At 45.6% G+C, this 57,671-nt stretch carries 55 protein-coding genes (1 of these 55 running past the window's edge); 18 read left to right on the top strand and 37 right to left on the bottom strand.

What is annotated here, in order from left to right; all coding sequences use genetic code 11:
* Positions 1-201: the 5' portion of an HYC_CC_PP family protein gene (locus JT717_RS23545; protein ID WP_205513492.1), read on the bottom strand. It extends 192 nt beyond the left edge of the window; the window shows 201 of its 393 coding nt (coding positions 1-201); the start codon lies at positions 199-201; its stop codon lies off the left edge, out of view.
* A 545-nt stretch (positions 202-746) separates the two neighbouring features.
* Here JT717_RS23545 and JT717_RS23540 point away from each other — a divergent pair.
* A complete protein-coding gene (locus tag JT717_RS23540) occupies positions 747-1,103 on the top strand; it encodes a hypothetical protein (RefSeq protein ID WP_205513491.1) in 357 nt (118 codons plus the stop codon).
* A 292-nt stretch (positions 1,104-1,395) separates the two neighbouring features.
* Positions 1,396-2,151 carry a DUF6089 family protein gene (locus JT717_RS23535; RefSeq protein WP_205513490.1) on the top strand — a complete coding sequence of 252 codons (756 nt, stop codon included), beginning with the start codon at positions 1,396-1,398 and terminating at the stop codon, positions 2,149-2,151.
* 91 nt (positions 2,152-2,242) lie between these two features.
* Here JT717_RS23535 and JT717_RS23530 read toward each other — a convergent pair whose 3' ends face one another.
* The 6 genes from JT717_RS23530 to JT717_RS23505 form a co-directional block, all read right to left on the bottom strand.
* Positions 2,243-3,046 carry a murein L,D-transpeptidase catalytic domain family protein gene (locus tag JT717_RS23530; RefSeq protein ID WP_205513489.1) on the bottom strand — a complete coding sequence of 268 codons (804 nt, stop codon included), beginning with the start codon at positions 3,044-3,046 and terminating at the stop codon, positions 2,243-2,245.
* A 140-nt stretch (positions 3,047-3,186) separates the two neighbouring features.
* Positions 3,187-4,185 carry an MlaD family protein gene (locus JT717_RS23525; protein ID WP_205513488.1) on the bottom strand — a complete coding sequence of 333 codons (999 nt, stop codon included), beginning with the start codon at positions 4,183-4,185 and terminating at the stop codon, positions 3,187-3,189.
* Positions 4,186-4,210: 25 nt separating this feature from the next.
* Entirely contained in the window at positions 4,211-4,987 is a 777-nt protein-coding gene (locus JT717_RS23520; protein ID WP_205513487.1) for an ABC transporter ATP-binding protein, read from the bottom strand.
* Positions 4,987-5,787 (bottom strand): MlaE family ABC transporter permease, encoded by an 801-nt coding sequence (locus tag JT717_RS23515; RefSeq protein WP_205513486.1) that lies wholly within the window; start codon positions 5,785-5,787, stop codon positions 4,987-4,989. Before JT717_RS23515 ends, JT717_RS23520 begins: the two co-directional genes overlap by 1 nt.
* An 82-nt stretch (positions 5,788-5,869) precedes the next feature.
* Positions 5,870-7,039: a S8 family serine peptidase gene (locus tag JT717_RS23510; RefSeq protein ID WP_205513485.1), complete on the bottom strand. Its 1,170-nt coding sequence runs from the start codon at positions 7,037-7,039 to the stop codon at positions 5,870-5,872.
* A gap of 210 nt (positions 7,040-7,249) precedes the next feature.
* Positions 7,250-8,485 carry a DUF2264 domain-containing protein gene (locus tag JT717_RS23505; protein ID WP_205513484.1) on the bottom strand — a complete coding sequence of 412 codons (1,236 nt, stop codon included), beginning with the start codon at positions 8,483-8,485 and terminating at the stop codon, positions 7,250-7,252.
* Positions 8,486-8,756: 271 nt separating this feature from the next.
* On the opposite strand from JT717_RS23505, the gene JT717_RS23500 reads away from it, so the two are divergent.
* Positions 8,757-9,167 carry a response regulator gene (locus JT717_RS23500; RefSeq protein ID WP_205513483.1) on the top strand — a complete coding sequence of 137 codons (411 nt, stop codon included), beginning with the start codon at positions 8,757-8,759 and terminating at the stop codon, positions 9,165-9,167.
* A gap of 7 nt (positions 9,168-9,174) precedes the next feature.
* Here JT717_RS23500 and JT717_RS23495 read toward each other — a convergent pair whose 3' ends face one another.
* Positions 9,175-11,781, bottom strand: coding sequence for a T9SS type B sorting domain-containing protein (locus JT717_RS23495; RefSeq protein WP_205513482.1), 2,607 nt, complete (start codon positions 11,779-11,781; stop codon positions 9,175-9,177).
* A gap of 358 nt (positions 11,782-12,139) precedes the next feature.
* Here JT717_RS23495 and JT717_RS23490 point away from each other — a divergent pair, with 358 nt between their 5' ends.
* Positions 12,140-12,391 carry a hypothetical protein gene (locus JT717_RS23490; RefSeq protein WP_205513481.1) on the top strand — a complete coding sequence of 84 codons (252 nt, stop codon included), beginning with the start codon at positions 12,140-12,142 and terminating at the stop codon, positions 12,389-12,391.
* Between the two features lie 66 nt (positions 12,392-12,457).
* On the opposite strand, the gene JT717_RS23485 is transcribed toward JT717_RS23490, so the two are convergent.
* The 3 genes from JT717_RS23485 to JT717_RS23475 all read right to left on the bottom strand — a co-directional run bounded on the left by JT717_RS23485 (position 12,458) and on the right by JT717_RS23475 (position 14,252).
* Positions 12,458-12,634: a hypothetical protein gene (locus tag JT717_RS23485; RefSeq protein ID WP_205513480.1), complete on the bottom strand. Its 177-nt coding sequence runs from the start codon at positions 12,632-12,634 to the stop codon at positions 12,458-12,460.
* Between the two features lie 406 nt (positions 12,635-13,040).
* Positions 13,041-13,517 carry an acyl-CoA thioesterase gene (locus tag JT717_RS23480; protein ID WP_205513479.1) on the bottom strand — a complete coding sequence of 159 codons (477 nt, stop codon included), beginning with the start codon at positions 13,515-13,517 and terminating at the stop codon, positions 13,041-13,043.
* Positions 13,518-13,535: 18 nt separating this feature from the next.
* The gene (locus JT717_RS23475; protein ID WP_205513478.1) at positions 13,536-14,252 is read right to left on the bottom strand and encodes a TetR/AcrR family transcriptional regulator; all 717 of its coding nucleotides are present in this window, start codon (positions 14,250-14,252) and stop codon (positions 13,536-13,538) included.
* Between the two features lie 194 nt (positions 14,253-14,446).
* Between JT717_RS23475 and JT717_RS23470 the strand changes: the two genes are divergently transcribed.
* The 3 genes from JT717_RS23470 to JT717_RS23460 all read left to right on the top strand — a co-directional run bounded on the left by JT717_RS23470 (position 14,447) and on the right by JT717_RS23460 (position 17,983).
* A complete protein-coding gene (locus tag JT717_RS23470; protein WP_205513477.1) occupies positions 14,447-15,871 on the top strand; it encodes an MATE family efflux transporter in 1,425 nt (474 codons plus the stop codon).
* Positions 15,872-15,965: 94 nt separating this feature from the next.
* Positions 15,966-17,003, top strand: coding sequence for an AI-2E family transporter (locus JT717_RS23465; RefSeq protein WP_205513476.1), 1,038 nt, complete (start codon positions 15,966-15,968; stop codon positions 17,001-17,003).
* A gap of 197 nt (positions 17,004-17,200) precedes the next feature.
* A complete protein-coding gene (locus JT717_RS23460) occupies positions 17,201-17,983 on the top strand; it encodes a murein L,D-transpeptidase catalytic domain family protein (protein ID WP_240348386.1) in 783 nt (260 codons plus the stop codon).
* 87 nt (positions 17,984-18,070) lie between these two features.
* Here the strand turns inward: JT717_RS23460 and JT717_RS23455 are convergent, their stop codons facing one another.
* The 8 genes from JT717_RS23455 to JT717_RS23420 all read right to left on the bottom strand — a co-directional run bounded on the left by JT717_RS23455 (position 18,071) and on the right by JT717_RS23420 (position 26,988).
* Positions 18,071-18,730 carry a hypothetical protein gene (locus JT717_RS23455; RefSeq protein ID WP_205513475.1) on the bottom strand — a complete coding sequence of 220 codons (660 nt, stop codon included), beginning with the start codon at positions 18,728-18,730 and terminating at the stop codon, positions 18,071-18,073.
* A gap of 13 nt (positions 18,731-18,743) precedes the next feature.
* The gene (gene rpoN / locus JT717_RS23450; RefSeq protein WP_240348384.1) at positions 18,744-20,234 is read right to left on the bottom strand and encodes an RNA polymerase factor sigma-54; all 1,491 of its coding nucleotides are present in this window, start codon (positions 20,232-20,234) and stop codon (positions 18,744-18,746) included.
* Between the two features lie 611 nt (positions 20,235-20,845).
* A complete protein-coding gene (locus JT717_RS23445; protein ID WP_205513474.1) occupies positions 20,846-21,376 on the bottom strand; it encodes a hypothetical protein in 531 nt (176 codons plus the stop codon).
* Between the two features lie 84 nt (positions 21,377-21,460).
* On the bottom strand, positions 21,461-22,678 hold the full coding sequence (locus JT717_RS23440) for a DegT/DnrJ/EryC1/StrS family aminotransferase (RefSeq protein ID WP_205513473.1): 1,218 nt from the start codon (positions 22,676-22,678) through the stop codon (positions 21,461-21,463).
* 436 nt (positions 22,679-23,114) lie between these two features.
* The gene (locus JT717_RS23435) at positions 23,115-24,686 is read right to left on the bottom strand and encodes a glycoside hydrolase family 10-like protein (protein WP_205513472.1); all 1,572 of its coding nucleotides are present in this window, start codon (positions 24,684-24,686) and stop codon (positions 23,115-23,117) included.
* 40 nt (positions 24,687-24,726) lie between these two features.
* Positions 24,727-25,179, bottom strand: a complete 453-nt coding sequence (locus tag JT717_RS23430; RefSeq protein WP_205513471.1) for a MarR family winged helix-turn-helix transcriptional regulator — start codon at positions 25,177-25,179, stop codon at positions 24,727-24,729.
* A 58-nt stretch (positions 25,180-25,237) separates the two neighbouring features.
* Positions 25,238-25,708 carry a DinB family protein gene (locus JT717_RS23425; RefSeq protein WP_205513470.1) on the bottom strand — a complete coding sequence of 157 codons (471 nt, stop codon included), beginning with the start codon at positions 25,706-25,708 and terminating at the stop codon, positions 25,238-25,240.
* A gap of 248 nt (positions 25,709-25,956) precedes the next feature.
* Positions 25,957-26,988: a radical SAM/SPASM domain-containing protein gene (locus JT717_RS23420; protein WP_205513469.1), complete on the bottom strand. Its 1,032-nt coding sequence runs from the start codon at positions 26,986-26,988 to the stop codon at positions 25,957-25,959.
* 136 nt (positions 26,989-27,124) lie between these two features.
* On the opposite strand from JT717_RS23420, the gene JT717_RS23415 reads away from it, so the two are divergent.
* Positions 27,125-27,898 (top strand): glycoside hydrolase family 25 protein, encoded by a 774-nt coding sequence (locus JT717_RS23415; RefSeq protein WP_205513468.1) that lies wholly within the window; start codon positions 27,125-27,127, stop codon positions 27,896-27,898.
* 78 nt (positions 27,899-27,976) lie between these two features.
* On the top strand, positions 27,977-28,204 hold the full coding sequence (locus JT717_RS23410) for a hypothetical protein (protein WP_205513467.1): 228 nt from the start codon (positions 27,977-27,979) through the stop codon (positions 28,202-28,204).
* On the opposite strand, the gene JT717_RS23405 is transcribed toward JT717_RS23410, so the two are convergent.
* The 8 genes from JT717_RS23405 to JT717_RS23370 all read right to left on the bottom strand — a co-directional run bounded on the left by JT717_RS23405 (position 28,201) and on the right by JT717_RS23370 (position 37,593).
* Complete coding sequence (locus JT717_RS23405; RefSeq protein WP_205513466.1) at positions 28,201-29,055, bottom strand: DUF6089 family protein; 855 nt, start codon at positions 29,053-29,055, stop codon at positions 28,201-28,203. The genes JT717_RS23410 and JT717_RS23405 overlap by 4 nt on opposite strands.
* A 217-nt stretch (positions 29,056-29,272) precedes the next feature.
* Complete coding sequence (locus JT717_RS23400; protein ID WP_205513465.1) at positions 29,273-29,698, bottom strand: YybH family protein; 426 nt, start codon at positions 29,696-29,698, stop codon at positions 29,273-29,275.
* A 159-nt stretch (positions 29,699-29,857) separates the two neighbouring features.
* Complete coding sequence (locus tag JT717_RS23395) at positions 29,858-30,730, bottom strand: sugar phosphate isomerase/epimerase family protein (RefSeq protein ID WP_205513464.1); 873 nt, start codon at positions 30,728-30,730, stop codon at positions 29,858-29,860.
* 187 nt (positions 30,731-30,917) lie between these two features.
* The gene (locus JT717_RS23390; RefSeq protein WP_205513463.1) at positions 30,918-31,493 is read right to left on the bottom strand and encodes a gluconate 2-dehydrogenase subunit 3 family protein; all 576 of its coding nucleotides are present in this window, start codon (positions 31,491-31,493) and stop codon (positions 30,918-30,920) included.
* 155 nt (positions 31,494-31,648) lie between these two features.
* Positions 31,649-33,364 (bottom strand): GMC oxidoreductase, encoded by a 1,716-nt coding sequence (locus tag JT717_RS23385; protein ID WP_205513462.1) that lies wholly within the window; start codon positions 33,362-33,364, stop codon positions 31,649-31,651.
* A gap of 193 nt (positions 33,365-33,557) precedes the next feature.
* Positions 33,558-35,237: a GMC oxidoreductase gene (locus JT717_RS23380; RefSeq protein ID WP_205513461.1), complete on the bottom strand. Its 1,680-nt coding sequence runs from the start codon at positions 35,235-35,237 to the stop codon at positions 33,558-33,560.
* 53 nt (positions 35,238-35,290) lie between these two features.
* Positions 35,291-36,181, bottom strand: coding sequence for a hydroxypyruvate isomerase family protein (locus JT717_RS23375; protein WP_205513460.1), 891 nt, complete (start codon positions 36,179-36,181; stop codon positions 35,291-35,293).
* Positions 36,182-36,285: 104 nt separating this feature from the next.
* Complete coding sequence (locus JT717_RS23370) at positions 36,286-37,593, bottom strand: MFS transporter (RefSeq protein WP_205513459.1); 1,308 nt, start codon at positions 37,591-37,593, stop codon at positions 36,286-36,288.
* 175 nt (positions 37,594-37,768) lie between these two features.
* On the opposite strand from JT717_RS23370, the gene JT717_RS23365 reads away from it, so the two are divergent.
* From JT717_RS23365 to JT717_RS23345, 5 genes are all read left to right on the top strand, one after another.
* A complete protein-coding gene (locus tag JT717_RS23365; RefSeq protein WP_205513458.1) occupies positions 37,769-38,935 on the top strand; it encodes a Gfo/Idh/MocA family protein in 1,167 nt (388 codons plus the stop codon).
* A gap of 41 nt (positions 38,936-38,976) precedes the next feature.
* Complete coding sequence (locus JT717_RS23360) at positions 38,977-40,032, top strand: sugar phosphate isomerase/epimerase family protein (RefSeq protein ID WP_205513457.1); 1,056 nt, start codon at positions 38,977-38,979, stop codon at positions 40,030-40,032.
* 54 nt (positions 40,033-40,086) lie between these two features.
* Positions 40,087-40,473 (top strand): c-type cytochrome, encoded by a 387-nt coding sequence (locus JT717_RS23355; RefSeq protein WP_205513456.1) that lies wholly within the window; start codon positions 40,087-40,089, stop codon positions 40,471-40,473.
* Between the two features lie 90 nt (positions 40,474-40,563).
* Positions 40,564-41,283: a 3-keto-disaccharide hydrolase gene (locus tag JT717_RS23350; RefSeq protein WP_205513455.1), complete on the top strand. Its 720-nt coding sequence runs from the start codon at positions 40,564-40,566 to the stop codon at positions 41,281-41,283.
* A 25-nt stretch (positions 41,284-41,308) separates the two neighbouring features.
* On the top strand, positions 41,309-42,109 hold the full coding sequence (locus JT717_RS23345) for a 3-keto-disaccharide hydrolase (RefSeq protein WP_205513454.1): 801 nt from the start codon (positions 41,309-41,311) through the stop codon (positions 42,107-42,109).
* Between the two features lie 49 nt (positions 42,110-42,158).
* Here JT717_RS23345 and JT717_RS23340 read toward each other — a convergent pair whose 3' ends face one another.
* The 4 genes from JT717_RS23340 to JT717_RS23325 form a co-directional block, all read right to left on the bottom strand.
* Positions 42,159-43,490, bottom strand: coding sequence for a Gfo/Idh/MocA family protein (locus JT717_RS23340; RefSeq protein ID WP_205513453.1), 1,332 nt, complete (start codon positions 43,488-43,490; stop codon positions 42,159-42,161).
* 38 nt (positions 43,491-43,528) lie between these two features.
* Positions 43,529-44,398 (bottom strand): sugar phosphate isomerase/epimerase family protein, encoded by an 870-nt coding sequence (locus JT717_RS23335; protein ID WP_205513452.1) that lies wholly within the window; start codon positions 44,396-44,398, stop codon positions 43,529-43,531.
* A 155-nt stretch (positions 44,399-44,553) separates the two neighbouring features.
* Positions 44,554-45,222 (bottom strand): hypothetical protein, encoded by a 669-nt coding sequence (locus JT717_RS23330; protein WP_205513451.1) that lies wholly within the window; start codon positions 45,220-45,222, stop codon positions 44,554-44,556.
* A complete protein-coding gene (locus JT717_RS23325) occupies positions 45,209-45,724 on the bottom strand; it encodes an RNA polymerase sigma factor (RefSeq protein WP_205513450.1) in 516 nt (171 codons plus the stop codon). Before JT717_RS23325 ends, JT717_RS23330 begins: the two co-directional genes overlap by 14 nt.
* A gap of 235 nt (positions 45,725-45,959) precedes the next feature.
* On the opposite strand from JT717_RS23325, the gene JT717_RS23320 reads away from it, so the two are divergent.
* Entirely contained in the window at positions 45,960-46,313 is a 354-nt protein-coding gene (locus JT717_RS23320; protein WP_205513449.1) for an arsenate reductase family protein, read from the top strand.
* Here the strand turns inward: JT717_RS23320 and JT717_RS23315 are convergent.
* Entirely contained in the window at positions 46,305-46,907 is a 603-nt protein-coding gene (locus JT717_RS23315) for a transposase (RefSeq protein WP_205513448.1), read from the bottom strand. The two genes, JT717_RS23320 and JT717_RS23315, sit on opposite strands and share 9 nt — an antisense overlap.
* Before the next feature lie 361 nt (positions 46,908-47,268).
* Positions 47,269-47,796, bottom strand: a complete 528-nt coding sequence (locus JT717_RS23310; RefSeq protein ID WP_205513447.1) for a hypothetical protein — start codon at positions 47,794-47,796, stop codon at positions 47,269-47,271.
* Between the two features lie 338 nt (positions 47,797-48,134).
* Between JT717_RS23310 and JT717_RS23305 the strand changes: the two genes are divergently transcribed.
* The 3 genes from JT717_RS23305 to JT717_RS23295 all read left to right on the top strand — a co-directional run bounded on the left by JT717_RS23305 (position 48,135) and on the right by JT717_RS23295 (position 50,436).
* Entirely contained in the window at positions 48,135-48,485 is a 351-nt protein-coding gene (locus JT717_RS23305) for a hypothetical protein (protein WP_205513446.1), read from the top strand.
* A 63-nt stretch (positions 48,486-48,548) separates the two neighbouring features.
* A complete protein-coding gene (locus JT717_RS23300) occupies positions 48,549-49,712 on the top strand; it encodes a sensor histidine kinase (protein ID WP_205513445.1) in 1,164 nt (387 codons plus the stop codon).
* Positions 49,705-50,436 (top strand): LytR/AlgR family response regulator transcription factor, encoded by a 732-nt coding sequence (locus tag JT717_RS23295; RefSeq protein WP_205513444.1) that lies wholly within the window; start codon positions 49,705-49,707, stop codon positions 50,434-50,436. The genes JT717_RS23300 and JT717_RS23295 overlap by 8 nt, the downstream gene beginning before the upstream one ends.
* A gap of 100 nt (positions 50,437-50,536) precedes the next feature.
* On the opposite strand, the gene JT717_RS23290 is transcribed toward JT717_RS23295, so the two are convergent.
* The 4 genes from JT717_RS23290 to JT717_RS23275 form a co-directional block, all read right to left on the bottom strand.
* Entirely contained in the window at positions 50,537-52,891 is a 2,355-nt protein-coding gene (locus JT717_RS23290; RefSeq protein WP_205513443.1) for an ATP-dependent helicase, read from the bottom strand.
* 201 nt (positions 52,892-53,092) lie between these two features.
* Complete coding sequence (locus JT717_RS23285) at positions 53,093-53,446, bottom strand: hypothetical protein (protein WP_205513442.1); 354 nt, start codon at positions 53,444-53,446, stop codon at positions 53,093-53,095.
* Between the two features lie 171 nt (positions 53,447-53,617).
* Entirely contained in the window at positions 53,618-55,456 is a 1,839-nt protein-coding gene (locus tag JT717_RS23280; protein ID WP_240348382.1) for a M1 family metallopeptidase, read from the bottom strand.
* A gap of 193 nt (positions 55,457-55,649) precedes the next feature.
* Positions 55,650-57,212, bottom strand: a complete 1,563-nt coding sequence (locus JT717_RS23275) for a hypothetical protein (protein ID WP_205513440.1) — start codon at positions 57,210-57,212, stop codon at positions 55,650-55,652.
* Between the last annotated feature and the right edge of the window lie 459 nt (positions 57,213-57,671).

Genomic DNA, 57,671 nt, shown 5'->3' with positions numbered 1-57,671 from the left:
TAACACATGGTATTTGTCTTCGCAGCAGCCGTTCTTTTTGGTTTTCACCTTTTCCATGCCGCATTTGTCACAGGTATGTGATTCTTTTATGGAAAGGTCCCAGTTTACCAGCCGCCCCATGCAATAATGCAGGTTTACCGTAGCGCCTACCGAGGTGCCAAGGTAAAAGAGGGCGAATATGAATACCAGGAACTTTTTCATAACGCTGTAAAAGTATAGCGTTTTTTTGGAATGGGATTTATAAAATTTCCATCAAAGCTTACATAATTCGCGGGTGAGCAGTATGTAGCCACAATTCTCAACCTTATAAACTAAACGTAATCAACTAAATAACCCGCACAGCCCCTGTCAATCTGTTAACCCTTCTCACTTTATCAGGCCCGGTCCTTTCAATTGCAGGCCAGCCGGCACACATCACACTTATATTGTATCTGTTGCTAAGGTCAGGTCCATTCAATACCGCAAAGCACTTTTGTGATATTGTACTGAGCATAGTGATAGTTACATATAATTCATCGATAAGATTTGCGGGCATGTACCAGTTCCGCCTATCCGCATTAATCTTACTAATTGCTGTTTTCAGCGTAAGCTGTAAGTGCAATTTTGTTTATACAGTGCCGTAGTATAGTTTAGCATTTTGCCAGGCTTCTTTTCGATAGTACAACACGCTGATCCGGCAACCTTTTTATTTGTAGTATCGTAACAGAAGATAAGAAACCGAATCATTAATCCAATAAAACGCCTGTATGAAGAAAATTCTTAGTCTGACGGCCTGTTTCATAGTTTTCATAGCACTGGCTAATTCGTGTACAAAAGACAGTAAAAACGGCGATTCCTCGACTGTTGATTGCAGCACTGTTACCACTTCGTTCTCAGGCCATGTAAAGCCTTTGATCGCCTCCAGCTGCGCAAAACCCGATTGTCATGCTGCAGGAACTTCCAACGGTCCGGGCCCACTTACCGATTACACCCAGATCTTTAATGCAAGGGCACGCATCCGCACTTCTGTAGCCAATGGCTCCATGCCTCAGGATGCGAGTTTTTCCGCTGCCCAAAAGGCCCTTATTACCTGTTGGATCGATGCCGGGGCACCCAACAATTAGATCGGTGAAGCATACCGGTAAGATTGTTAAATATGTGCAAACAGGCGCAATGTTGCAGGCAAAAGCTCGTCCAATGTTGTATAAAGAGATTATTGTAACGAGTTTTTCATGGGTGTTACTTTTAAAGTGCAGGCCCTGTTTTTACAGGGCTTTTTTATGCCCATATAATTCAAAAATATTTACTAAAATTTGTTGTCATTAAACTTTCAGGCATAATCTTCGTCTTACAACATTACAGCAATAACCAAAAAAACATTGATGGCCCCTTTCTACGCGACCAAACATCCATTACATGAAAGTGAAGTCCGCAAAGGCCATTGCAATTTCTATAACATTTTGCAGTTTTTTCAGTGCCGCATACGCACAGCCAGATCTTCCTAAACATGAATTAGGCTTTGGTGCAGGCATTTTCGTTTACCAGGGCGATCTAACGCCCGAAGCAGCAGGCGCCTTTAAATCGCCCGGTTTTGCCTTCAATCTGTTCTATAATCGAATACTTACCCGGTCATTTTCTATCAGGGCCAACCTGGCGCATGGAAAGCTGACAGCCAATGAGGCCAACTACGATGATCCGGAATGGCGTAAAGAACGCAGTTTACGATTCACTGCCCGCAATACCGAGATTGCAGCCCTTTTGGTTTGGAATATTTTAGGTAATAACTACAGCGATAGAAAAACGCTTTCCCCTTATATTTTTGGTGGCGCTGGACTGAGCTCTTTGCGCATTAAACGCGACTGGAGCCGTGTCAATTACGATTATTTTGCCAATGACCCCGACTTCCTGGAAGGGCTAGCGATTGACACCTTGCATACCTTGCCTGGTACCATTCCCGTTATCCCGATGGGGTTAGGCGTAAGGTACCCCATTTCAAACAAGCTGTCGGTGATGGCAGAAGCGTCTTACCGCATAACTTTCAACGATTATATCGATGGGTTCAGCAAGGCTTCCAATCCGGATAGGAACGACTACTACTCTAACTATTCCATCGGCATTATATACACGTTGGGAAGAAAAAATTCGCTTGACTGTCCGCCGATGCGCAATTAAGCCATTTACCAGTAGATCATACGCTGGCTGAAAAACCAAAAAGGATTGACGTTTGCCGTCAATCCTTTTTAACAAGCGATCTATATGATCACTATCCCACTGTATCTTGTATCACCGTGTCCTGTAACACCGGTTGATTGATCATCTTGGAATGAGAAATGTAAAACTTGTCGGGACTGTACATAAATAAACAAGTGCCGTCTTTTATCGTGTTGATAATAGCTTTATGTAATGATGGCGGCACAGCAGGGCAACCCAGGCTGCGTCCGATAAATCCTTTTACTTTTATCACCTTTTCATTCACATAATTGGCAGCATGCATAACGATGCTTCTATTATAGGCATTGTCGTTGATGCCTGCTTCCTGGCCTTGCAGCCGAAGGGAGTAACCATGTTCGCCTGAATACGTGTTTCCGGTTACATAAAAGCCCAGGCTACTCTTAAAACTGTTAAGCTCGTTCGAGAATTCAGTGGCCATGTCTTTTCCCGAGTTTCTGCCATGCGATACAAATGTATTGAACAGCAATTTGCCCGTAGCAACATCAATTATGAATAATCTCTTTTTCGAAGAAGGCAAACTGAAATCGACAATCGTAAGGATATTACTGTTCTTTACCGCGCCTGCAGCAACAAGGTCCGAAAAACCCTGTACGCCATAGTCAAATGCTTCCTGCGACAGCCCCAGACTGTCGAGACTCATCTGCTGGTACAAATAACTGTAGCGGTTCACCGACTTGCGGGTATCAACACTAGCTGAATCCTTCACCGGAATAGCTATATCCGCTTTTTGGTTGTTTAAAGCACGTGATGGTGCGGCAAAAATGAAACTTATTACTACGAGTAGTAATAGCGGGAAGATCAAGAATTTTAACCTGGGATAGTTGGATTTAGGCATTAATTTCTCTTTGGTATTGATTAATGAATTACGTTACCCCTATATAACAGCAATGGGCGCAAGCGGTTTGCCAAATCGAGCCATTAAGTAAACTTTAACAGTTATATGGATCGATGTTGATAGCCGGGAATAGCGCAGGGCTATTTGTTCTTTTCAGCCTCCCTGCGGGCTTTTTCCTCCTGGCGGGCCTTTTTTCTGAAATAACCCCGGAATAAAAAATTATGCTGCAATGCTTCCAGGTCTTCATCGAGCTTACGGCTTCCCGAATTGAGATTTTCGAGAATGCTTTTCATATTTTCCGCCGTTTTTTGGTCGTTTAATAATAAACCCAGGGTATTATCGCTGCTATGCAGGTTATCACTTACTGTTTTTAAATTGGCAGTAAATGCGTTCGCCGCATTGGCCGCATCGTTGATCTGCTTTACCGCCGCCTGTAAATTGGTCATGATCATCGTGTCATTCACTAACCCGTTTGCCAGGCTCCCGGGTTTCTCCAACTGGGCGCTATATTCCGCAATACGGCTGCTCAGCAGCTGGCTGTTCCTGGCTGCCAATTGTAAGTTACTGGCTGTACTTGCCAGGCTTTTGTACAAGGACTCATCCGTTAACAACGCACCTGCCGTTCCTTCACCGTTCACCAGCCGGTTACTCACTGTTTTAAAATCGCTTGTAATGGCAACTAGGTTCTCATTGTTCTTTTGCAGGGTGGCCATCATATCTTCGGTACTGAGGGACTTTTCAACCTGCAGATGTTCGCCGCCTTCAATAGCACCGGCTTGTGGCGTTCCCCCGTAAATGACCACCAGTTTGTTACCAATAAAGCCTTCGGCTCCCACTTTTGCTTTGGCATCTTTGCGGATGAACTCCTGGGCTTTTCTTTCAATGTGCATGGTCACTTTTATGAGCGAATTGCCGCTGATCTCTATGGACTTTACAATACCTACTTTAACGCCTGAAAACCAAACGTTGTCACCCTTTTGCAATCCGTTAACATTGTCAAAATCGGCTTGTACTGTAATAGACCGGGCAAATGTTTTTTGCTGTCCGCCTAAAGTAAAAATGCCAACCAGCAATATAAGCAGGCCAATGGTTACAAACAGGCCTACGATCACTGTTCGTTTGTTTTTTTCCGTGCTCATCAGAAAATATTTTTGGTGATACAGTTCATGTAATAAAATTGTAATCGTAAAAACTTTTTATACGTTCATCGCCACTGGTGAATACTTCTTCGAATGATCCTTGTTTTACAAAACGGCCGTCGAGCAGAACCGCTACCCGGTCGCCGGTTGACTTGGCGCAGGTGAGGTCATGCGTAATAATGATAGAACTGGTGTTAAACCGCTCCTGCACTTCATTGATGAGGTCGTTTATTTCCATGCTGGTAATGGGATCGAGGCCGGCGGTAGGTTCATCGTACAGCATGATCGCCGGTTGCATGATCAGGGTTCGAGCAATACCAATACGCTTTCTTTGCCCGCCAGAGAGTTCACCTGGCCATTGGTTGATCGTTTGTGACAGGCCCACTGCATCAAGCGCTTTTTCTACCGCCTGCCTTACCTGTTGGGTGCTCAAATGTTTCGAATTGCGCAGCAGGGGAAATTCCAGGTTCTCCCGTACGGTCATACTATCGTATAAGGCACTGCTTTGAAAAGAAAACCCAATGCGCAGGCGAAGCTTTTCCAGCTCCCTGTAGCTGATACGTTCCACATCGTTCCCTAATACGTTTACAGAACCGCTGTCGGGCTTTAACAGTCCCGCTATGATTTTTATCAACACCGATTTACCTGTTCCTGAGCGTCCCAGCACTACAACGTTTTCCCCCTGAAAAATATCCAGGTCGATACCGCGCAATACATGATTGGTTCCAAATGATTTGTGCAGGCCGCGGATGGAGATGACCCGTTTTGTTCTATCGATAATATGTGTATTACTTTTTGCCATCAGGTAATTCTAAACCAGTTAACAACCTGTACAATGATTATTTCTTCAATAAAGATGAGGAACATGGCCAGCACTACGGAAGTATTGGCTGCACGGCCTACGCCTTGTGTTCCCTGCGTGGTAGTGTAGCCCTGGTAACAACTCACAATGCCGATCGTAAAGCCAAAGACAACTGATTTTAAGACCGATGAAAAGAGGTCCAGGAAATTAATGCTCTGAAATCCGTTCTCGATAAATAATATAAAGCTCGTTTGCTCATTGGCGTGCACATTTACAAAAGCACCCAGCAAAGCGACCAGCGCCATATACAACATCAATAACGGCACCATACAGGTGGTGGCTATCACCCTTGTAACTACCAGGAATTTAAAGGGATTCGTTGCCGATACTTCCATGGCATCGATCTGTTCGGTTACTTTCATGGAACCGAGTTCTGCACCAATATTCGATCCTACTTTACCGGCAGTGATGAGGCCGGTCACGAGGGGCGCCAATGCCCTGATGATAGCAATGGCCACCAGCGAGGGCAACCACGATGTGGCGCCGAATTCCGATAAGGATGGCCGGCTTTGTTTGGTAAATACAATGCCGGTTATGAAGCCGGTGAGTGTTATAAGCGGTAAAGACTTCACGCCTACCATATAACACTGGTGTACAACTTCTTTGAATTCGTAAGGAGGTAAGAAAAGATTTCTGAAAAAGCGTGCGATAAACTGCCCGAAAGCATACACATCAAAAAAGAATGCATCCAGCTTCCGGGAAACCACATATCTGCGGGGCTGTTTCTGTTTCAATTTCATGGATGCATCATCCATCGAAATTTAAAACCAGCTTTCTTGGGCAACTATTTCCCCAATATGCTTATAAACAGGTAGCAAGCAATTATTTATGGGCAATAGGATCGGCTGTACCGTCGGGGTCATTCTTCGCAAAGCCGGAGGTAACTATTGCATTTCCTTTGAGTAATAATAATCCGGCAACATGGGGCGCTGCCATCGACGTGCCGGTTAAAATGGCATATTTTCCGTTGAGATAGGTAGATGGAATGCGCACGCCGGGGGCTGCAAAATCCACTACATTGTTTCCGTAATTGGAGAATGAAGCAAAATTATCGAGGCTGTCAACAGCAGACACGGTATAGATATTCGGCGCATTGGCTCTGCCGGGTGAGAAATCAACCGCCGGCTTGCCGTCATTTCCAGACGCGATGGCAAAATAGATTCCTTTAGCCGCGGTATTTTTCACCTGCTGGTCCAGAATGGAAGACACTTCATCTTCGCCAAGGCTCATATTCACTACATCGCCTGCTTTGGCATTTTGATTAATATAGGCCAGGGCCTGAATGATGGATCCCAATGTTCCTTCACCATTTTTATCAAATACCCGTAAAGCAACCAGGCTGGCGCCGGAAGCAACTCCCAGCATACCTATTGTATTATTCTTTGCACCGATGATGCCGGCTACATGGGTGCCATGGCCATTTTCATCGGCTGCAGATGTTACACCATTGATAAAAGATTTACTGCGGGTAGCATCGGCGTTCAGATCAGGATGCGTAAAGTCGATCCCCGAATCAATGATCCAGGCGGTCTTACCGGTTCCATCGCCATAACCAACGCGTGCTACATTCCAGGTAATTAACCGGGGCTCCACCACCTCAAAGCAGGATCCATAAGCAATAATGCGGTCCTGTTCAATCATCCCAACAGTGGCGTCCTGTTTTAACCGTTGTACCTCATCAGCTGATAACCGGGCAATAAAACCGCCGGTAGCACCTGTAAAGGTCTTTTGTAAAGCGGTGCTGCTGATACCTTTAGCCTTTAACAAGGTACTGGTGATATCCGCTGCACGGGCTGTTGTCGTCAGGCGGTCAAAGAATTCGGGCCGGTAGGCTACAATGTACTGATCAGGGATCAGCCTGCCGTTTGAGGCGCTTTGCTGCACCACACAATTCGTTATGGATGGATCGCCAGAAACGTCTGCATTCTTACGACAGGCGGCAAATAGAATTAAGCCGGAAATTGCTGAGCTGATTAGAACTTTTCTTCGCATTTAATGGGCCTCCAAATTATACTAACGGATTTTTATAATATTTGGCTGGGTACTATCGGCTGCTTTAACAACCCTTTAATAATTTTTCAAATCGGTTTTTAATGGCAAATAATGAACCAATCAGTGCTGAATTACCCGATTCAGGGAGGTATAGGGCAGAAAAAGGGTGTTAAATAACCGTGACTAAGGGTTTGCAGGTACAGGGGCTTATTAGTTCTCTATAGCATGGTCAATGGGAATGGCGTCTCCCTTCCAGGCCTTTTTGGCAGTCCAGTCAGCATCGGCATTTTGCCAGAATGGATCGGTTGCTGGCAAACCGAGGATGAGAAACACCTGTGCACATAAATACAGGCTGCCCGTTGAAATGTACGCTTCGCCTACCCCCGGCTGATGACCCACCAGGCCTATTTGTAACCAGCCTTCTTTGTCGAAGGTGCCAGGCGCCTCAATTTGCTTTTTTACTACCTCATACAAAGCGCACCTTACCTGTTGCGGCAATATGTCTTTTGGTAACTGGCCCATCAGGGCGATCTTCGCTAAATGCTGAAAAGCGCCAAAACGATAGGCCAGTGAACGTCCAATGGGCGGGTATGTACCTTCGGGCGAGATCAGACGTTCCTGCACACCCGCATAGCGGCGGGCCCGCTCTAATGCCAGCGCATAGGTTTTCTGCTCTTTTTGTCCACTGTTGATAAGGGTTTGCAAGACTTCCAGGAACATGGGTTGAATGACAAAGCTGTTATAATAATCCCAATGAAAATGGGCACCATCGCCATAGGCCCCGTCGCCTTTATACCATTGCAAATGTTGCTGTATGGCATAATCGATGCGCATTTTATCGCCATTGCCTTCAAATTGCAGCAGAGCAGCTTCTACCATGGCGCTGAAAAAAAGCCAGTTACTATGGCCGGGTGTGATCACCCGCGAAGACTTGAGCGCTTCCAGTACATTTTTTCTGGTTTTTGCATCGAGCCGGCCCCATAACTGGTTCGGCGCGCGCAGCAGGGCCTGCGACAAAAACGCCGCATCTACCAGCGCCTGGCCGCCTTTATTAAAGTTCATATAATCCGGCGCCGCCGGGTCGGTGGCATTGCGAATGCCTATTACCGAAAGATCGAGATATTTTTTGCGCAGCTTTCCTTCGGCGCTGCTATCCGGACCCAGTTCCAGCCAGGGAGCCATACCAGCCAGCAAACGGCCAAAAGCTTCCAGATATGTAAAGTTTTTCCGGTCGTTTGTTTTCGCTTCTACCGGCATTTTCTTTTTCAATTCATTTTTACTCAGGGATGTTAAAACCGGATCGGCAATGCGTACGAGGGCGTTTACAAAGTAATTACGGTGTACCATTCCGTTTGATGCTTGTTTTTCAGTTTGTGCATGCAGGCAAAAAGGCATCAGTAATAAACCGATAAACAGGTGGCTTTTGATTTTTTTCAGCTGGTTCATGAATCGTTGGTTTAACGCTGGTTGGCTTTGGGATCGTTTTTGGCGGAAATATCGCAAACGGGAAGATACATGTTTCAGGCACAAATTCTTTTTAATCCGCAGATTTCCTGCAATGATTACTAATGGAGATAGAATTAATTGAAGCATTTATATGCCGGGAACCCATTTAAAGCATGTATTGTAGAAAACAGCATACTTTTCTTTAGATTAAAAATTTTAGGCAAGGGAAAATAGTCATGAAAAATGCTAATTTTATTATTATTTCAACCTCATGGACACAACCAAAACCCTATTTATTATCGATGATGATGAAGATGACCAGCTATTTATCAATGAGGCCATGAGGGACCTGAAGATTCCTTTTAAATGTTTTTACGCCAATAACGGAGAGGCGGCCTTGAAACAACTAAAAGATGAAAGCATTCCCCTGCCAGATTTTATTTTTCTTGACCTGAACATGCCAAAATTAAATGGCAAGGATTGTTTGGTTGAGATCAAAAAGCTTCCACGCTATTCAGGCGTTCCGCTGATCATTTATACCACCAGCTCCAATCAAAAAGACAGGCAGGAGATCATGAAACTGGGGGCGCATTATTTTCTTACCAAACCTACCCGCATCAGTGACTTGTGCAATTGCCTGATCAATGTGTTTTCTATGGACTGGAAACAGCTTGCCCGATAACTGAGTTTTATCGAACCAATACCAGGGTGCCACGCTGCACGTACGGCGCGCCGGTATGATCAACGGCTTTTACCATCCATACATAAGTGCCGGAGGGTTGCTGCTTACCGGCAATGGTTCCGTCCCAGCCATGTTCGTTGCCTGATGTTCTGAATACCAGCTGGCCCCAGCGGTTGAAGATCTGGAAATAATCGATGCGCGCCATTCCTACTGCAATTGGCCGTAACAGATCGTTCTTTCCGTCCCTGTTGGGGGTAAAAGCATTGGGCACGAAAACCGTTGGCATGGTCTGAAAGACTTTCACCTTTATAAATGCTGAATCTACACAACCCGCCTGGTTATACGCCAGCACCTTATACACAATGCCGTTTGAAGGGCTATTGTAAGTGGCAATGGGGTCGGCGCTTTGCGGGTTCGACAAATTGGTAGCCGGCGCCCACTGATACCTGATTCCCCCGCTTGCCTGGAACTGCATGAGCTGGCCCACCAGCACCGCTGTATCTCTTCCTGCAAATGCATTGATATCTGGCAAAACGTTTACGATAACGGTATCAAAGCCTGGTTTTGGACAACCCTTGTTGTCGTAGGCTGAAAGCACATAAGCTGTGGTGCTTTTCGGCATGGCCACGGGATTGAGAATATTCAAACTGCTCAGGGAGGCTTCGGGTAACCAGGCAAAGGTGGTAGCTTCTGTACCAGCCTGCAACCTGGCTGGCGTGGCAAAACAAATGGTAGTATCTGCGCCGGCATCAGCCACAGGATAGGGAACCGTTGTTACCACTATCTGACCGCTGGCGGTACAACTGCCGATACTGGCCGTTACCTGGTAGTTTGTAGTGAACCTGGTGACTACCTGGGGGTTTTGCATGTTTGTATGCAGCACCTGGTTAGCGGGTGTCCAGTTATACTTCAACCCATCTGAATGCACATGGAGGCGTACGGTATCGCTTTGGCAGATGGTTGTATCATCCATTGGCTGCAAGGTAACATGATCAACCACCCGCACCTGTACCGAATCGTGGTTAAGGCAGCCGTTATCATCCAGTTGAACAGTATAGGTAGTAGTTGTTGCAGGCGCAACGGACGGTGTGGCCGTATTTCCGTTTACCATGGCGTTGTTGGGCCTCCAGCTAAATGAACCACTGCCGCTGGCCTGCAGTTGAACTGCATCAGGAGTACAGATCAGCGTATCCCTAAATGCCAGCGACAGGGGCGGCTTGTCAACGATACTTATATTTTTCAATATGGTATCGCGGCAGCCCTTCGTATCCGTTGCAATCAGCCGCACGCTTTTAGTACCCATGGATTGATACGTATAAGTGGGTGAAGGCGCCAGTGAGTTATCGTTGTCGGTACCATCGCCAAACTGCCAGTCCCAGGAATTGACCTGGCCATAAGCGGATACCGATGCATCCAGAAAGCTCGTCGGCTTTGTAAAGCAAATACCATGTACGGTAAAATCCGGTTTAAAACCGGGGTATACATAAGCCACTGAAACCATTGAATCGGAACATTGCTGATTGCGATTGATAACCAGTTTCACCGTGTAGGTTCCGGTATCGGGAAATGTGAAACTGGTTACCGGACTGCCAGAGGTAAATACAGGATTTCCTTTGTTATCGATCAGCTCCCAGGTGGTGGAAGTGATGAGCGGACTCGTGCTCATGTTAGACAATGCAATGGTTTTTGAATCATCGCACAACATGTATTCAGGCGGCATACTGGCCGATGCAATGGTACAGGCAGTTATTCGTATTTGCAGGTCTTTGCGCTGGGTGGCGATCACAATCCCATTCCTGATCTCTTCCACTTGCACCGTTACTACATAAATACCGTCGCCGGGGGCAACACCTGTGATCAAACCTGTACTTGCATTGATCTTTACATTGCTGCCCAATGGCGCATCTGCCCCATAAGAAGCCCCATAAGGCACCGAGGAATAGGGCGGTGGTGCCGGTGGAAAATTGGTGGCGCCGCCACCGGAGCCGCCTACGTACGCATTAATGAAGGAGTACCGCAACTGATCGCCATCCTTGTCTTCTGCCGCAAAGCTGTAAGAAAATGCGTTATTGGCGCAGATCACCACCATATCAGTGCCAATAAACCGGGCGCTGTGGTTTTGCGCGCCTGATGAAACCGGATCGGTACCCGGTATTTCACCCGTATAGGTGGCGCCAATATTACCATAACCCGGCCTTAGGTTATCGATGCCCTGTATTCTGTAAACTACCTGTATGGCGATAATATACCCTTCTGCAACCGGCGGCAGCGCAAGGGTAAAATCGTAAATACCGATGTTGTAACAAACTCTTGGCGGGTTGGTAATGCAGGGACCAGCATTGTTTAATAATAACTCATCCTGCCGCACCATAGGTACCGAAATATCGCGGATATGTTTTCCGGTTCCGCGGTTAAAAACCCCGAAATAAGCGGGATTCGGCAGTCGCCGGTTACTGTAACAATCCATGAATAATCTGGCGGTGACCTGGTATACGTATTGACCGTTATTGATGCCCATAAAAACATAACTCATTTCACCGCCGGTAATGTGATCGGCCCGTGCGGTAAAAAGCAGCAACAGCATAAGCAAACAGCCAATAACAGTCTTCTTCATGCTTTTGGCAAAAAGTAATTAGAATATGCAATAAAGGGTAGTTGATCACAGATGGGTAGTAATGGAACAAGCCTTAAAAATCCCCAATAGTCGCCTTACCTAATTTACGATTTTTTAAGAAGAAAAGTTGCCGGAAAATGCTATCAGCGAGAAATGAATTTAGTGGAGAAAATTAACCAAATGATCCTGCTTACAGAACTTGTAAATCATAGTCCTTAAAACAAAAATGTATTGAATAAATTACTAGTATACAATCAGTTGGCAATTACAATGCAGGGTTTAGGTGAATGGGTTGCTACAGAAAATCACTCTGGAAAGATTATTGTGCACCTTTGTATTGGGATAAAACGTGCTGAATATGAAAACCGATTTTTCAACTACGATCTTATGTACAGACGGGCAGGAGCGGGAGTTTCATTTTGCCCGCATCAACTCGGTGGCTATTTACTTTCATATCTCTGTTATTGACAACAGCGGCCGGTTAATTACGGCAACGCTTGCACGCGATAAAGACGGACATTGGAAACTACATGAACCCGAATTACCGGGCTGGTTTATTACTGCAGAACCTGAACTGAGCAACGAGGTGGAACATAAGGCAGGCAGATAAAAAAAGGAACCGGTTAAAGAACCAGTTCCGGGAACCCTTATGTTATGACTGAAAGAAGCTTTTATGTTATCTCAATACCACTTTCTTACTGGCCAGCACATATACCCATAATGCGGCAGACAAATAACTGGTCAATACCAACAACGCTGAAAATGCATAATGCCCGTTTTTATATAAAGAAAAGCTGACTACACTGGCAATTACGATCAATACAATGGTAGTGAGGGTAAAGAACGTTTTCATATAAAATGTTTTTGAGGTTAATTACTTTTTTTACTTGTATAAAGCGTGTTGCTTTATGTAGTAATAGAAGGTACAAAAGCAGGGAAGTTTACTAAAGAAATGCTAAGAAGAATGGGGTATCAATAGGGGTTAAAGCACGATGAAATGGTATTAGTAATTCGTTAACAGACCGTCTTTAAACGCTGAGGGCTGAAGGCGAAGGGTTATAGCTGAACGTCAGGTTGAAGGCAAAATATAGTGCATGAAAGAATGGCAAAACGCAGACTGCGGAATCAAAACGCTTTGCCGCGGCAGCCGGTCGCTGGCGCAACCGGCTGCTTTGCTCTCACGCATGGAAGCTTCTCAATAAGGTGGGATATGAAGTGGTTGGGGTCTACACCGGCTCGGTCTTTGGCGCATGTGGCATTCAGCCTTCCGCTTTTTGCGTTAAGCCTTTGATGCGTTCGCTTATGCCTGCAGGTATATTCACATCGTCTACCTTAACAGTAGCCGCAAAATCCATAAAAGCGGCAGGGTGCTCTTTCCGCCGGCCGGTCTTAACATCAATACTGGTAAAGTTGGTCCACATAATGGCCTTTAGCGTAGTTTGTTTTTCGTCGAACATTAACATTTCCACCAGCACGTGCGAATCACCGAGCTCAATGAGGCGTGATTCAATACATACGGTCTCATTATAGAAAGCCGGGCGTACATATTGGATATCGTGGCGGCGCACTACCCAGGCAATTCCCTGTTTATGATAATCCAGCAAATTGATCTGGTATGCCTGCTTCAGGTGATCTTCGCGGGCATTCAGCATATAATCGATATACCGGGCATTGTTTAAATGCCCCATAGGATCACAGTCATTGAAACGTACTGTATAAAATGATCTTGGTTGCATAGTATTTAATTAATGATCTTATTTAGGTGAATTGCTCATGTATTCCGTTTCCAAACGGGTCTTAAGATTATCCAGCAACCTGTTCAGTACCGCTACATCATCCAGCACCTTGGCCATCATAATGCCGCCTTCAATTTGGGCAAATATGAGCTCGGCCTCTTTCTTTACATTCAGATCGCTTCTGAATGATCCTTCCTGGATACCCATTTTTAAAAAATGTTGCAGGGAGCCCAGCATTTCCTGTAAAGCCTGCCGGGCTTTCTTCTTCAAAAAAGGATAGGCATCATCGGCATCAACGGCCGTATTCATCAGCGGGCAGCCGCCATCGATAGGAGGCGACACCGTATAATTTTTATAATACTGAAAAATGGTGAGCAGCTTTTCCACCCCGGTCTTTTTAGCTCTTACCTTCTGGCCAATATCTTCTTTCAGCTGCTTATAGGAATATTCAAAAGCCAGCGCAGCTATTTCATCCTTGCTTTCAAAATTGCCGTAGAGGCCTCCCTTTGCCAAACCGGTGGCCTTCATAATATCGCTCATGGAAGTACCGGCATAACCCTTCTTATTGAATAGCGGAGCCGCCTTGGCAATAATAAATTCTTTTGTTTTTTCGGCTTTTGTCACCCTGCAAAAATAAACCGATCGGTCTAATTTACAAAAGAATAACGCGTGGCCTTTTTCGGCCGGCAAAATTCCCTTTTCATCCTTCATAATCAATGGCTCGTTCTTTTGCAAACAAAAAAAGTTTTGGGTGTTAATGGCATTGTCTACCTTTGCTGCTCTTCAATTTTAGCATATGAAACTTTAAGACTTCGTTCGCTGCAGCATCAGGTATGTTTCACGAACACCCAGTTCCCCGGTAACATTTTTTGTTAGCGCTTGCTGCGCACCCCTTATTATTATTGTCTTACCAGTTAAACAGGATCTGTATGTCAGGCCAAACAACTAACGTTGGTACTATGCGTATCAAAACATTTTTTTCCTTATTCAAACAGGCATTATCAGGGCAGGAGCAGGACTATACCCAGGGAAGCATTCGCCGTGCCGTGTTCTTACTGGCAGTACCCATGATACTTGAAATGTGCATGGAGTCGGTTTTTGCGGTAGTGGATATTTTCTTTGTAGGCCGTCTTGGTAAAAATGAAGCCGTGTCGACCGTGGTGCTTACCGAATCGGTGCTCACCATTGTGTATTCCCTTGCGATCGGTTTAAGCATGGCTGCAACGGCCACCGTTGCACGCCGGATTGGCGAAAAGAATCCCGAAGCAGCTTCCAAAGCCGGGATCCAGGCCTTATTGGTAGCGCTGTTCGTTACAGCCGTTATCAGCGTTGCAGGCGTTGTATTTGCGCCGGAAATTTTGAAACTTATGGGCGCATCTCCTGAAACCGTTCGAATAGGCACTAACTATACACGGATCATTTATGGCGGTAGTGTAGTTATCATGATGCTTTTCCTCATCAACGGTATTTTCAGAGGAGCTGGTGATGCCTCCATTGCGATGCGCTCTTTATGGATCGCCAATATTTGTAATATCATTCTATGCCCGGTATTGATTTACGGAGCCGGGCCTATTCCCGCATTCGGTATTACCGGCGCCGCCCTGGCCACCACCATTGGCCGCGGTATCGGTGTGCTGTACCAGATCTCTCATTTATTCAGTGGCAAGCGCATTATCAAGATCAGGTTAAAGGACTTTGTACCCGACTGGCCCATCATTAGATCTATTTCGAACATTGCCTGGACGGGTACCGCCCAGTTCCTGATCGCATCTGCCAGCTGGATGGTGCTTGCCCGTATTATGACGGAGTTTGGCGATCCGGCTGTAGCAGGTTATGGCGTGGCCATCCGGCTGATCATGTTCTTTTTGCTGCCCGCCTGGGGTATGAGCAATGCAGCTGCCACGCTGGTAGGTCAAAACCTCGGCGCGCAGCAACCCGAAAGGGCCGAACAGTCGGTTTGGCGCACAGCGCGGTATAATACCATCTTCATGATCTTTGTAACGCTGATCTTCCTGCTGTTTGCGCAGCCTATTGTAGCTTTCATGAATAAGGACGTTACGGTAGAATCATATGCAGTAACCGCTTTACGGATCGTAAGCCTCGGCTATATCTTTTATGGCATAGGTATGGTCGTTACCAATGCCTTCAATGGTGCGGGCGATACGAAAACGCCTACGCTTATCAATATCTTCGGATTCTGGTTATTTCAGGTGCCGCTGGCATTGCTGCTGGCCCTGGTCTTTAAGCTGGGGCCCAATGGCGTGTTCATTGCCATTGTACTGGCTGAAACGGGGATCTCCATTGCCGGTATCATTCTTTTCAAAAAGGGTAAATGGAAGAAGGTCAAAGTATAAACAGAACAGTTAACAAAGGCTCCTTCTGGAGCCTTTGTTATTTTGGCGGAATAGCTTTTGCTATTATGAGTTAATTCATTAAGTTACAACCAGCATGAAGCAGCAAATACCCAATAATTTTATAAGGCAGATACTTATACTGGCTACCATCATTACGCTTGGCATTGTACTGTTCAACCAATTGAGAAGCCTTATTCCGGCCTTTCTTGGTGCTTACACCTTGTATGTGCTGCTTCGCAAATGGATGTTCGTTTTACAGGGCCGGTATAAATGGAAAAAAGGTTTGTCCGCCGCCTTGCTCATGCTGCTGTCCTTTGTCATCATCCTGTTGCCTATCTTCCTGGTGGTGAACATGCTTACTTCAAAGATCGCCTTTGCCATGGAGCATTCGCAGGAAGTGCTTGCCAGCCTGCAAGCATTTGTTGAACGATTGGAAGCCCGCTACAAGATCCAGATCCTTACCACCACCAATCTTGAGAAGATAACCGCCTGGGGCGGCAATACGGTACCAAAGATCCTTGGTGCTACCTTTAATACGCTCACCGGCATCATCATCATGTATTTCATATTATTTTTTATGCTCGTTGATGGGCGTAAAATGGAATCCAACTTTTATGACTGGGTGCCGCTCAAAGATGAAAACACCCTGCTCTTACGCAAAGAGCTCAACAGCATGGTATACTCGAACGCGATCGGTATTCCACTCATTGCCATTATCCAGGGTATCTTCGGTCTTATCTGTTACCTGATCCTGGGGGTTGAAGAACCATGGTTTTGGTTTGTGATCACCTGTATCACGAGTATGCTGCCTGTAGTGGGCGCCGCTTTGGCCTATGTGCCGGTTGCCCTCTTGTTCTTCGCCGCCGGCAGCAATGGCAAGGGCCTGATCATGCTTTTATACGGTTTTGGCGTCATTGGGTCGGTTGATAACCTGTTCCGCTTCTGGGTGTTGAAACGGATCGGCGACGTGCATCCTCTTATTACCGGCTTTGGCGTAATTATCGGGGTAAGCCTTTTTGGGTTTATCGGTCTCATATTCGGTCCGATCTTAATATCCCTTTTCCTTGTGCTGATCAAGATCTACGCCTCGGAATTCAATATCGAAAAGCGGAGCGAAGGGAGCAACAAATAACTGTCTCCCAAATACTTACTATCAATAAGGGAATTCTCTTACCAGCAAATACCCCGATATACATACTATTGCCAAAATTTCGGAAAACACGGCTATCAGCGCTTAAAATGCGAAAATATTTTTCGCAAAGCTTCGTTCTACAACCGTATTGTTTTTCATCAATTAGTTGCAAATAGTTTTTATACGTTATTAGTCCCATGAAACGGTCACATAAGTCAATGTCGTTTGGAGTGTTGTTGTGCTTTTTGGCAGTGTCGCCGGTGGTATCCTCCGGTACAGGAAGTGAAGAGAGAAAGCCGGTTGTGGTGAGTGCGCCGAATGCCGCCGTTCCGGTTACCGCAACAAGCACCGTAGTTACAAGATCGGCTGCAGAAATGCTCGCAGAAGAAGCCAGGAGCCTGTACAGTTCCATGAACCTGAAAAAATTAGGCCTGTCGACCAAAGCTTTTGAATATGCGCTGAAAGGTTATAAAAATCTGGTAGAGCGCGGAAAAGTGATGAAGGACCAGGTGCTTTCCATCTGCGATTTCAGCCAGTCGTCACGCAGAAAACGGTTTTATGTGATTGATATGGCCAAAAAGAAAGTGTTGATCAATACCTGGGTGGCGCATGGCCGCAACTCTGGTGGAGAATATGCCCGTTCTTTCTCAAACAGTCCTGAATCGCACAAAAGCAGTCTGGGTTTTTATGTAACCGGAAATACTTATTACGGCAGCCATGGTCTGGCCCTGAAGATCGAAGGATTGGAAAAAAATATCAATGACAAAGCCGACGAGCGGAATATTGTTATTCACGGGTCAAACTATGTTGGCGCCAGCTTTTTAAGCCGCAGCCCTTTCAATGGCCGCAGCTTCGGATGCCCGGCACTTCCGCAGAAAGAAACCGGAAAAGTTATTCAAACGATCAAGGATGGTAGTTGCCTGTTCATTTACCATCCCACGAAAAGCTATATACAGAAGTCTAAAGTACTGAATAGTTAACCAACACCAACTTCAGATGATGGAAGCCCGCCCGGCTGAACCTTCTTCGGGCGCGTTCAAAAGCTCACCCGTTGAGCTTTTTTTATTTTATTGAAGCCACATGGCCAGCAACTGGCAAAGGGCGCCGGCAAAGAAGCCCAGGTAAATCTCGCGTTGTGTATGATCTGAAACGATCAGGCGGCTGGTACACACCAAGCCGGCTATCAGTATAGCGAAGGAAAAATAAACGCCGGTTACGTCCTGTTCGGTAAATGCCTGTAACAGGAAGAACAATGCCAGTCCACCCACACCAATGGCATGCATGCTTACCTTGGTAACAATATTTAAGAACCAGGCGGCGCAAACAGCCAGGAAGGAGCCGAGTAAGAAATCGAGAAATGGTTGTGGATTATCTTTCTGGTTATGGAATACATACCAGGCCCAGAAGTAAAAGATCATGGCGGCGGCATAGGGAATGATCCGCTCTTTTTGTGTACGCAGATGCATGGATTGGATCAGCTTCAGCCGCCACATGAGGAAGACTGCAAAACCGGGTATCACCGCAGTATTGAAGAGCACTGAAATGAGCCTGAAAATTTTGTATTTATACTGTACCCCGGCAAATGAATAAGGATCAACAAACAACAGGAAGGCGGTCACATAGGCCGGGATAAATAAAGGATGAAATATATAAGAGAAAAAATGAGCCAAAGCCCTGATGAGCGCTGGTTCTTTTGGGGGCAGGGCAGTAAGCGGTGTTGTTGACATAAACAAATTGCTATTACAGTTCTTTCCGCAACCTGGCCACCGGAATATTCAATTGTTCGCGGTATTTGGCAACGGTTCGGCGTGCAATATTATAACCTTTTTCCTGCAATAGCTCGGTGAGTTTTTCGTCGCTCAGGGGTTTCTTCTTGCTTTCGCCTTCTATAAGATCGCTGAGAATTTTCTTTACTTCCCGGGTAGAAACTTCTTCGCCGCTATCGGTACTGAGCGATTCACTAAAGAAGAATTTCAGCCGGTAGGTTCCAAATTCGGTTTGTACAAACTTGCTGTTGGCCACGCGGCTTACGGTGGAAATATCGAGGCCGGTGCGTTCGGCAATATCTTTCAGGATCATAGGCTTCAGCGTGGTTTCGTCGCCCGTAAGGAAAAACTCGCGCTGATAGCTCATAATGGTTTCCATTACACTGCTCAGTGTATGCTGCCGCTGTTTAATGGCATCGATGAACCACTTGGCAGCGTCTATTTTTTGCTTAATGAAGAGAATGGCCTCTTTCTGGCGTTTGTCTTTTTTGCTGCCTTTATCATATTCGCGGAGCATATCGCGATACCCTTCGCTGATACGCAGGTCAGGCGCATTCTTCGAGTTGAGCGTTAACTCCAGCTTGCCCCCGTTGTTATAAACAAAGAAATCCGGTACTACATAACTTTCCGCCTTGTTGATATCGGCATGGTTACCGCCCGGTTTGGGTGTAAGGCGAATGATCTGGCTGATCACTTCTTTCAACAGCTCGTCGTCGAGGTTAAGGCCCCGTTGAATTTTATCGTAGTGCTTTTTGGTGAACTCATCAAAATATTCGGTAAGAACGTCAATGGCTTTGTCAACATTCTTGCCTTCCCGTTGCTGACGGTACAATTGCAATAACAAACATTCCTGCAGGTCGCGGGCGCATACTCCCGGCGGATCGAACTGTTGTACCAGCCTGATCACCTTCTCTACTTCCTGTTCATTCGTTTCAATATTCTGCCTAAAAGCCAGATCGTCAACAATGGCAGCAGTTTCCCGGCGCAGGTACCCATCATCGTCAATACTGCCTACGATCTGTTCCGCAATCCTGCGTTCATTATCGCTCATCTTCAACATGCCCAACTGACCCAACAGGTGTTCATGAAAAGACGTTTCTATTTTATATGGAACTACCTTTTTGTCGTCCATTTCGGGATAGTTATCATCCCGCAATTTGTAATCAGCAATTTCGCCATCTTCATCTCCTACATATTCGCTAATATCTATATTGTCATATTCGTCTTCACTTCCGTCTACATCAAAATCCTCCTCGTCACTGCTATCGAACTCGTCTTTGGTTTCATTATCGTATTGCTCGTCATGGTTCTCCTCCGACAATTCCAAAGCCGGATTCTCTTCAAGCTCTTCTTTGATCCGTTCTTCCAGATTAGCTGTAGGCACCTGCAACAGTTTCATCAGTTGAATCTGCTGTGGAGAAAGTTTTTGTAGTAGCTTTTGCTGTAAACTTTGACTCAATGCCATGTGCGTCAATATTTTAGTCAGTTAGTCACCCAAAAAAAATTTAAAAAATCCGCCGCAACCACAAAAATCAGGCCGTAAATTTACAGACAAATGTAATCAACGTTGTGCAACGATTTTATAAAATTATTGTCTTTGCGGCTTTTTGTTTTAAAACGGGGGCTGTTTTGGCTCAAAACCAGGTAAATATACCTGCTGGTCAGGCGTTGTTTTCACCGGAAAAGGTGGCCGCAATATCTATGTATGATCTGCCTGAAAAGTTATTAACAGTTGGTTTTCATACGCTAAAACGCCCAAAGTTCAGCGATCGGGCGCAGATCCCGGTTCGGCCGAACATTAACACTATAGGTAACAATCTATATACGATTCAGTTTGGCTTTTTTTGTAAAAAGGAGCTGCAGTTGGAAAAAGCAACCCGAATTCCACTTCGATTCAGGTTGGGATCATTGGACCATGTAGATAAGCTCGAGGGAAAAGGACCTTAAGAGTTTGTGGTTTGTTGTTTGTGGTTTGTGGTTCATTCGCCGCGCTGCTCCGCTGTCGCGGTTATTCCCTTTACGCCGGAGGAACGACGTTAAACGCGACGGATATTCAAGACACATCTTTCACCGGTCTTACTTCCTCACTATCTTATTGATGGCCGTTACATCGTTCTGGAATTTGCCCAATGTTTTGAGCGCTTCTGAGGGAGTGCTTTCCTTAAAATATTTCTGCAGCCAGAGTTTTGAACTGTCGGGCTCGCGCATGGCCCTGAACTGATCTTTTTCTGCATAATTATCTGCAAATACAGCTCCGGCCTCGTACATTCTGCGCAGGGTTAAATATAAGGTATCGCCTTTTGTGCTGTTGATGAGAATGCTATCCACCATCTCTTTTTTATTGCCGGCCATTTCTGCTTTGGTTAAAGCCATTTGCGTTTGCATGATCCAGGAAGTGGCATCGAGAAAAATAATCGACAGGTCATTATTTAAGTAGTGGGTCTTTCTGAGGCTATCGATGCGATCCTGTGCTTTCCGGGCAGAGTCAGTCAGGTTACCGGCCACCGCATCATGCTGCGAGTCCTGGCTTTTACAGCCGGCCAGTATAATTATGGCGCCCAGGCATATGAACATTCCGGTTTTTATAGAGATAACGGTTGTTTTCATCGTTGAAACAGGAAGATTAAAAGCGTTTAGAAGATGATCTGAGCGATCATTCTTCTAAACGCCGTCCGCTTTCTAAAATTATTATCAGGCAGATATCTTTTGTGCAGCCAGTACCTTTTTAACCACGCTCACGATCTTCTCACCTTTCTCTTTCATTTGCTGTTCTGTAGGCAGCAATGAGATCTGGGTAGTAATGCCGCGGCTCATAACAGCGTCGCTGGCTGAGAAATCTTTATTAGTTTGTTGCAGGATGGCTGCTTTGTAATCAGGATGCAGTGCATTGAGGGTAATGCCTTTTTTGAGGTGTTCCCATTTGCGGATATAATGCCAGTTATGATCGAACCAGTAGAAATTGCCGCCCCAGCTGTTCTGGGCTTTTAATTCAGCCACCACAGCCTGGGTAAGCTCGGCAGTAGGCAGGAACCAGCTTAAGAAAGTGCAGCTGTCACCCGCTTCATCGAGCACCCGGCGGAAACTAATTTCCGGTACCTGCGCCAGGATGGCTTTTAATTGGGCATGTCCGGCGCGTTGTTTGGTCAGAAATTCTTCTAGGCGATTGAACTGGGCCAAACCCACTGCGGCATGCAGTTCGGAAATGCGGAAATTATAACCCAGGTATGGATGCAGGTCGGCCCCACGGTCAACACCTTTATGGTCGTGGCCATGATCGCTGTAACCGTCGCTGTTGCTGTATACATCTGCGCGGTTGGTAACAATCGCTCCGCCTTCACCGCAGGTAACAGTTTTTACAAAGTCGAATGAATAGGTACCGGCATCGCCGATGGTTCCCAGGTATTTTCCTTTATACGTAGCGCCAAAACTCTGGCAGGCATCTTCCAGCAATAACAGGTTATGTTCTTTGCAGATCTGTTGCAGTGCGTCCATATCCGCTGAGGCCCCACACATATGCACAGGCATTACGCATTTCGTTTTGGCGGTAATGGCTTTGCGTACGGCATCCGGGTTCAGGGTGAGGGTATCGTCTACATCTACCAGTACGGGCACGGCGCCTACGCTGATCAGGGCTTCAAAGCTGGCCACAAAAGTGAAGGTGGGCATGATCACTTCATCGCCATAACCGATGCCCAGTGCGCTCAGCGCGGTGGTGAGGGCGGTGGTTCCACTGGAAACCAGATGGGTAAACTGGCAACCAAATTTCTTACTGATAGCGGCTTCCAGTTCTTTTGCTTTCCAGATCCCTTTACGGGCTCCATCGAAACCAAATCGCATCAGGATACCGGTTTCCATGACATCATTTACATGTTTGCGTTCATCGGCGCCAAAAAGTTCAAAGCCAGGCATATCGAATTTGTTTATGGTTTTTGTTTGTGGTTTGTCGTTTCGCTTGATCAGTATTGATCTAAAATGCTCTCCATTAACGCTGAATGGCTAAATTATTGGACAGCAAAGGTAGAGATTTCGGGCAATAGTGGGGGCCGGTTCGATAAAACGGGGCCGATGGGAATGGTTATTAGTCGATGGTCGATGCCCACTAAGCACCTAAATTTTGCCCGAAACTGAAATGAAACAAAAAGAGGCTCCCTTTGCAGGAAGCCCCCTATCTTTAATCCTTTGAATTTTTTGTGCCTATTGCCTATTGCCTATTGCCTATCGCCTATTGCCTATTGCTAATTGCCTATTGCTTATTGCCTATTGCTTATTGCTAATTGCCTTTTGCCTTATGGCTCTGCCTTTTGCCTATTGCTTATTGCCTATTGCCTTGTGGCTCTGCTTTTGCCTAATTATTAGCCACGGCATTGGGTTCTTTGGTAAGGGTCCAGCCCAGGCGGTCGACCTTTACCGCTTCCAGCTTTATGGGCCAGTTTGGGTAAGGTTTGCTTTCATTATTTTCGTCGTCGAGGCAGGTTACATAGAAGCGTACAAATTTGCGGTCGTTGCGCAGCGGTGCAAAAAATACACAGCTATCGCCTGAATCAAAGCGGCTTCCGATCAGCTGGGCATTATAAAAATTATTGTTATTGAACTCCTCGTTGTAGCAAGCGTATAAGCGGTAGCATTTTATCTTTTTGGTCTGAACACCGGTCCGCACAACTTCTATCCGCAGGGCGGTATCTACCGGTTTTATTGAAACCACATCGGGGCTTTCGGGCCGCAATGAATCGATCCAGGGCATGGGCGGTATCATGGCAGGCTCTTTATAATAATTGTAACGAAGACTGTCGTTCCAACCCATTGGATTTTTTACAAATGACTGGGTGCTGAAATAGATAGCGCCTTGTATTTCAGGGTATTTACGCATAGCCTGTATTTGCCGGGGCAACTGGGTCTTATCGCGCCAGGCCGCATTGGTTCCGGCCTTGAAGATACCCAGGCCAATATAACAATGTTTGCCGTAGCTATGCTTGGCCCACCAGTCGAGCAGTACTTCATAAGCTGCCCTGGGGTGACCAAACTCGAAATAGATCTGGGGAGCCACATAGTCGATCCAGCCGCTTTTCAACCACAGCACGATGTCGGCATACAGTTCGTTGTAATTGGTGAGGGACTTGGTGTCGCTGCCTTCGGGGTCCTGGCTGCGGTTCTTCCAGATGCCGAAGGGCGAGATGCCGAAACGGCAAAGACGGTTCTCTTCTTTTATCGCATTGCTCAGTTTTAAAATGATGGAGTCGGTATTGCTGCGCCGCCAGTCGGCCAGGCTTAAGCCATTGCCATATTTCTCATAAGATTCCTTATCAGGGAACTCTTTCCCTGAGATGGGGTATGGGTAGAAATAATCGTCAAAGTGAATGGCATCTACATCGTACCGGTTCACGATATCCCGGATCACGTTCACCACGTAGTTTTGAGCTTCCTTGTTACCGGGGTCGAAATAGCGGGTTCCGCCATAGCTCAAAAACCATTCGGGATGCGTGCGGGTGATGTGATTGGGCGCGATGGAAGATTTGCCAATGGCAAATTCGGCACGGTAAGGATTACACCAGGCGTGGAATTCCATGCCCCTTTTATGGGCCTCCTCTACCATGAATGCCAGCGGGTCGTAATAAGGCGTTGGCGCCTTACCTTGTTTACCGGTAAGCCACTGGCTCCAGGGCTCGTATTGCGAAGGATAAAATGCGTCGGCGCAGGGTCGTACCTGTACGATAACGGCGTTCAAGCCATTACGCTTATGCATTTCAAGCAGATTTATATATTCTGCTTTCTGACTTTCTGTACTAAAGTTACCGCGTGAGGGCCAGTCGATATTATCTACTGTAGCGATCCACGCCGCCCTAAATTCATATTTAGGTTGCGCTACTACATTAAACACTAAAAAACAGGCCACTACCATCAGGCATGTAGTTCTTTTCATATTCGGATTAAAGATTAACGGATGTAATTACAAAGTACGGTTATTCTGAGCTTCTTATTTTATCAAGTAGATCATTTAACATTTTGGCTTCTTCTTCAGTAAGGCTGCCAAGCATCGCATCCATCTGCTCGTTATAACTGTCGAGCTTGTCGAGCAATTGCATCCCCATGTCGGTAATGGTTACGTCAACCAGCCGGCGGTCGGTTTTGCAAATAACTTTCTGAACCAGTTCCTTCTTTACCAGCCTGTCAACAATACGGCTCGTATCGCTCATTTTGTCCAACATCCGTTGACGGATCTGCAGGGTTGACAAGGGTTTTCCGGCGCCCCGCAAAATGCGGAGGATATTATACTGTTGGGAAGTTATATCACCTTTATCAAAAAACTGCTTGGTCTTTTCTGTTATCCAGTTATATGTAAAGATCAGATTGACCACGGTTTTATGATACTCGTTCCGGAATTTAGTCTGTTGTATATCTTTTTCAATACTCATGGCATTACAATTACACAGGAGTTAATGGTAAATATTCAAATCACATACCTGATAGTACTTACTCGCGGCTCAACCGCGTCAGCATAAATATGCTGAATACATGATGGGCTTCGTGCAGTAGAAAGAACTCCGTCCATTCCGCCACAGTTAATAAACCATATTTAGGATGACGGCCGGCTTTGCTTACAGCTGCCCCGGTTAATGTCATAAGATGATTAATAATATCCGTTCGTTGACCCGCAAGATCAGACAGCAATTCATGTATCGATCTACTACAGCATGCTATAAAAGCAGGGTCATCATCGGCTACATACCGATCGAACACTGGTTCATTCATCGCTTGTATTTTTTGCAACCGTTGCAAAAAAACAGGTTGGTACGAAACCAGGTGCGCCAGCTGTTCAAATGCGCTCCATTTATCTTTATGTATTCGTTGCTTTAATTTTTCTTCTGAAATACCATTCAACAATTCAGGAATGGCTTCATGCTGATGTTGCAACCTACTACAAACAGATGCAGACAAAGACATGGTACTTCGTTTAATTACTTCTGCGGTCAGGCTGGGGAGGATGAGGTTTCTGGGTTCTGAGGTTCTATCGGTTGCTAGGGGTTATATGGTCTGGCCTACTGTTTTGACCTAACGCAGAAATGTTTTGCTGCTAAACCAATTTTGAATTTCGAAATTACATTTTTTCTGCTTGCTTACCATCAATCTAACACGATTCCAGGCTGGTTTATATAATTTTTCCTGACAGGGATAAGTATTTCCTGTAATGGTCAATCGCCCCATACCCTGGTGCCCTCACTGCAGTTGGCGCAGATATCAATATTTTTCCTGCCAGACAGCACCTGTTCCCGAAAGCGTTTATACTTATCGTTATGCCATACCTCTTTAAAGCTTTTTCCTTTAAGATCGCCCAAAGTATGCTGCGCATCCTTATCAAAGCAGCAGGGCACAACCAAACCATCCCAGCTGATGACCGTGGCGTGCCATAAACGCCAGCAATGGTTCTGCAGGTTATTTTTAAATTCCATTTGTCCCTGCCGGTTCTTCCGGTAACGGCTGTATTTTTCAATAGTAGGGATCAACTGGTTGGGGTCGTTCTCATAATCATATACCTGGGCTGTCTTGAACCGCACTTCATCTACCCCTATCTCTTTTGCCAGCGCTTTAACCGCTTCTATCTGGTGCTCGTTTGGTTTAACTACCAGGAACTGGAAGAACACAAACGGCGTTTTGCTCTTCAATTCTTTTTTCCACTTCACAATATTCCGGGCCCCCTCCAACACTTTATGCAATTTTCCGCCCACCCTGTATTGCTGATATACGTCCTGGGTGGTACCGTCAATGGAAATAATCAACCTGTCTAAGCCGCTTTCTACCGTTTTCCGGGCATTTTCATCGGTGAGATAATGTGCATTGGTAGAAGTGGCCGTATAAATTCCTTTGTCCGATGCGTATTTTACCATGTCAAGGAACCCCGGGTTGAGGTAAGGCTCACCCTGAAAATAAAATACCAGGTAGAGCAGGTCGCGCGATAACTGATCAATTGTTTGCCGGAAGAAATCTTTTTGCAACATACCCGTAGGGCGGGTAAACGCCCTTAATCCGCTGGGGCATTCGGGACAGCGAAGGTTGCACGATGTGGTAGGCTCGAAAGAAATAGAGATCGGATACCCCCACTGCACTGGTTTGCCGGTTATCTTACTTATATAATAACTACTTAATACTTTACCCGCATTCCAGGCCCGCCGGGGGGTTAACCTCGATAATAAATTGAAACTATCGTGCCAGTTAATTGCGGGCATAGAAGTGTAAAATTAGGGTTCATTGCCATAAAGACAATGTTTTATGTACCCTAACGTTTAAAAGAGTTAAAATTTTCCACTTCAACAGATTATATCATCGCTTTGTTTAAGCGCTCCAATATATTTGTGTACCCTTATGGCAAATAGAAAAAAGGTAGCCATTGTCTGGAAACTCGTAGTAGGACTGATCGTAGCCGCCACCATATTTATGTTATTTTTACGCGTGTATGAATGGTGGCAGGAAAGGCGGGCCCATTTTGCCCGGTACGAAGCTTTTGGCATTGATATTCCCACCCGTTATACTATACATGGTATCGACGTATCCCGCTATCAGGAAACCATCGATTGGGAAAGTGTAAAAGCGATGAATGTAGAAGGAATAAAAGTTGGGTTTACCTTCATTAAGGCTACAGAAGGGCTGATGAGTGAGGACCGCTTTTTTAAACGTAACTGGAAGCGCGCCAAAGAGGCCGGTTTGGCCCGGGGCGCTTATCATTTTTTCATTGCCACCAAAAACGGCAAGGCGCAGGCCGAACATTTCATAAAAACAGTAGAACTGGCGCCCGGCGATCTGCCGCCCGTACTGGATGTAGAAGCCACCTATGGCGTGCCTTACAAAAAAGTACGCGAACGCGTTCATGAATGGCTGGTAACCGTAGAGAACTATTATGGAGTAAAACCCATCATTTATGCCAATGTTGACTTTTACCAGCAGGTTTTAAAAGATGAATTCGACGATTATCCGCTGTGGGTGGCCCATTACCTGCAAAAAGAAAAACCCCGCATTTACCGCGACTGGCATTTCTGGCAATACAGCGAACAGGGCCATGTGAACGGGATCTTCTGCAAAGTTGATTTCAATGCCTTTAGCGGCGACTCTACAGATTTCAAAAGTTTGCTGATCAATTGATGCGGGCACACCGGTATCAACTGGCATACTTCTTATTTATCTTACCTTGCTGTTAGATTCATTCCTAATATTTGCATCATGGAAGATGATATTAAAGATTTTCTGAAGCGCATCGTTTGGACGGTTTTTTTAATGTTCTTATGGCTTACCCTAACGCTGGGCATCGGGGCCTATAATGACCTAATGGTACCCCATACAACCGTCACAGTTGGAAATATCATCTTTTATATCTGGAGCGTCGCCAGCCTCACCACCCTTATTTATCTTTTTGTCCGCATCTGGAAGAAAAAATTTCCACACGGTTAAAACCTGGTGGCCGGACAACCCACTTTTTTATCTTTATGATAGGATGGTAATCCGGCAATACGTTTGTACTGATCGATAAATGAACGTACGGTAACCGTAAGGGCCATATAATAAAAACCGTCTTTTTCATTGGCGCCGCCACGGGGTGTTTTTGCAGCCGGATATGCGCCGGCGCCTACTTCATCGCCCCGGTAAGCCAGGTCAACAGCGGTTTGCCCTTTGGCAGCCAGCAAAACACCCTGGTCTACATATTCAGCACTTACATCATCGAGGTAATCGGTAAACAACTTGCGGTAGCCGAGCTCCAGGCCAACCCGGATATCTTCGGTAATAACATAGGTGGCGCCAACACCCAGAGGAATATTGAACTGTGTGAGCTTGTATTCTTTTTTACCGGGAATAATGCCTTGTCCCTCTGTGCTTAATGGTTTCAGGTAGGTCTTCGTGCCATCTTCCGTACGGGTATAGGGTTTGAAATTATACAAACCCACTCCTGCAAATACATAGGGTGTGATCCAGGAATTATTTAAACTCAGAATATTATACTGTGCGCCAAGCTCCCATTCAAAGACCCTGGAAGCAAAATTCAGGTTGCGCCTTTGCATACCGGCAGAGCCTTTTTTATCGTCGGCCTGTAAGGAAGTAAGTGTTAAATAAGTACGGGCTGTAAAATGTTCGGAGAGGTCGTATTGGGCGCCGAATGACCCTAATAATTTTGCCTGTTTAAAGGTTATATTCTTCTCCTGCAGATCGCCCTGGTAATTGGCAATCCCAACGCGGGCGGAAAAATGGAAATTCTGGGCAACTGTCGCCAGGGGCAGGCAACATAACAGCGTGATAATCTTTCTCATTAATATTCAATTAGGATATTATACATCCGGCGGCACAAATCTACGGCCTGGTTGACTTCTTTAAACGGTATGAGCGTGAATTTATTACACAGCCCCTGGCCCCTAAACAGGGTGGTTACTAAGTTCACAATTGCCGGGAAATCAGCTCAACAAAAGTGTTAGGCCAGCAACCTTTTATGCATTGGCCTTCAAAGTTGAACGATGAATGTTCAGTCAGTTAGCTGCTATGATCAGCTATGATCACCCAGGCCCCGTTGATCTTTCTAAAGAGAAGAGTATAATGGCCACCCGCATCGCCGATTGTCCGTTTCAGCTGCCATTTGCCTACGACAAAATAGTATTCGGGCGAGAGCCGCTGTACTTTCACCAGGTCAAAGGAGAGGGTGCCCATGGCGTCGGCATTCCCGTAATTCTTTTTATAATTCATCAGGGTGTTCTGGTAACCGTAGGTCACCCCGCTTTTTCCAATGAACATCAGCGAATCGCTGTTCCAGTAACCTTTCATAAATACTTCCAGGTTGCCATTGTTCCAGGCCGTGATTTGATCTCCTAAGATCTTTCGGATCGCCTGTTCATCATTATCCTGGGCCCGGGTTTCCGTAAGAAGAAAGCATGCAAGAAATAAGAAAAATAAATTTCGCATAGCATATAGTGTTTTATTAAAGGTAAAGAAAGAAGGGTTACAGGTTACACGTTTCAGGTTATACGGCTTATTTCTTGAAATCCCTGCAACCTGTAACAAAAACAAAAGCCCGAAAGAACCGAAATCCTTTCAGGCTTCCAATATTAAACGAATGTCAATCTACATCTTAAATTTCTTCATATACTTCGCGTCTGCTTCGGCGCTTTTCAGCGGTGTGCTGTTATCGTAACGTTCCTGCTCAACGATATAATATTCCAGTCCTTTGGCAGAACCCGCTTTCAAGATCTTTTTAAAATCAATGCTGCCTGTGCCCAGGTCAACAGAAGCATCATGATCATTTGCACCAGCGCCTTTTTTGCGGTCTTTTACATGGCAGAGCTTCCACCGGCCGGGGTATTTGTTGAACCAGGCGATAGGATCAGCGCCGGCTGTAACTACCCAGTAAATATCCATTTCAAAGTCAACCAGGCCGGCATCGGTGTTTTGCATCAGCACATCGTGCGGAAGCTGACCTTCCATTTCGGTAAAGCTGTAACCATGGTTGTGATAAGCGAAACGTAATCCGTTCTTTTTACAGATCTCGCCACAGGCATTAAATTTCTCAGCGGCCTTTTTGAAATCATCAATTGATTTGTTGGCGCCGCCGAGGCTCGGGCAGATCAAATATTTCATACCTATTTCGCCAGCCTCTGCCGCTTTCGTTTCAAAATCTTTATTGATATTACAATGGCTCGAAACGATGGTCATGCCCAGCTCATCCATATACTTTTTGAATTCCTTGTTGGTCATGCCCCAGAACATACCATCCTTGCCCTCATAACTTTCAATTTGTTTATAACCGAAGCCGGCTACCTGTTTCAAAACGCCCTTGGGGTCTTTAGGCAGGTCGCTGCGCAGCGAATATAACTGCAGGCCGAATTTTTTAATAGCGCCTTTAGCCTCCGGTTCATCCATGGAAAAAACTGATCGTGAAACGAGTAATCCAGAAGCCAATGTTCCGGTTGCCTTGAGAAAACTTCTTCTGTTGTACATGAAATTGGTTGTTGTAATTAATTCATTTAAGATAGAACCCCGAAATGAATATCAGGAACTGACACAGGAACTATCAACATAAGTGACACAAGTCAAAGGAGTCAAAATGGTCAAAATTCTTTTGACTTCTTTGACTCCTTTGACGCTTATAACTCTTTTGACTGTTTGGCTCTTTTGTCTTATTCTTTTATAAAGCCCAGGCCTTATCGCCTTTTTTATACGGAATACAGGCTTCGAAACGGCCCGGAACAGGCACATAACGCAATGCCTTGGTGGCGCCGGGTTCTGATGTAAAGTAACCTAACAGCGTTAACTGTTTCATCATTGTGAAATAATGGGCTGCGGCATCTTTTTCTTTGTTCTTCGCATATTCCTTTTGCTCTTTATCGATGGCTGTCAGCAGCTCTTTTCTTTGTTCAGGGGTTATTTTCATAAACCCGTTGCCATTGAATTTTTTCCTTGCTGCTTCATTCAGCTTGTTCATGCCTTCGAGGAAGACCTTTTGATCGTCTTCCTTATAGCAATCCTTGACCATAACGGTCATGAATGCGCCTACCTTGGCTTCTTTAGCGCCGGGGGTATCTGTAGCAGGTATGATGGTCTCCGCTACTTCATCGAGGTAAGCGATATCGTCGGCCGTAAAGTCAACAGACTGGCCAATTTTTTTATCACTGTTGGTGCAACCGCTCAGAAAGAATTCAGCCCCTATTACCGTTCCCCCCAACAACAAAGCAACACGGGATAAAGCGTCTCTTCTGTTCATAATTATTAATTTGAAGTATGAATCTATTTGAGAATTTGAAATAATTTAAAGTCTTTAGATCAGTTAACCTGCCTGATAATAGTCGGGTTCAGTATAAAACCATTATCACATTATCAAATTATCACATTATTGAATTATCACATTATCACATTGTTCTACAGGTTCCCTTTCTTCAATTCATTTACCGCATAATCCGCTGCCCGGGCCGTAAGCGCCATATAGGTCAACGATGGGTTCTGGCAGGCTGATGAGGCCATACAGGCGCCATCGGTATTGAAAACATTCTTTACTTCATGCATCTGGTTAAAACCGTTCAACACGGAAGTCTTAGGATCTTTACCCATCCGCGCAGTACCCATTTCATGGATACAGAATCCGGGCGGGGGATTGTTATCGAATGTTTTTACATTTTTCAATCCTGCTTTTTCCAGCATTTCCTGAGCGCTCTCCATCATATCCTTTCGCATGATCTTCTCGTTTTCCTTGAATTCACAATCGATATCGAGCGTTGGCAATCCGTATTTGTCTTTCTTCTCTTTATTTAAGGTTACCTTGTTTTCATAATATGGTAAATGCTCACCCCAGGCAGCTATCTGCATCGTCCAGTTACCGGGTTCGGTTAGCTTTTCTTTCAGTTCAACCCCGATGCCATCTGCATGATCAACGCGGCCGCGCTGAGCGCCGCCCTGGTAACCAAAACCGCGCACATAGTCGCTGCGTTTTGTTTTCTCATTGATATTCCTGAAGCGGGGGATGTAAATGCCATTCGGTCTTCTACCATAATAGTATTGGTCTGAAAACCCATCAAACTCGCCCCGGGCGCCCACACCATAGTGGTGATCCATGAGGTTATGCCCTACCTGCTGGCTGCTGTTACCCAAACCATTCGGAAATGCATCCGAAACAGATTGTAATAAAATTTGTGCAGTGCCCAGGGTAGAAGCATTCAGGAAAATGATCCTTGCATAATACTCTTCCGTTTTCATCGTCTCGGCATCGAGAATGCGAACCCCCGTAGCACGCTTCTTATCTTTATCATACAGCACTTCAAGTACAATCGAATTCGGCCTTAAGGTCATATTGCCGGTAGCCCGGGCTGCTGGTAAAGTAGCCGAGTTACTGCTGAAATAGCCACCGAAGGGACAACCCTGATGGCATTTGTTGCGGTACTGACAGGGCCCGCGATCTCCCACCTGTTTTGTGTGATTCGCAGAACGCCCCATGATCATAACCCGGTCGTTATAGTTTTGCTTCAGGCTGGCCGCCACATGTTTTTCGAGGCAGTTCATTTCCATGGCAGGTAAGAACTCACCATCGGGCAATTGCGGCAAACCGTCTTTATTACCATTGATCCCCGCGAATTTTTCAACGTAACTATACCAGGGCGCCAGGTCTTTGTACCGGATGGGCCAGTCAACACCATGACCATCTCTGGCATTCGCTTCAAAATCGAGGTCGCTCCAGCGGTAGCTTTGACGGCCCCACATCAGCGAACGGCCACCTACATGGTAACCGCGGATCCAGTAGAACTTCTTTACCTGGTTGTATGGATTTTCAACGTCGTTGACAAAGAACTTTTTTGAAACTTCATCAAAAGCATAACATTTGCTTTGGATGGGACTGTTTTTCCGGTCTTCTTCAGACAGTCGCATATGGTGGGTCAGTTCCCAGATATTCTTTTCTGTTCCGGCGTAGTCTTTTATGTGCTCTACATTTCTACCCCGTTCCAGCACCAATGTTTTCAAACCTTTTTCGCATAATTCCTTTGCGGCCCAGCCACCACTTATTCCAGATCCAATCACAATGGCATCATAGGTATTTTGTGCGGTTGCTTTCGTGTTTAGGTGTACGTTTAGAGAATCTCCTGGCATAATTTGCTAATTTGATAATGTGCTAATGTGCTAATGAAATACAGTTTAAAGACGCATTCCAATAAAGTAAAGCAGCGTGTAATTTAAAATATTTTTTTAACTGTCTTCACAACATATATGAGCCTTTTACAAGTTATGCTTCGTGCATAATTGCATTAGCACATCAGTTAATCAGCACATTAGCAAATTGGCCCTACAGGTTTCCTTTTTTCAATTCACTTACGGCATGGTCAGCGGCGCGGGCCGTCAATGCCATATAGGTAAGTGAGGGGTTAACGCAGGCAGCCGAAGTCATGCAGGCGCCATCTGTTACATAAACGTTGGGGGCATCCCAAACCTGGTTATGTGCATTCAGCACCGAGGTTTTGGGGTCCCGGCCCATGCGGGCGGTACCCATTTCATGAATGCCCATACCCATGAAATATTCGCTTTCCGTGGCTTTAACATCCTTTAAACCGGCGGCGGTCAGCATTTCCACAGCATCATTCTTCATATCTACCCGCATTTTCATTTCGTTCTCCCTCAATTCACAATCGATGGCCAGCACGGGCAAACCCCATTTATCTTTTTTCGTTTTATCGAGTGAGATCCTGTTCTCGTGGTAGGGCAGAATTTCGCCAAAGGCGGTCATACCCAGCGACCAGGGGCCTGGTTCAGCGAGGGCGTTCTTCAGTTCTGCGCCAATGCTCAATTCCGCGATCTGGCGGTTCCAACCCTGGCGGCTGGCGCCACCCTGGTATCCAAATCCACGGGTATAATCTCTTTTATCGTTGCCTACATTCCGGAAGCGTGGAATATAAAAACCGGTTGGGCGGCGGCCGAAATAATATTTGTCTTCATATCCTTCAGCAATGCCCTCAGCGCCTACACGGAAGTGGTGGTCCATCACATTATGGCCCAACTCGCCGCTGCTGCTGCCCAGTCCGCCAGGCCAAACATCGGTGGCAGAGTTGAACAATACCCAGGTGCTGTTGAAGGCCGAAGCGCAGAGGAATACCACTTTCGATTTGAACTCGTAGGTCTTGTTTTCCTGCGCATCCATAACTTCCACACCCGTAGCTCTTTTCTTGTCTTTATCATACAATACTCTTGTTACAATGGAGAACGGACGCAGGGTGAGGTTACCGGTTGCCATGGCAGCGGGCAATGTAGATGATTGGGTGCTGAAATACCCGCCGAACGGACAACCCAGCCAGCATTTGTTGCGGTACTGGCAATTGGTTCTGCCCGGTAAAGGCTGGGTAATATTGGCTACCCGGCCAATGAACAAATGACGCTGACCTTTGTAGTGTTCCTTCAGGCGGGCGGCTACATCTTTCTCCACGCAGTTCAACTCCATGCCGGGTTGAAATTGTCCATCCGGCAAAACGGCCAGCCCTTCTTTGGTACCGCTGATACCGGCAAATTTTTCAACATAGTCGTACCAGGGAGCGATGTCTTTATAGCGGATAGGCCAGTCGACGGCAATTTTTTCCTTGGCATTGGCTTCAAAATCGAGGTCGCTGAAGCGATAGCTTTGGCGCCCCCACATCAATGAACGGCCGCCTACATGATAACCTCTGAACCAGTCGAACCGTTTTGTTTCGGTATACGGACAATCCTTTTCGTTGGTCCAGTAATTCAGGTTCATTTCGTTCAATGGATAATCCCGGTTCAGGACGGGATAATCTTTTACCATTTCCTGGGTTTTACCGCCACGATGTGGGAATTCCCAGGGGGCCTTGTTGGCGTTCGTATAACCTTTTACATGCTCGATGTTTTCACCGCGTTCGAGCAACAGTACCTTTAATCCTTTTTCGGCTAACTCCTTTGCAGCCCAACCACCACTGATACCTGACCCCACTACAATAGCATCATAAACATTATCTGCCATGGTTCAATCGTTTTTTATTAAATGGAAAGACGTATGAAAAATTATATTCGTTTTTATACATCACAGATCTTAATAGCTTTTTCGAGCGATGCCAGCTTTTCTTCATTGGTCTTGCGGGCGGGAATGAATTCCTGGGCCACATATCCTTTGAAACCGGTATCCAGAATGGCTTTCATGATGGCCGGATAATAAAGCTCCTGGGTTTCATCGATCTCATTTCTTCCGGGAACACCGCCGGTATGGTAATGCGCAATATACTGGTGATTGTCTTTGAGGGTTCTTATCACATCCCCCTCATCTATCTGCATGTGATAGATATCGTATAACAGTTTAAAGTTTTCGCTGCCGATGCGCTTGGCCAGTTCTACGCCCCAGGCGGTTTTATCGCACTGGTAATCTTTATGGTTCACTTTGCTGTTGAGCAGCTCCATGACAAGCACAACGTTATGTTTCTCGGCCAGGCTCATGACCTGTTTCAAACCTTCTGCACAATTGTTCCAGCCGGTTTCATCGCTTATACCCCGGCGGTTGCCGCTGAAGCAGATCAGGTTCTTATAACCTGCTTTCGCTACCAGGGGTATCATTTCTGTATAATTCTTTATCAGCTGCGCATGGAACTTTTTATCATTCCAGCCATCTACCAGGTTTATTTCAGCACCATTGCACATGGATGAAAATATTCCATGTTTCTGCAGGGTAGGCCAGTCTTTAGGACCAACGAGGTCGATGGCTTTGATGCCCATTTTTTTTACAGCAACACAAAACTCTTCCAGCTCAATAGACCCGTAGCACCAACGACAAACGGAGTGGTTGATATTTCCTTTCAAAGTAGTGGATTTAGTTTCCCCGGGAGTGGTAAAAGATGAAAGCATGTTGGCCGTACCCAGCGCTGCAGTGCCAGCTACCAGGTTCTTAATGGCAACTCTTCTCGATTGATTGGCCATGTTGGTTTAAATGTTAAGATTGAAATTTACAAATTGTTCTCGCAAAAACGATTAAATGTAAAACCGCAAGCGTTAAAATATTACAAAAGGTTAAGATAGTATTATTATGCGCTAACGGGTGTTAACAATTCCGCCTTCTTTCTGCCCCGCATGTAAAATACCAATCCTGCAAATGCAAGCACCAGGATGGCCGGTATGATCAAAGTAGTATCTAATATCTCAGGACCGGCCAGTTTTTTGGCCTCGTTAAGGGTATTGGCCATTTCTGATCCGGGCGGCGCGCTATTGTAGGTTTTGAGATCGGCGCCGGCGGGCAATTTCTCGCCCAGCAGTTTATCATAATGGCTGCCCATGAACATCATATAAACAGACACGGCAAACATACCCGCGCCCCCCATTAAGTTCAATCCTACGGCGCCTGTTTTGGGAAGGTTCTCAGAAACAAATCCCAGCATTGTAGGCCAGAAATAACATACCCCCATGCCGAAGATCAGGGCGCCCACAAATACCATATTTCCGGTGGTATGGCCCAGCAGGTAAATGCCTATGGCAGAGAGCATGGCAGAGATCAGCAGTACGCCCTGCGGCGATAATCTGTGCACCACCGGCTCGGCCAGTCCGCGGCCGATGACCATTACACCGGTTTCCAGTGTAAGGATCAAAATAGCGTTATCGGTAACATTCTTCAATAATACATCGATCCATTGACCGGTGAACAATTCGGTGATCGCTGTGCCGAACATGCAAATGATCATGAAAATGAACAACGGATTCAATAATGATTTATACATTTCACCGGTTGATACGCCCGCAGCCACCCGTTCGGTGACGGGGAATTTCAGTCGGCTTACCATATACCCATAAATTAAGGTTGGAATGAGCATGACCGCCACCTGTATCTGCCAGGGTTCCATACCCGCAATTGGCCCAATGCCTGCTTTATTATATAAGAACACGATGAGCGTTCCTATAACAATACCACCGGGGAACCAGAGATGAAAGTGATTCAGCTTGGTGGTCTTATTATCCGGGTAAATGGCTGCGACCAGGGGATTACAGGCAGCCTCAACAGTTCCGTTAGCAATGCCTATTAATAAGGTAGACAGAAATAGCGTCCAGTAACCGTTGGCAAACACAGTTAATATGATACCCAACAAATGGAACAGGCAGGCAAGCAGCAGGAGCCTTTTCATGCCGATAATATCCACAACCATTCCGCCGATGATCACGGCCAGGGGAAAGCCCCAGAAAGCGGTTGCAGCAATGGTTCCTAATTGAGAAGCGTTCAGGTTAAATTCTTCCCCTAACTGGTTTAAGATACCGGCGCGGATGCCGAAAGATAAAGAGGTTACTAAAAGAGCTAAACAACTGGCCCAGAAAAGCTGGCCGCGATGTATAGTTGGCTGTTGCATGGCAAGAAATCTTTTTTGGTTAAAATATGGTTCGTAATTGATAATTTTTAAAGTTTTTACCGAACCACCTAACTTTATCGAATGCAATTATGAATTCGTTAGATTCACAAAAGCATGTAAATGTAATTTTTTATTTTAAAACAAATCCTTTTTCACATTTCCTAATTTCAATTTCATGAACAGAAAATTAAGAATGGGAATGGTAGGTGGAGGCAAAGATGCCTTTATCGGCGCTGTTCACCGCATTGCTGCTAATATGGATGGCCTTATAGAGCTCAGCTGTGGTGCTTTGAGCATAAATCCCGGAACGGCTATCGAATCTGGTAAAATGTTGTTTCTGCCCGATGACCGCATATATACCAAATATGAAGATATGATCAAGGCAGAAAGCAAGTTGCCGGCCGATAAACGGATGGATTTTGTGACCATCGTAACGCCCAACTTCGCTCACTTTGCACCAGCTATGATGGCGCTTGACCATGGCTTTCATGTGGTGATAGAAAAGCCCATGACCTTCACCCTCGACGAAGCTAAACAGTTAAGCAAAAAAGTGGAAGAGACCGGTTTGCAATTGTGCTTAACACATACCTATTCCGGCTACCCGATGGTTAAGCAGGCCCGCGCCATGGTACAGGGCGGTGAGTTTGGCAAGATCAGAAAAATATATGTGGAATATCCGCAGGGTTGGTTAAGCCGCTTGTCTGAACGCGAAGGCAATGCCCAGGCCGCCTGGAGAACCGATCCGAAAAAATCGGGTAAAAGCGGCTGTATGGGCGATATAGGAACCCATGCTGCTCATCTTACAGAATATATTACCGGTTTAAAGATCACCCATCTCTGCGCTGATCTGAACACGATGGTAGAAGGCCGTCACCTCGATGATGATGGCAACGTTCTATTAAAATTCGATAATGGTGCTGCCGGTGTATTGATGGCCTCACAGGTAGCGGCCGGTGAAGAAAATGCATTGAAGATCCGCGTATATGGCGAACGTGGCGGCCTCGAATGGGCACAGCACGAACCCAATACACTTATCGTTAAATGGCTCGATCAGCCGACACAGATCCTGCGCGCCGGCGCCAACTACACAGGCGTTTTGTCTTCTTTCGCCACACATAACTGCCGCACGCCGGGCGGGCACCCCGAGGGTTACCTCGAAGCTTTCGGCAATATTTACCGCAACTTCGCATTGACCCTGGGTGCGCACATTGAAGGCAAAGAACCCAGCAAAGAAATGCTCGACTTTCCGCGGGTAGACGAAGGCGTTCGTGGCATGGCGTTCATCGATAACGTAGTTAAGAGCAGCGCCAGCAAAGAAAAATGGACCCTCTTCGAAGTGTAGCACACATAAATCCCCAATCATTCATCTCAAAGCGCCATTTAATGAAGACGATAAAAGGACCCGGATTATTCCTCGCCCAATTCATGGGCGACCAGCCTCCGTTCAACTCCCTGAAATCAATTTGCCAGTGGGCCAAAAGCCTGGGTTTTGTGGGTGTTCAAATACCTACCTGGGACAGCCGCTGTATTGATCTGCAGAAGGCAGCAGAAAGCAAGACCTATGCAGATGAAGTAAAAGGTCTTGTGCAGGAATGCGGACTCGAGATCACTGAACTGTCGACCCATTTGCAGGGGCAGCTGGTAGCTGTGCACCCTGCTTACGATACCCTCTTCGATGGCTTTGCACCGGAAAAATTGCGCAATAATCCCAAAGCAAGAACAGAATGGGCTGTACAGCAGGTACGCTATGCAGCCAAAGCCTCTCAAAACCTGGGATTGAATGCACATGCCACTTTTAGTGGCGCGCTCTTGTGGCCTACCGTATATCCATGGCCACAACGTCCTGCCGGATTGGTTGAAACAGGTTTCAGGGAACTGGCCAATCGCTGGCTGCCCATCCTGAATGAATTTGACGAATGCGGTGTTGACCTCTGTTATGAAATTCACCCCGGGGAAGACCTGCATGACGGCATCTCTTACGAGCTCTTTCTGCAACACACCAATAACCATCCGCGCGCATGCCTGCTGTACGATCCTTCTCATTTGGTATTACAGTGCCTCGATTACCTTGAATATATCGATAACTACCATGAGCGCATTCGCATGTTCCATGCAAAAGATGCCGAGTTCAATCCCACCGGCAAACAGGGCGTGTATGGCGGCTATCAGAGCTGGATCAACCGGGCCGGCCGTTTCCGTTCACTGGGTGATGGCCAGGTAGATTTTAAATCTATCTTCAGCAAACTGGCAGCCTACGATTATGCAGGCTGGGCTGTGCTCGAATGGGAATGTTGCATTAAACATCCCGAAGACGGCGCCGCAGAAGGAGCTGTGTTCATTAAAGACCATATCATTCGTGTTACCGAAAAAGCCTTTGACGATTTCGCCGGCACAGGCAGCGATGAAAAATTTAACAGATCGGTATTAGGATTAAAATAATGTAATTTGCTAAATATATAACTTGCACAATTCTGAACTTAAACTTTTGTTTCGATGAAGAAATTAGTTGTTTTTGCTGCTTTATGTACAGCTATGGTGGCCTGCGGATCCGGAGATACCAATAAGGGCACGGAAGATAAACCGGCAGATAATGCCAGCACTGCACCTGCAGCCAGTGGCAATGAGAAGGCCCTGGAAATGATCGGCGCCCTGGATTGCACTACCTGTCACAAGATCAATGAAAAAAATATTGGTCCTGCTTATACTGAAGTAGCAAAGAAATATGAAGCAACAGATGAAAATATTACGATGCTGGCCGATAAGATCATCAAAGGAGGTTCAGGCAACTGGGGCACTGTACCCATGACACCTCACCCAACACTGAGTGCAGACAGCGCTAAGGAAATGGTTCGCTACATTCTCTCGTTAAAAAATCAGTAACATCACTATAGCCCCTGCTTCCACCAAAGCGGGGGTCTCTTTTTTAATGTATTGCTCCCGATACGGGAACATTTTATTTTGAATAAATTCATGAGAAAGTTCATTATCGCTTTATTGCCGGTTCTAACACTGGCCTGTCACAGCGCCAGTAAAACTACCGACGCTACAAAAGGTTCCTCAAAGAAAAATGATGGCTGGCAGGTTCTGTTCGATGGTTCTTCAAAAGACAACTGGCACGTTTATAATAATAAGTCTGATGGCTCGGCCTGGAAAGTGCAAAACGGTATTTTATACCTGGATCCCGCTGCCAGGAAGAACGGCGCGGGCGGTGGCGACCTCGTTACCAATGAAGAATACGAAAACTTTCACCTGAAGCTGGAATGGAAAATTGATTCGGCGGGTAACAGCGGTATTATTTTTCTGACCCAGGAAGATCCAAAATATGGCCAATCCTATTTGACCGGTCCCGAAATGCAGATCATTGACAACAATGGCCACCGGGATGCAAAGATCAATAAACACCGTGCCGGCGACCTGTATGATCTCATTGCCAGCACACCTGAAAACGTTCGCCCCTGGGGCCAGTGGAACCAGATCGAGATCCTGATCAATAAAGGCAAACTCGATCTTTTTCAGAATGGCGCCAAAGTGGTTTCTACTACCATGTGGGATGATAACTGGAAGAACATGATTGCCGCCAGCAAGTTTAAGAACTGGGCCGGTTTCGGCATGTTCCAGAAAGGAAGGATCGCCCTGCAGGATCATGGCAATGGCGTTTCGTTCAGAAATATCCAGATCAAACGGTTATAATTCTCTTTTCATAAAATCATCTTATATGCGCACAACTTTTGCTTGCCTGTTATTTGCCGGTGCAATTGCAGGAACGATTGCCGGTTGCCAGGACGGAAACACCGGCATAGAACAATCCGGTTCTGATACAACTAAAACAGACACCATGGCTGCTGCTCCCGCTGATATGAACAACCGCCTCACCGATGAAGAAAAAAATGCCGGCTGGCAATTGCTCTTCGATGGCACATCGAAAAGCAACTTCCATGTTTTTAACAAGAAAAGCGATGGCTCAGCCTGGCAGGTGGCCGATGGCACCCTCTATCTGGATACGACCAATATAAAGGATGGTAAGATCACCGGTGGCGGCGACCTGCTCACCAATGAAGAATACGAAAGCTTTCACCTGAAGCTGGAATGGAAAATTGCTCCCGCTGGCAATAGCGGTATCATGTTCTATGTGCAGGAAGGACCTTCATTTGGCGAAACCTATTTTACCGGTCCTGAAATGCAGGTACTGGATAATGCAGCACATCCCGATGCTAAGATCACTAAACACCGCGCAGGTGACCTGTATGATCTTATTACGAGCTCACCGGAAACCGTAAAGCCGGCCGGTGAATGGAACCAGGTAGAGATCATTTCCAATAAAGGCGCCCTTGAATTTCATTTGAATGGCACCAGGGTACTGAGCACCACCATGTGGGATGAGAACTGGCAAAAAATGATCGCAGCCAGCAAATTCAAACAATGGAAAGGCTTTGGAACCTACAAAAAAGGAAGGATCGCTTTACAGGATCATGGCAACACGGTGTGGTACCGGAATATTAAGATCAGAAAATTATAAGAAGTAATTATGTAAGTATGCCACACCTTCAGGTGTGGCATACTTATATTTAGACCTTCGGCAATTTATATCCGTTATGATACTCCTTCATCAGGTATTCACTATTGATCTTTTCATCGGTAAATTTTCCATTCGCCTTATCCCATACCAGTCTTTGTCCGCTTCGGAATGAAATATTTCCCATTTGCGCAACGGTAGCCACATGAGCGCCTGCCTGAATAGAACAATTCAGGTCTTGCATCTTTCTCGTTTTCACCACATCAATGAAATTCACCCAGTGATTGTTCAAGCCGTTATCGGAAGGTTTTACAAATGACTTGCTGGCTTTATTAGTGCTTTGTGGTTCTTCCAGTACTTCCCAGCCTCCGCGGTGCAGCACCAATGTACCATTATTGCCGATAAAGGCGATGCCGTGGTTCCTGCCATAGGAGCCGTTATCGATGCCCATTGCAGAATCCCACACGAGGTTAAATTTATCAAACTCGTAAAGAGTGGTGAGGGTATCCGGAGTTTCCTGGCTCAGATCGGGATAAGCAAATTTTCCGCCCAGGGCTGCAATTGATTTGGGCACATCGGCATTCATGCCCAGCAGGGCATAATCGAGCAGGTGCACGCCCCAGTCGGTCATTAAGCCGCCGGCATAATCCCAGAACCACCGGAAATTAAAATGAAAACGGCTGGCATTAAATGGCTTTTTAGGTGCGGGGCCCAGCCAGGCAGCATAATCTACACCAGCCGGCGGGTTACTATCAGGTACAACCGGTGCGGGCTTCATCCAGCCCTGGTAACACCAGACCTTTACGGTTCTGATCATGCCCAGTTTTCCGCTTTGCACATATTCCACGGCATCTTTAAAATGTTGCTGGCTGCGCTGCCACTGGCCTGCCTGCACTACCTTGTTATACCGTTGCTGTGCGGCAACCATGGCCCGGCATTCCACAATAGAGTTCCCCACCGGCTTTTCAACAAAAACATCTTTGCCGGCTTCGCAGGCATGGATCATCTGCAGGGCATGCCAGTGGTCGGGCGTGCCTACAATGACGATGTCGATATCTTTCTGGTCGAGCAGCTGCCTGTAATCGCTATAGGTCTTCACCTTTGTAGCATCGATATTCAGTTTGCTGAACTCGGCTTTTCTTTTATCCAGCACGTTCTTGTCAACATCGCACAAAGCCACCAGGTTTACCCCTGGCACTTTCAGGGCAGCGGTTACATTAGCCCAGCCCATGCCATTGATACCGATGGCGCCCAAACGCAGCTGATCAGAAGGAGCAATGCGGTTCTTAAAGATGGCAAATGTTTTATTATCGAGTGCTGATAATAAGGTTCCCCCGGCAAGCAAAGTGCCCGCCTGATGTAAAAAACGCCTGCGATGCATCATAGTTAATGTTATTAGGTATTGATAATAGGATAAACAGTTTATCGAATGATATTCTTTTTCAGATAGCTGATACTTTTCGCGGTACTGTCAAGCGGCGCACCGGGACACATATCCTGTTCTACAAAAAAGTGTTTCATACCGCTTTGTTTGGCAAAGGTGAATATCTTCTTGTAATCAATGACACCGCTGCCCACTTCCGTAAAATTCTTTTGAGGCGTATTATCCATATCCTTTACATGCCACATGGCAAAGCGGCCGGGATGTTTTGCGAAAAGGGCCAGCGGATCTTTTCCGGCTTTGCTCACCCAATATATATCCAATTCAAAAAACACGAGTTTCGGATCTGTTTCTTTTAAGAAGATATCGAAGCCCGTATTTCCCCCAACAGTATCGAATTCGAAATCGTGGTTATGATAGGCGAGCTTTATGCCCGAGTTCTTAGCAATTGCTCCCGCTTTGTTAAGGGCTGCCGCAATTTTTTTATAATTATCGGCCTCTTTGCGGTATTCTTCTTCCAGCCAGGGTATCACAATATATTCCTGGCCTACGGTTTTGGCGTCTGTTACCGCAGGTTTCCACTTTTCTTCCCAGCCGCTTTGTAAAAAGATACTGGCGGGAAAAGTATGGCCACTGGGGGTTGACAGGCCATTTGCTTTTAAGGTTGACCTTAATTCGGCTGCATTCATGCCAAACCATTTGCCGTTGCCATACCCATAGGTTTCAACGGTTTTATACCCCTGGGCGGCCACTTTGGCTAAAGTGCCTTTGGGATCTTTATCCATTTCATTGCGGAGCGTATAGAGCTGGAGACCAATTTTTTTAGAGGTAGCGAACCATTCTTCTTTACTGATAAACAAACTGGCGGTAAGCAGGGATGATTGCCTGATGAAATCCCGACGAGTAGGCATAACAAATCGTTTTAGGGAGTTGAAATTACTTAAAAATAAGGTACTCCCCAACCCCACGGCTCCTTGCCGGTGATCGTGCCTGGAATATCTGCCTTTCGTGGAGAGCCCGAACGCCGATTAGCGGTTCAGGTTTGAAAAGGTGGCCAGGCATTACGCTAATCTTCTTCCATTTGCAGCAACAATTCTTTCAACTTCTGAATATGCTGGCCATATAGTTTATTAATAAGCCAACGGTTAAAAAAATAGGTGCCTACAGTAACTACCGCGCCCATGGAAATAAATAATATGAAAAAACGGTGATTGCTGATATGCGAAGCGATGGGCATTTGCGAAACGGAGGTCTCCGCCTCGAATGGCAGATCATTCAGTGGTGGTGTAACCGGTTGGCTATTGTATAAAATAATAGCGCCGGCTGCAAAATACGCCAGGGGCGTAATTATGTTGCCGGCAACAAAATAAAAGCGAACGTATTTTTCCAGGGTAGCAAGCTGCTGTTTCAGATTCGACCTTACCTCACAAGCCACGCATTGCATTTCTTTCAGCAGCTTGTTCTTGCGGTAATAATAAAACAGGAAAGCGCCGCCTACCAGCAATAATAATACAGCAAGCTCACTGTATAAGCGTTGGAAGGCAATGATGTACCAGATGTTTAAAGAATATATGATCACCACCGCAATCAGCTCGCGGTTAAGATTTCGTTTTAACCTGGCAATAGTACTTTGCGACCGTTTTTGCAACATGGACGAAATCGGTACTTCCCTGCCCGGTTGTAACTCTTCTTCACCCAGGTTTTTCCAGATATCTTTCAGGCTATCTAACTCCATGTTCTACAGATTTTGTGAGTTTACGTAATTTTTCTTTGATCCGGTTCATTTTCACGCGCAGGTTATTCTGATTGATCCCCAAAATATCTTCCATTTCATCGTAACTCTTGTCTTCAAGGTACAGCATTACAATAGCCCGTTCTATTTCAGTAAGATGGCTGATCGCTTTATAAAGTTGCTGCAACCGCTCTTCTTTTTCATTACTGTATTGAATGTCCTGTATCTCGGTTGGTAATAATTCGGGTTCTACGCTTTTAATGATCTTCTTTTGTTTACGCAGGTCAGAAATGGCGGTATTGAGTGCAATACGGTACAGCCAGGTGCTGAATTTAGAATCACCCCTGAACCGTGGGTATGCGCCCCATAATTGTATCACGATCTCCTGGAAAAGGTCCTGTTTATCGTATTCAGATGTACAATACAAGTTGCACACCTTATACAACATAGCGCGGTGTTGGTGCACCAATGCCACAAACTCATCCTGGTTAAGTTTTGCCTGCAATTGGGTTGGTTTTAGCGGAAAAGATACCAAATTGGTCGTCGAAATACCCAAAAAATTACAGGCTAAAGGTCATAATCTGGTCAAAGAGCTGAAAATAGCCGGTAAATTAAAAGTAGCTGAGCCTATGACCCTTTTGACTCCTTTGACTCTTTTGACTGCTTTGGGTCTTTGCCTGCTTTGACTTATCCAGCTGCTTTGTACATTTGCCGCTCTTACTAATTGATTTAAAGCATTTATGAAGAAAATTTATCATTTGGCCAATTGTACCACCTGCCAGGCAATTATTAAAGAAACCGGCATTGATAAAAAGGGCTTCGAGATGCAGGATATTAAAAGCCAGCCTATAACGGCTGCCCAGCTCGATGAAATGAAGGCCAAAACCGGCAGTTATGAATCCTTGTTCAGCCGGCGCGCCCTGAAATACAAGGAAATGGGTTTAAAAGACAAAGCCCTTACCGAAGATGATTACCGGAAGCTGATCCTGGAAGAATATACGTTTTTGAAAAGACCGGTGGTCTTCCTGAACGATAGCATTTTTGTGGGTAGTGAAAAAAAGACGGTGGCAGCTTTGAAGAATGCCTTAAGCTGATCCGTTCTTCAATAAAGACATGCGCAACGCTTCAAAGTTTATGACATTTACTTTAACCATGCCTGGCTTACCGGCATAGTCGGTGGCCGAACTGTATAAATAATGCTCAGGGCTGCTGACTATTCCATCGCGGATGGGATTTTCGTGGATGTATAAAACCCTTTCCTGCAATTTGTACACCTGTTTGAAGTCAATATAAGAGGGATTGGTGCAGGTTTGCCACAATTGAAATTTTTCTATTTTTTTAAGGCTCAGGCTGCAGCCTTCAAATCGCTGCAGCATCCACGAACGGCGAAGGTCGGGCTCAATATCAATCGCCTCGAGGATCTTCGTGGTGGTATATCTTTTAAATTCTTTTTCAATCATCGCCAGGCCCGACCCCTCCTGCGCCCTGGCGAGCAGGTGCAAATGGTTGGTCATTAAAACCCAGGCATATATCGTAAACTTTCTGGCTTCAACAACATAGTTTAGTGCATCAACAATGATCTGTTTATACGTTGGTCTTATAAAAACATCTATCCAGTCTACCACATTAAAAGTCAAATAAGAACAATCCTGTTCCTGAAAACCCTGGTTTTTATTTTTATTGATCATAGGAGCATTGCTTTATCAATGGTTCATTAATAAGCGTATAAGCCGGGTGAATAGTAATGCTGTTGTATTGGTTGCGGGCGCGGAATACGTACAATCAGGTCAGAATATAAATCAAAGACAAGGGAGTGTAATATACAAAATGTTGTTTATAAAAACGCCGGATGTTAATAGCTGTTCACGAATAATAATTTTTTGATAATATTTTTTTTAAGTGGTCGCCGCTGCAGTGATATCTCTTTGAAACGGCCGGGTTTAATGGGCTTGAAACGACATAATAATAGTGTATCCGGCCAATTAAGGAATATGAAACCGGCCGGTATCATTATAGGTTAACCAGGTATACGGTATTAATAGGCAGTTACTATTGCCAGGGCGCCAGCTTAACCCGTTGCTGCGGATTGGCGCTGCTGTAAACATAATGATGCGGGTCATCAACAAGCCTGGTGGTAACCGGCAGGTTCTTCACTTCCGTTACATGGTGGGCAAACAATTCGGTGCTGTCCAATACAACCGGATGGTTGCCAAATTGCCAGAAGTGATGCTCTGCATCATTCTGATACCGGTTACTGTAATAAGAGAATAACCGCATCATCCATTCCTTTCGCTTTTCGTCGGGATTTTCTGAAATTGATTTCAAGATCTGCTTTGCAGTTCCATTTTTGAACTCTCGCAGAATGGTAGAGATGTGCTTTTTCTTGGAGGAGGCAATGATGGTAATGTAACTGGGCATTAACACGTATTCATAAACATGCAGGTTTTTGTTGTCAATACAGTTGTTTAGGTTGTCAATTAGAATTTCACAATAGGTGTGACAGGTGAAAACATCTATCCAGCCTGAAACACTTAATGTTACATAATAAGAGCCGAAGGGTGGGGGTTTTTCGTGCATTCATATAAGGTAGTAAAGTTTTGCCATTTAATCAATCCTGTATCAGGTCTTTGTTGTAAATCCGAATATTTTTGACACGGATCAACTATTAGGTACTACAATTCAATAACTTAACCGCACAACAACTACCTGGGTCTTTTTTAAGTTGTAATTCATCGTACTTGTCGAGCTGCTTTCTATTTCGTCGACCAGATCATTTCGTCTTTGCTTTCACAGTTTGTCTACCGTTACCGGCGTTCTAACCTTTTAGTACCCCAGGCCAGCCACTTTACAAACTGCGAGGAGAGCTGGTAGAATAGCTTTACGGGGTAAATATTCTTTCACCGTAAAGTTTAGCCATGAAAAAACATTTTTTTACAGCACTACTTGCGGGCCTTCTGGGCCATATCGCCCTGCCTGCCCAGGATAAAAAACCGGTTCCGCCGGCATGGGCATCTGACAAAGGATGGTGGGTGGTTCAATCAAATATCCATACACCCAAACAAAACATTGTTTACTATTATAACAACGAAGGCGTGCTTGTATACAAAGTAAAAGTGGAAGGCAAACGCCTCGATCCGGCCAAAAAAAGAATCCGCATGCAGTTGAAACAGGTCCTGGAAGCCTCCGTGCTGGCCTGGGAAAAGCAACACCAGTCGCACTCCCAGCCCACGCATCCATCCCCCGTTACTTTAGTCGACAAAAATTAGCCGTACAGCGATATTAACACTAACCAGCTGCGGGCAAAGCCAAACGAAACGTAACTTTAGGATATGCAACCCCCTGAAAAATATCCTTTCATTTTTTCAGATGAACCCAGGTACCGCATCCGGCGGCACCTCGCATTCTGGGTTTTCTGGTGGTTGTTCCAGGCGGTGTTATATTCTGTTATCGGCTTTTCAGGCAAACACGGCTATCCCTTGCAATTACTGGATTCCACCTTTGAGTCCCTGGCTTATATGATCGCCCATATCTCCCTGTCCTATACCCTCATGTATTTTGTAATTCCGCGCTACCTGCTCAAACAAAAATACCTGCTCACGGCGTTTTGGGTAGCCGTATGCTTTCTCGGTGCAGCCGCGCTTTCAACCCTTATATCTATTACCATCATTCCTGAAATTCAAAACTGGATCCTGAACCATAACTTCGACAACTATTTGCGATTGCGCGCATCCATGGGCATCCATAAGTCGCTCATGGCCGGACTGCGGGGTGGCATTACCATTGGCGGCATTGCCGCTTCGATTAAATTAATGAAACACTGGTACGTTAAGGAACAACGCAACCTGCAACTGCAAAAAGAAAATGCCGAAGCGCAATTGCAATTGCTGAAAGCCCAGGTTCACCCGCATTTTTTATTCAATACGCTCAATAACATTTATTCCCATACGCAAAATACCGCGCCGGTGGCCTCGCAGCTGGTGATGGGCCTGTCAGACATGCTGCGTTTTATGTTGTACGAATGCAACCAGCCGCAGGTACCCCTGTCGAAGGAGTTAAAAATGATCCGCGACTATATTTCCCTGGAACAGATCCGCTACGATGATCAACTGGACGTTCATATAGACCTGCCGGCCAACACCGATACCCTGGCCATAGCGCCCCTGTTACTGTTACCCCTGGTTGAAAACTGCTTTAAACACGGCACCAGCCATATGATTGAACAACCCTGGCTGAGCTTACAGGTGAGCATCGAAAATAACAGGATGTACGTAAAACTGATGAATGGTAAATCGAACAACGTTAACAGGAACAATTATAAAGGAATCGGCATTTCGAATGTAAAAAAGCGGCTGGAGCTGTTATATCCCGCCAAACACGAATTAACGATCACCGATGCAGAAGACGTTTTTGTAGTGGATCTTTGCATAGTATTGGAAAGCCTGCCTTTAACGAAAAAAGAAAATGCTCCTTTTACATTGGCCTATCATGAATGAAACGCATACCATACGTTGCCTGATCGTAGATGATGAACCGCCGGCCCGCGAGATCATCCGGCGCTATGTTCAGGAAATACCTACCCTGCAGCTGATCGGCGAATGCGCCAATGCCATTCAGGCGCTCACGGCCTTACAACAACAGGCCGTTGACCTGGTCTTCCTCGACATCCGCATGCCGCAATTGAACGGTACCGATTTTATTAAAACATTAAAAGATCCGCCGAAGGTCATTTTCACCACCGCTTTTTCTGAATATGCGCTCGAAGGCTATGAGCTGGATGTAGTGGATTACCTGATGAAGCCTATTCGCTTCGACCGCTTTTTAAAAGCTGTTAATAAAGCCTATCCTCTGAACCGGGCAGTAAACACTGCAAAGCCGGTGGCGCCTCCTATAGCCCCTGAAAAGAAAAATGAAAGCTTTGTGTATTTCCGCGCCGATCGCAAGATGGTAAAAGTAATGCTGGATGATATCCTGTACATCGAAAGCATGAAAGACTATATTAAGGTACATACTGTACAGGGCGTCATTATTACCAAACAATCGATCAGTTCAGTGGAGGCGATGTTGCCCGGTAAACAGTTCGTACGTACGCACCGGTCATTCATCGTTTCAATCAGTAAAATAAGATCCTTCACCAACGAGTTGGTCGAAATCGACAAGACCGATATCCCCATTGGTAAACTATTCCGCAACGGCGTTATGAAAGTATTTTCCGCTTAAACATTCCTCCTATGGCACATCCTAAAAAAAGACCTGCCCCAGGCAAACCCGGAGGCAGGTAAAACTTCTTGTTATTGTCTTTTTTGTTATTGGCAATCGCTTATTGAACGATCCGCAGCCGCGCATAATTCAGCATGATCTTTTTTTCGCCATTCAGTTCAAACTTAACGGTGGCAATCGGGTTGTGTGCGCTTCCTTCCATTTTTATTACTTCGCCAAAACCGAATTTCTGGTGTTCCACCCGCTGACCAACCTGTAAATTAGAAACATCACTGGCCACAAAATCAGCCGAAGGCACATGCTCTACCGCTTTGTTTTGTGGTTTCGGGGTTATGTAAGATGGAGTGGATGGTGTTGTGGCAGATTTTTTTGCTGGTGGCGGACCATACCTTTTTTCTGCGTCGGCAGCATTCGAGCTGCCCCCCCAGCCACCACCATGCATACGGTCATATGCACTGCGGTTATTTATCTGGTTGCGCATACCTCCGCCGGCAAAACTTCTGTCCAGGTATTTTTCCGGCAGCTCTTCAAGGAAGCGGCTGGGTTCATTTTGAACCAGGTTACCAAAGCGATAACGGGTATTTGCATAAGAGATCCAGAGTCTTTCCTTAGCCCGGGTAATTACCACATAAAACAGGCGGCGTTCTTCTTCCAGCTCTTCGCGGCTGTTAATGGCCAGCGCATTGGGGAAAAGCATTTCTTCCAAACCGGCGGCAAATACGCAACCAAATTCCAGCCCTTTCGCTGCGTGGATCGACATTAATTTTACCGTATCAGCGTTGGGATCCTTTTCATCGGCATCCGTGAGCAGGGTGATCTGTTGCAGGTAGGCGCCCAATCCTTTGTCGTTCACTTCCCCTTCTTCCGTATCGGGGCTCTCGGTCCATTCCTTGATACTGTTCAGCAATTCCTGCACGTTCTCATAGCGTTGAACGCCTTCGGTGCTTTTATCGTTGAATAACTCTTTTACAAAATTGGTTTGCTTGCCTACATGCACCGCTACATCATATGCATTTTTGGTTTGCAGCATGCTGGCGAAGCTTTTGATCATAGTAACAAAATTGTCGATCGATTCGAGCGTACCCGATTTGAACCCAAATTCGCGCGCGCGTTCCAATACCTGCCACATAGAGATATTCTGCTCATTGGCAATTAAAACCGTTTTATCGATCGTTGTTTTACCAATGCCCCGCACGGGGTAGTTAATGATCCGCTTCAATGCTTCTTCATCGCGCGGGTTAACAATTACGCGCAAATAGGCAATATAATCTTTTACTTCTTTGCGCTGGTAGAAGCTGATGCCGCCGAACATGGTATAAGGAATACCCATGCGGCGCAGGCTTTCTTCAAAAGCACGGCTTTGTGCATTGGTTCGGTAAAGAATAGCGAAATCGCGGTTATTGTAATGGTTCCGCAGCTTTTGTTCCTGGATGGTATCGGCCACAAATTTACCTTCGTCATTATCGGTATTAAGCCGCACCAGTTTGATCTTTTCGCCTTCCGGTTTCTCGGTCCAAAGGTTCTTTGGAATTTGTCCCTTGTTGTTTTTGATCACCTCATTGGCAACATCCAGAATGCTTTTGGAGCTGCGATAGTTTTGTTCCAGTTTCACCACTTTGGCATCTTCATAGTCTTTCTGGAACTGCAAAATGTTTTGTATGGTGGCGCCGCGGAAACTGTAGATACTTTGCGCATCATCACCCACCACGCACACATTTTCGTGCATGGCGCCCAGCAGTTTTATCACTTCGTACTGCGCGGGGTTGGTATCCTGGTACTCATCTACCAGAATGTATTTGAATTTGCGCTGGTATTTGCTAAGTGACTCGGGAACATTTTTCAGCAGCTCGTAAAACTTCAACAACAGGTCGTCGAAGTCCATCGCCCCGTTCTTAAAACAGCGCTTTACATAAGCATCGTAGATCTGTGCAATAGCCGGGCGGTTACTGCGCATATCTTCCTGCTGAATGGCATAGTCATTGGCATATTCTGCCGGACCTACCAATGCGTTTTTGGCGCTGGAAATACGGTTGTATACCGCGGAAGGTTTGTAATGTTTATCATCGAGGTTCAGTTCATTCACCACGGTTTTGATAACACTCTTCGTATCGTCGGTATCGTAAATGGTAAAGTTGTTGGGATAGCCAATGCGATGTGCTTCACCACGCAAAATGCGGGCAAACACGCTGTGGAAAGTGCCGATATATAAATTTCTGGCCTCATTATTCCCAAGCACTTTTTCAATACGCTCTTTCATTTCCTTGGCCGCCTTATTGGTAAAGGTGAGGGCCAGGATGTTAAAAGCATCCACACCGGTAGCCATGAGGTGGGCAATGCGCGTGGTAAGCACCTTTGTTTTTCCACTACCGGCGCCGGCCACGATCATCAATGGTCCATCTTTATGTAAAACAGCCTCACGCTGTTGTTCATTCAATCCCTGTAAATAATCGATCATTAATGCAAGTTAATGCCTCTGCCGGTTATTTGTTGCGGAAAAAAATAAAAGATCGGCTTGGTTAAAAACCAAATTTAACTGTATTGAAATGGGTTGAAAATGAAAAAACAAAAAGCCCCGACGCTATGTCAGGGCTATATAAATTCATTATTCCGGTTAGGGAATAGTGCCGGGTTAAAGAGTTGAACGAAAGCTACCTGGTTATGCTGTTGTTTCTTCCAGCGCCAGCGCTTCCGGTTGTGGGGTGCAATTTTTGATGCTAACCTGGAACTTGGTGTTCAGGCTCACCTGATAATTGTTGGTGCTCAACAGGGTTTTGATAGTAGCGTCTTCCAGCATAACAGCAGCCAGGTCAAGGGCCAGCTGTGAAGTGCTGATCACGTTAGCCACTTTACCATTGGTGTACTCAATGGTGAATTTGTAACCGGCTTTACGTGCAACGCCAGCTTTTTCAAAATCCGGGCGGTTGAGGTTCAGAACCTGATCACCTGCTGCCGATTTCTTCATTAAAATTCTGATAATGGGCAGGTACTTCATCCAAATGTGGGTATACATTATAATAAGCGGTTTTACTATGGAAATAATAAACTTATTTACATGGCAGCAAGCGTCTGCAAAGATGCAAATTATATTGGCAAAAACGAATGAAAATTAAAAAATATAAGTGTTTTTTCCACCCTCCCCCTTGCTAAACGCCTGAGCCTGCTGCTACATGCAAAAAAATCCTTACTTATTATTCCATACATTATTCTTCCTGTTTACATCCGGTACATAGGTACCACCCAGTTTGATCTCTTTTATAGCTTTTTTAGCAGGAACGGTAAGATTAATTGAATTGGCATTTTCCCAAACTGCAACAGAACGATGTAAGGTGGTTTTCGTATCGTCGGCATAAGTGACTGTCAATTCAACAGGCAGTGGCTTGTGGCCAATACATTCAACGGTCACAGCATAACCAGTAGTTGATCTACTCACTTTTTTGATGGCCAGATCAGGTACGCCGCCATCTATAAACCAACGTTTCCAGAACCAGTTCAGGTTTTTGCCAGAACCTGTGTTCATGCAATTGAAAAAATCAAAGGGAATGGGATGTTTGCCCTGCCATTGCTGGATGTAATAATGCAATGCCCTGGTAAATAAGGAATCGCCCAGCATATCTTTTACATACAGATATCCCAGTGCAGGTTTTGGGTAAGAATTTACAAAATAGTTAGTGCCGTTAATTTGTGTAGATAGTGTACTGATCGGGGAATCGTGCTCTGTTCCGGCCACTCTTTCATAGCCCATTACGCCATAATCGTCGGTTATGCTGCTGTCGATGATCGATGAAATGATCCATTCGCCGATGGTGGCCCAGCCTTCATCCATCCAACCGTATTTCGTTTCATTGGTTCCCATATAAAAGGGAAACATCGTATGAAATACTTCATGGTCGACCAGCTCAATGGTTTCAATGCGGCTTTCCAGCGGATTGTCGTTCACCATCATCGGATATTCCATTTGGTCGAGCCCGTCAACGATCGTTTCATGCGAATAAGGGAAAGGCCAGCGGGGGAAAACATAACTCATGGCCCATACTGTTTTGCGGCCGAAATCAACTACCTCATAATAATCTTTGTGTTCCGGTTTAAAAACTGCATCCACCCTTGTTCTTCTTTTTGTGGCAGGATCTACTTCTACACTGGTCGATTTCCACATATAATGATCGCTCACGGCAAAAGCAAAATCGGTAACATTCGCGGCAGAAAATTTCCAGGTATTAAAAGGCTGCTGGCGGGTGATATTTTTCTGTTTCACATCTGTTGAGTCAATAATGTTAATAACCCCATCCTGTTGTTCGGCTGTGCGCAAACGCTGGCAATAGGTTTCATTTAACACCTCCTGGCAATTGGCCAGGTCACCCGTGGCCCACACCACATAATTCACGGGAACGGTGATGGCTACATTAAAATTTCCAAAGTCATTATAAAATTCCTGTGGACCGGTATAGGGCGCCATATTCCAACCGTCAATATCGTCATATACCGCTATGCGCGGGAAAAAATAAGCCACGAAATCGGCACCCGGCTCAATTTCACCGGTACGGATATGTGAGGTCTTATTCAGGGTGTACGAATATTCAATATTGAATCGCATGGAGCTGCCTGGCGCCAGCGCACTAACCGGCACCGTCATATTCGTTCCTTCAATATGGAATTTGCTGGAATCAAGCGTCGTATTGTTCACCTGAAAAGAAGAAATGCGAACACCATCGGTAATATCTGAAGGTTTTACGGGCGTCATGCGGATACTGCCCTTTTTATAAATATTCGGGTACAGTTTAAAAGCGATCTGTGACAAAGGGTTCGGACTGTTATTAAAGTATTCGATCTCCACCTTACCGGTCAGCAGCCGGGTCTCAGGGTTAAAGTTGATATGAAGATTATAGTTAGCGGAATTCTGCCAGTATTTACTGCCCGGCTGCCCGCTGGGCGAACGTGTTCCTTTTTCATAGGCGGCAGGCAGGTTACGCGGCATCGTTAACGACACCTGCGCATTTACTACCAGGCTACCTGACAAAATCATTAGAACCAATGACCTTTTTAATAACATACAGGATTTAATTATTGCTAAATATACAAAACGGGGCAGGCCTGGCCCAAAAGACTGGATGAACGGAGCCGGATCACGGTTTGAGACCGCCCGGATAAAAAGACAGAGGGCTGAAATAGCACGGTGCCACGGCTTAAAGCCGTGGCACCGCTAATGAAGTTTTAACTCAGGCTACAACGGTTCCCCGGTGTTTGCTTTTTAAATATTTTTCATATACGACTTCCCGCATGGTCTTCTGGTACACTTTGCTTTCCGTCCAGGAAATAATATCGAGGTATGCAAAGGCCCTTGTTTCGTAGGGGTTCTTCTCCAGGTGTTTGATCTTGTTCAGGAATTTCTCCAGCTCCGGTTTTAACTCGCGCGGACTCACCCCAAAAGAATGGCGCAGGAACTTCAGCATTTCTTCTTCCACGACCGTTATATTTTTCATGCGGGCCATAAAACGGAAAACCGATTTGCTGAGCGACTCCATCAGCTCATAATTCCCCATTTCATAATGGGCCAGCATGTGCAGTAAGCGGGCATAACACTGCAGATCGATCCGCAGGTCAATGGGACCATTGATAATGCGTTGCAGGTAATCGATACATTTTTCAAACTCGCCATTGCCGAAATACAAGGTGGCGATCTTGTAGTTGAATACCAGGATGCGGTGCTGATCAACGAACAACGCATACTCTTCCAGCTTTTCTTCTATTTCAGGTACCAGTGCCAGCCCTTCCCGGAAGGTTCCCTGCATGAGGTGCTGGTTAATTTTGGCGCTGTTGATATAAATGAATGTGTGTGTGCGGAAATTATCGTGGTGCGTAGCCACGGGGGTTTTGGCAAATTCTTCAAACTGTTTGAGCGTGATCTCAAACTTTTTGAAATTGCGCAGATCGAAATGGGCGTTCAGCAGGTTATGCATTCCCTTTATATAGTGGCCTGTTTCCACTTCCTTCATCAGGGGATGTTCATTATAAAGATCGATCCATTTCTGCCCGTACTTGTAATACAGTAAAAAGTCCTGCTTTATAAATGCATACCAGCTGTAGCTCTGGTAGAGGTACAGCTTTTCGTAAAAACCGTTCACTGCATCTATATCGGCAGGCAGGTATTCCTTGAAGAATTTTTTGAGATCCTGCTCGTCTTCCGGGTTACGGGCATGGCCATTCAGCACAAACCAGCGGTACAACAGCAGGGCCAGGTTCGAGAGCCGCGTTACGCGATCGATATGGCTGCTGATCTCCAGGGCCTCCTCGGCCAGCAACAGTGTTTTTTCGGTAGAACTGCGGGTAATATGAAGTGTTTCGATCTTTTTCTCCAATGAGATCACCTGGGCCAGAAAATTGAATTTCTGGTTCGCGCGTGCGATCTCCTTAGCCTTTTCAAGAATTTTAAGGCTTTGCAGTTTTAATCCCTTATTGTAAAGCACCCGCGCATGATCGAGGTGTTCACTGAGTTGAAGGTCAATATTTTCGGTGGCTTTTAACAGCCGAAGGCTGGCCAGTAACTGTTTATATAAATGTGTCTTTATGTTGGCAAGCTGCGGCTTCTTAATGTCTGGTAATTTCTTAAGTAACAACTTTTCGTCATACTCGGGCAATTTATCCAACGCGTCGAATAACCGTATGATCTTCAAGTCTTCGTTAGCCGAACTCCTTTTTATATAAAGCTTAAAGTGCCTTTTTTCCGACTTCTCCAGTGAATGAACCAATTGAAACAGCGCATCTGTAAATCGGTTGGACATAATTATGAAATTTGCCTGAAACTCAATACCGGTAAGGGCTTTAGGATTTTTTTCACGCTTTTGGCGTAATAAAACCGGTAGTAAGATGTTTTGAAAGGTACGGATTTACATCCTACTTTTGATTCAGCAAATGAGCAAAATGGTATTGGGAAGCAATCGTTAGAGTGAATAGCAATCATTAGAGGCTCAAAAGAATACGGCAAGATAACATGCAGTATTCAAAAAGACAAATAGATTTATCTCTTTTTTCATATGGCAAGCAATCGTTAGAGGCCAGCCGTTTCTACGGGTGGCTTTTTTTATTTCCACCACTGCTAATATAGCATAAAAAAGGATCAGGTTGAAAAATTGGGGGATTTAGGAGAAAGTTGTTGTTTTGCAGCCTAATAAAACTGACAAGAAACATTGGAAAAGGACCAGGAAAAAGAATTGTTAGGCTATTTTTTACCAGCAGGGACA

Origin of the sequence: Longitalea arenae, from assembly GCF_016924755.1 — a bacterium.
GTDB lineage: Bacteria > Bacteroidota > Bacteroidia > Chitinophagales > Chitinophagaceae > Niastella > Niastella arenae.
Note: the sequence above shows the minus strand (reverse complement) of the source record. Positions and strands in the feature narration are given on the sequence as shown.

Bases quoted from the DNA above. Each gene is read 5' to 3' on its own strand.
- JT717_RS23540 (WP_205513491.1), top strand. From the start codon at position 747: ATGAAGAAAATTCTTAGTCTGACGGCCTGTTTCATAGTTTTCATAGCA.
- JT717_RS23535 (WP_205513490.1), top strand. From the start codon at position 1,396: ATGAAAGTGAAGTCCGCAAAGGCCATTGCAATTTCTATAACATTTTGC.
- JT717_RS23530 (WP_205513489.1), bottom strand. From the start codon at position 3,046: ATGCCTAAATCCAACTATCCCAGGTTAAAATTCTTGATCTTCCCGCTA.
- JT717_RS23525 (WP_205513488.1), bottom strand. From the start codon at position 4,185: ATGAGCACGGAAAAAAACAAACGAACAGTGATCGTAGGCCTGTTTGTA.
- JT717_RS23520 (WP_205513487.1), bottom strand. From the start codon at position 4,987: ATGGCAAAAAGTAATACACATATTATCGATAGAACAAAACGGGTCATC.
- JT717_RS23515 (WP_205513486.1), bottom strand. From the start codon at position 5,787: ATGAAATTGAAACAGAAACAGCCCCGCAGATATGTGGTTTCCCGGAAG.
- JT717_RS23510 (WP_205513485.1), bottom strand. From the start codon at position 7,039: ATGCGAAGAAAAGTTCTAATCAGCTCAGCAATTTCCGGCTTAATTCTA.
- JT717_RS23505 (WP_205513484.1), bottom strand. From the start codon at position 8,485: ATGAACCAGCTGAAAAAAATCAAAAGCCACCTGTTTATCGGTTTATTA.
- JT717_RS23500 (WP_205513483.1), top strand. From the start codon at position 8,757: ATGGACACAACCAAAACCCTATTTATTATCGATGATGATGAAGATGAC.
- JT717_RS23495 (WP_205513482.1), bottom strand. From the start codon at position 11,781: ATGAAGAAGACTGTTATTGGCTGTTTGCTTATGCTGTTGCTGCTTTTT.
- JT717_RS23490 (WP_205513481.1), top strand. From the start codon at position 12,140: ATGAAAACCGATTTTTCAACTACGATCTTATGTACAGACGGGCAGGAG.
- JT717_RS23485 (WP_205513480.1), bottom strand. From the start codon at position 12,634: ATGAAAACGTTCTTTACCCTCACTACCATTGTATTGATCGTAATTGCC.
- JT717_RS23480 (WP_205513479.1), bottom strand. From the start codon at position 13,517: ATGCAACCAAGATCATTTTATACAGTACGTTTCAATGACTGTGATCCT.
- JT717_RS23470 (WP_205513477.1), top strand. From the start codon at position 14,447: ATGTCAGGCCAAACAACTAACGTTGGTACTATGCGTATCAAAACATTT.
- JT717_RS23465 (WP_205513476.1), top strand. From the start codon at position 15,966: ATGAAGCAGCAAATACCCAATAATTTTATAAGGCAGATACTTATACTG.
- JT717_RS23460 (WP_240348386.1), top strand. From the start codon at position 17,201: ATGAAACGGTCACATAAGTCAATGTCGTTTGGAGTGTTGTTGTGCTTT.
- JT717_RS23455 (WP_205513475.1), bottom strand. From the start codon at position 18,730: ATGTCAACAACACCGCTTACTGCCCTGCCCCCAAAAGAACCAGCGCTC.
- rpoN (WP_240348384.1), bottom strand. From the start codon at position 20,234: ATGGCATTGAGTCAAAGTTTACAGCAAAAGCTACTACAAAAACTTTCT.
- JT717_RS23445 (WP_205513474.1), bottom strand. From the start codon at position 21,376: ATGAAAACAACCGTTATCTCTATAAAAACCGGAATGTTCATATGCCTG.
- JT717_RS23440 (WP_205513473.1), bottom strand. From the start codon at position 22,678: ATGCCTGGCTTTGAACTTTTTGGCGCCGATGAACGCAAACATGTAAAT.
- JT717_RS23435 (WP_205513472.1), bottom strand. From the start codon at position 24,686: ATGAAAAGAACTACATGCCTGATGGTAGTGGCCTGTTTTTTAGTGTTT.
- JT717_RS23430 (WP_205513471.1), bottom strand. From the start codon at position 25,179: ATGAGTATTGAAAAAGATATACAACAGACTAAATTCCGGAACGAGTAT.
- JT717_RS23425 (WP_205513470.1), bottom strand. From the start codon at position 25,708: ATGTCTTTGTCTGCATCTGTTTGTAGTAGGTTGCAACATCAGCATGAA.
- JT717_RS23420 (WP_205513469.1), bottom strand. From the start codon at position 26,988: ATGCCCGCAATTAACTGGCACGATAGTTTCAATTTATTATCGAGGTTA.
- JT717_RS23415 (WP_205513468.1), top strand. From the start codon at position 27,125: ATGGCAAATAGAAAAAAGGTAGCCATTGTCTGGAAACTCGTAGTAGGA.
- JT717_RS23410 (WP_205513467.1), top strand. From the start codon at position 27,977: ATGGAAGATGATATTAAAGATTTTCTGAAGCGCATCGTTTGGACGGTT.
- JT717_RS23405 (WP_205513466.1), bottom strand. From the start codon at position 29,055: ATGAGAAAGATTATCACGCTGTTATGTTGCCTGCCCCTGGCGACAGTT.
- JT717_RS23400 (WP_205513465.1), bottom strand. From the start codon at position 29,698: ATGCGAAATTTATTTTTCTTATTTCTTGCATGCTTTCTTCTTACGGAA.
- JT717_RS23395 (WP_205513464.1), bottom strand. From the start codon at position 30,730: ATGTACAACAGAAGAAGTTTTCTCAAGGCAACCGGAACATTGGCTTCT.
- JT717_RS23390 (WP_205513463.1), bottom strand. From the start codon at position 31,493: ATGAACAGAAGAGACGCTTTATCCCGTGTTGCTTTGTTGTTGGGGGGA.
- JT717_RS23385 (WP_205513462.1), bottom strand. From the start codon at position 33,364: ATGCCAGGAGATTCTCTAAACGTACACCTAAACACGAAAGCAACCGCA.
- JT717_RS23380 (WP_205513461.1), bottom strand. From the start codon at position 35,237: ATGGCAGATAATGTTTATGATGCTATTGTAGTGGGGTCAGGTATCAGT.
- JT717_RS23375 (WP_205513460.1), bottom strand. From the start codon at position 36,181: ATGGCCAATCAATCGAGAAGAGTTGCCATTAAGAACCTGGTAGCTGGC.
- JT717_RS23370 (WP_205513459.1), bottom strand. From the start codon at position 37,593: ATGCAACAGCCAACTATACATCGCGGCCAGCTTTTCTGGGCCAGTTGT.
- JT717_RS23365 (WP_205513458.1), top strand. From the start codon at position 37,769: ATGAACAGAAAATTAAGAATGGGAATGGTAGGTGGAGGCAAAGATGCC.
- JT717_RS23360 (WP_205513457.1), top strand. From the start codon at position 38,977: ATGAAGACGATAAAAGGACCCGGATTATTCCTCGCCCAATTCATGGGC.
- JT717_RS23355 (WP_205513456.1), top strand. From the start codon at position 40,087: ATGAAGAAATTAGTTGTTTTTGCTGCTTTATGTACAGCTATGGTGGCC.
- JT717_RS23350 (WP_205513455.1), top strand. From the start codon at position 40,564: ATGAGAAAGTTCATTATCGCTTTATTGCCGGTTCTAACACTGGCCTGT.
- JT717_RS23345 (WP_205513454.1), top strand. From the start codon at position 41,309: ATGCGCACAACTTTTGCTTGCCTGTTATTTGCCGGTGCAATTGCAGGA.
- JT717_RS23340 (WP_205513453.1), bottom strand. From the start codon at position 43,490: ATGATGCATCGCAGGCGTTTTTTACATCAGGCGGGCACTTTGCTTGCC.
- JT717_RS23335 (WP_205513452.1), bottom strand. From the start codon at position 44,398: ATGCCTACTCGTCGGGATTTCATCAGGCAATCATCCCTGCTTACCGCC.
- JT717_RS23330 (WP_205513451.1), bottom strand. From the start codon at position 45,222: ATGGAGTTAGATAGCCTGAAAGATATCTGGAAAAACCTGGGTGAAGAA.
- JT717_RS23320 (WP_205513449.1), top strand. From the start codon at position 45,960: ATGAAGAAAATTTATCATTTGGCCAATTGTACCACCTGCCAGGCAATT.
- JT717_RS23315 (WP_205513448.1), bottom strand. From the start codon at position 46,907: ATGATCAATAAAAATAAAAACCAGGGTTTTCAGGAACAGGATTGTTCT.
- JT717_RS23310 (WP_205513447.1), bottom strand. From the start codon at position 47,796: ATGCACGAAAAACCCCCACCCTTCGGCTCTTATTATGTAACATTAAGT.
- JT717_RS23305 (WP_205513446.1), top strand. From the start codon at position 48,135: ATGAAAAAACATTTTTTTACAGCACTACTTGCGGGCCTTCTGGGCCAT.
- JT717_RS23300 (WP_205513445.1), top strand. From the start codon at position 48,549: ATGCAACCCCCTGAAAAATATCCTTTCATTTTTTCAGATGAACCCAGG.
- JT717_RS23295 (WP_205513444.1), top strand. From the start codon at position 49,705: ATGAATGAAACGCATACCATACGTTGCCTGATCGTAGATGATGAACCG.
- JT717_RS23290 (WP_205513443.1), bottom strand. From the start codon at position 52,891: ATGATCGATTATTTACAGGGATTGAATGAACAACAGCGTGAGGCTGTT.
- JT717_RS23285 (WP_205513442.1), bottom strand. From the start codon at position 53,446: ATGTATACCCACATTTGGATGAAGTACCTGCCCATTATCAGAATTTTA.
- JT717_RS23280 (WP_240348382.1), bottom strand. From the start codon at position 55,456: ATGATTTTGTCAGGTAGCCTGGTAGTAAATGCGCAGGTGTCGTTAACG.
- JT717_RS23275 (WP_205513440.1), bottom strand. From the start codon at position 57,212: ATGTCCAACCGATTTACAGATGCGCTGTTTCAATTGGTTCATTCACTG.